Genomic DNA, 56,143 nt, shown 5'->3' on the forward strand with positions numbered 1-56,143 from the left:
CCCGGTGCGCCGCGCGGCCGCAGCCCGTGCCGGGAACCCGTTCGGCAGCGGCGCCGCCCCCCCGCGCCCCGCGGTGGACCGGGAAACGCCCGGCCAGGGCCTAGGCTGGCCGTTCGACCCCGCACCACCCTGGACCCGCATGCCCCCGAACCACCCCGCCCGCCGGCCCCTGGGGCGCGGCCCCGGTGCCCCGCAGGAAGCCGCTGAGGCGCCCGCTGCGGCCCCGGCGGCCCCCCAGGGCATCGACGGCACCCCCGCGCCCTCCACGGCCGCAGGCGACCCCCCGCAGCCCCCCGAGGCCGCCCCCGGCGGCGACGGCCGGTTCACGTTGCGGCTCGACAACTTCGAGGGCCCCTTCGACCTGCTGCTCCAGCTGATCACCCGGCACAAGCTCGACGTCACCGAGGTCGCCCTCTCCAAGGTCACCGACGAGTTCATGGCGCACATCCGTGCCATGGGCCCCGAGTGGGACCTCGACCAGACCACCGAGTTCCTCGTCGTCGCCGCCACCCTCCTCGACCTCAAGGCCGCCCGGCTGCTGCCCGCCGCCGAGGTGGAGGACGAGGCCGACCTGGCGCTCCTGGAGGCCCGGGACCTGCTCTTCGCCCGGCTGCTCCAGTACCGCGCGTACAAGCGCATCGCCGAGATCTTCGAGCACCGTGCCGAGGACGAGGGCCGCCGCTTCCCCCGTACCGTCGGGCTGGAGCCGCACCACGCCGAGCTGCTGCCGGAGGTGGTCATCACCATCGGTGCCGACGGCCTCGCCCGCCTCGCCGTCCGGGCCATGCAGCCCAAGGCGAAGCCCGAGGTCTACGTCGACCACATCCACGCCCCGCTGGTCAGCGTCCGCGAGCAGGCCGGTCTCGTCGTACGCCTGCTCAAGGCACGCGGCGAGGCGACCTTCCGGGAGCTGACCGAGGACGCCCCGGACACCCTCACCGTCGTCGCCCGCTTCCTGGCGCTCCTGGAGCTCTACCGGGAGAAGGCCGTGGTCCTCGACCAGGAGGAGGCCCTGCTCACCCTGACCGTCCGCTGGTGCGGCGGGGACGGCGACGGCATGCCGACGGTGACCGACGAGTTCGACCGAGTCGTGGAGGCAGGGGACTGATGGAGCTGAAGGGGGCCCTGGAGGCCGTCCTGATGGTGGTGGACGAGCCGGCGACCGTCGACCACCTCGCCAAGGTGCTCGGACGCACCCCCCGCGAGGTCGCCGACGCCCTCGCCGCCCTCGCCGACGAGTACACCGTCCAGCGCCGGGGCTTCGAGCTGCGCCCGGTCGCCGGGGGCTGGCGGTTCTACACCCGCCCCGAGTACGCGGACGCCGTCGAGGCCTTCGTCCTGGACGGCCAGCAGGCCCGGCTCACCCAGGCGGCCCTGGAGACCCTGGCGGTCGTCGCGTACCGCCAGCCGGTCAGCCGTTCGAGGGTCTCGGCGGTCCGCGGGGTCAACTGCGACGGGGTCATGCGGACCCTGCTCCAGCGGGGTCTGGTGGCCGAGGCGGGCACGGAACCCGAAACAGGTGCGATCCTGTACAGGACGACGAACTACTTTCTGGAGCGGATGGGCCTGCGCGGCCTGGACGAGCTCCCGGAGCTCGCGCCCTTCCTCCCCGAGGCGGACGCGATCGAAGCCGAGACGCAAGAAGGTGTGCCGTCGTTCGATCCGGACGCACCGGACACTGACGTAGACGACGACAAGACGACGGACATTTGATGCGAAGCAGCGGCAACGGCAACGGTGGCAACAGGAACAGCGGCGGCGGTGGCGGCGGGCGCGGTGGCGCCCGCGGCGGCTCCTCCGGCGGCGGTGGCTACCGCGGCGGCAGCGGCAGCGGCGGCGGCTACCGTGGCGGCTCCGGCGGCGGCTCGGGCAGCGGCGGTGGCTACCGCGGCTCTTCCTCCGGCGGCGGCCAGGGCGGCTCGCGCGACCGTGACCGCGACCAGGCCCCCCAGCGCCCCCGCAACCCCCGCCCCGAGGAGCGCCGCTACGACGTGGGCCCCGAGGGCGAGCGCAGCGGGCGCAGCGGCGGCGGCGCCCGTGGCGCGGCCGCGCGCGGTGGCGCCAAGGGCGGCCCCCGGACCTCGAAGACCCCCGGCATCGGCGGCGCCGGCGGCCCGCGCCGCGGCCCGGGCAGCCGCAGCGGGCAGTCCCGCCCCCGCGAGCTGGACGCGCGGATCGAGGAGCGCGTGCGCGACCGGTACGCCGACAAGCCGGTGATCAAGACCCCGAAGACCTTCCCCGGCGCCGAGCTGGAGGGCGAGCGGCTGCAGAAGGTGCTGGCCCGGGCCGGCATGGGCTCGCGCCGCGCCTGCGAGGAGCTGATCGAGCAGGCCCGCGTCGAGGTCAACGGCGAGATCGTCACGGAGCAGGGCAAGCGCGTCCAGCCGAAGGACGAGATCAAGGTGGACGGCCTGACCGTCGCCACCCAGTCGTACCTGTTCTTCGCGCTGAACAAGCCGGCCGGCGTCGTCTCCACCATGGAGGACCCGGACGGCCGCCAGTGCCTGGGCGACTACGTCACCAACCGCGAGACCCGCCTCTTCCACGTCGGCCGGCTCGACACGGAGACCGAGGGCATCATCCTCCTCACCAACCACGGTGAGCTGGCCCACCGCCTCACGCACCCGAAGTACGGCGTGCAGAAGACCTACGTCGCCGCGATCACCGGCTCCCTGCCGCGTGACATCGGCAAGCGGCTCAAGGACGGCATCGAGCTGGAGGACGGGTACGCCCGCGCCGACAACTTCCGCGTCGTCGACCAGGTCGGCAAGAACTACCTGGTCGAGGTGACCCTCCACGAGGGCCGCAAGCACATCGTCCGCCGCATGCTGTCCGAGGCCGGCTTCCCGGTCGACAAGCTCGTCCGGACCGCCTTCGGCCCCATCGAGCTCGGCGACCAGAAGTCCGGCTGGCTGCGCCGCCTGACCAACACCGAGGTCGGCATGCTCATGCGCGAGGTCGGCCTCTAGGCCTCACCGAACGCCCTACGGAAGCCCGCGGTGCCACCGGCGCCGCGGGCTTCCGCGTTCCCGTGGACGCCTTGCCGGAGCGGCCCGCGCCTGTTTATAGTCAACGTGACTATTAAAGGGAGCGGGTGGCCCCATGGGCTGGTACTTGAGCTGGACCGAGATCCTCGGCTTCGCCACGGGCGCCCTGTGCGTCTGGCTGGTGGCCCGGCAGCACGTCGCCAACTGGCCGGTCGGCATCGCGAACAACGTGTTCTTCATCGTGCTCTTCGCCCAGTCCGGCCTCTACGCCGACGCCGGGCTCCAGATCGTCTTCATCGCCCTCGCCGCGTACGGCTGGTGGTCCTGGACCCACGGGGGTGGACCGGGAACCGCCGAGGCCCTGCCGGTGCGCCGCACCACGCGCGCCGAATGGCTGTGGCTGCTCGCGGCGGGGGCGGTGGGGACCGCCGCGCTGGCCCTGCTGCTCGGCCGGGCCAGCGACTCCACCGTCCCCTTCTGGGACGCGCTGACCACGGCCCTCTCGCTCATGGCGACCTACGGGCAGTGCCGCAAGCTCCTGGAGTCCTGGTGGCTGTGGATCGCCGCCGACCTCGTCTACGTCCCGCTCTACGCCTACAAGGGGCTCTACCTGACCTCGGTCCTCTACCTCGGCTTCCTCGCCCTGTGCGTCGCCGGGTACGTGGGCTGGCGGCGCTCCCTCCCGGCGGGCGGCGCCCGTACGGCGACCGCCGCGGGAGCGACGGCATGAGCGGCGGCAGGCGGTACGGGCACGGGCTGGTGCTCGGCAAGTTCTACCCGCCGCACGCCGGCCACCACCACCTGGTGCGCACCGCCCAGGACCAGTGCGAGCGGCTGACGGTGCTGGTGTGCGCCGCCTCCGTGGAGTCGGTGCCGCTCGCCGACCGGGTCGCCTGGATGCGCGAGGAGCACCCCGGTGCGGACGTGGTCGGCGCGGTCGACGACGTCCCCGTCGACCTGTGTGATCCGGCGGTCTGGGAGGCGCACATGGCGATCTTCCGCGCGGCGGTGGGCCGGCCCGTGGACGCGGTCTTCACCTCCGAGGAGTACGGGAGCGAGCTCGCCCGGCGGTTCGGCGCGCAGGAGGTCTGCGTGGACCCGGCGCGCAGCCTCTTCCCGGTCTCCGGGACGGCCGTACGGGCGGACCCGGCCGGCCGCTGGGAGTTCCTGGGGCCGGCCGTACGGGCCGCGCTGGCCCGGCGGGTCGTCGTCCTCGGCGCCGAGTCCACCGGCACCACCACCCTCTCGCGCGAGCTGGCCGCGCACTACCGGCGGCGCGGCGGGGTGTGGGCGAAGACCGGCTGGGTCGCCGAGTACGGGCGCGAGTACAGCGAGGAGAAGCTGGCGGCGGTCCGTGCGGCGGACCCGGCGGCCTCCTGGGAGGACGTCTCCTTCAGCTCGGAGGAGTTCCCCGTGATCGCCAGGCGGCAGGACGAGAACGAGGAACGGGCCGCCCGGCTCGGCTCGCCGGTGCTCTTCTGCGACACCGACTCCTTCGCCACCGGCATCTGGCACGAGCGCTACGTCGGCGGCCGCAGCCGGGAGGTCGAGCGGATCGCCGCGCGGACCCGGCGCGACCTGTACCTGCTGACCGACCACGAGGGGGTCCCCTTCGAGGACGACGGGCTGCGCGACGGGCCGGGGCTGCGGCCCTGGATGACCGGCCGCTTCCGGCGGGAACTCGCCCGCACCGGCAGGCGTTTCCTGGTCGTGGGCGGCGACCGGCGCGCACGGCTGGAGCAGGCCGTCGCCGCCGTCGACGGCCTGCTGGCCGAGGGCTGGCACTTCGCCGCCCCCCTCCCGGAGCGCCGGTGACCGCCCCGGAGCCGGACGGTGCCGCCCGCCCCGGCCCGGCGGCACCCGCGTCCGACGCCCGGCACACGGACGCCCCGCACGCCGACGCCCCGCAGGCCTACGACCCCCACGCCTTCGAGCCCTTCGCGGTGACCGTCGACCTGGCCGTGTTCACCGTGCGCGGCGGCGCCCTGAACGTCCTGCTGATCCGGCGCGGGCGGGACCCGTACGCCGGGGCCTGGGCGCTGCCCGGCGGCTTCGTGCTGCCCCGGGAGTCCGCCGAGACGGCCGCCCTGCGCGAGCTCGCCGAGGAGACGGGACTGGCACCGGAGCCGCTCGGGGCCCTGCACCTGGAACAGCTGCGCACCTACAGCGAACCGGACCGCGACCCCCGGATGCGGGTGGTGTCCGTCGCCTTCACCGCGCTCGTTCCCGACCTGCCCGAACCGGCCGAGGACGGCGGCGGGGACGCCGACCGGGCGCGCTGGGTGCCGGTGGCGCAGGCCTCCGGGCTCGCCTTCGACCACGGCCTGATCCTCGCGGACGCCCGCCGGCGGGTGGGCGCGAAGCTCGAGTACACCTGCCTCGCCACCGCCTTCTGCCCGCCCGAGTTCACCCTCGGGGAACTCCAGGCCGTCTACGAGACCGTCTGGGACACCGGCCTCGACCGCCCCAACTTCCGCCGCAAGGTCCTCGCCACCCCCGGCTTCGTCGAAGCCGTGCCCGGAGCCGCCCGGCTCACCGGCGGCCGCGGCAAACCCGCCGCCCTCTACCGGGCCGGACCGGCCACCACGCTCCACCCGCCCCTGCTGCGACCAACGGAAGGACCGACCCCGTGACCGCCCCGAAGCGCGCCGCGACCGGCGCCCTGATCGGCCTGGCCCTGGGCGACGCCCTCGGCTTCCCGACCGAGTTCAACGACGTCCCGTCCATCCTGGCCAAGACCGGGCCGTGGCGGCAGATGCGGCTGCCCCGCCCGGCGATCGTCACCGACGACACCCAGATGACCCTGGCCCTGGCCCGGGGGATACGGACGGCCGCCGAGCGCGGCCCGGTCGGGCCCCTGCGCCTGACCCGGCCGGTCCGCGAGGAGTTCGTCGACTGGTACCACTCCCCGGAGAACAACCGCGCCCCCGGCCGCACCTGCATGGTGGCCTGCGGCCTGCTGAACGACCCGGCGCGGGACTGGCACGACGCCAGCCAGACCGGCTCCAAGGGCTGCGGCGCCAACATGCGCGTGGTCCCGGTGGGGCTGGTCCCCGGCTGGACGGACGAGGAGCGGGCGGGCGCCGCCCAGCTCCAGTCGGCCCTCACCCACGGCCACCCCACCGCCCTCGCGGCCTCCGACCTGACCGCCCGCGTCGTGTACCTCCTGGCGCAGGGCATCGAGGTGACGGGCCTGGTCGGGCGGCTGCGCTCGTACGCCCTGGAGAACCGCGTCCGCTACCACGAGCGCTGGCTCGGCGACCTGTGGATGCGCACCGCCTCCGACGCCTCGGCGGAGTCCTTCATCGCCCGGGGCTGGGACGACTGCCTGGCCGCCCTGGACCGGCTCGCGGCGGCCCTGCGCACCCCCTCCCCGGAGACGGACCCCTGCCTGACCACGGGCGAGGGCTGGATCGCCGAGGAGGCCCTGGCCACCGCCCTCCAGTGCTTCCTGCTCTTCCCGGACGAACCCCTCCTGGCCCTGCGCCGCGCGGCCTGCACGGCGGGCGACTCCGACTCGATCGCCTGCCTGGCCGGCGCCTTCGCGGGTGCCCACCTCGGCGCGGACGTCTGGCCGCGCGACTGGGAGGGCGGCATCGAGTACCGCGACGAACTCCTCACCTTCGGGGCCCTCTGGGACGCGTGAGCGGTTCTCAGCGGGCCGAGGCGAGGCGGGTGCGGTGGAGGAAGGCCTCGACGCGGGGGAGGTCGGGGCCGGCGGGGAGGGGGGTGGTGGTGAGGGCCGTGTCGGATTCCTCCGTGAGGCGGGCCATCCAGGTGTCGACCTCCTCCCAGGTCAGCTCGCCCCGCTTCACCGCCAGGAGGCGGTCGCGGTACGGGGTGGCGTCGACCTCCAGGCGGCCCGTGCGCAGCAGGTCGCGGCAGGACAGCAGCAGGCGCAGCAGGTGCATGGCGTGCTTCCAGCGGGGGGCTCCGTGGAGGCGGACGTCCGCGAGGAGCTTGCGGTGCTGGCCGGCCGCGTAGCGGGTGAAGGTGGCGTGGGCCCGGCGGGAGAGGAACGCCCCGCGCAGGGACAGCAGTTCCTCGCCCACCGGGGTGATCCGCTCCACCAGGGGGGAGTGCAGGCACTCCAGGATGTTCGGGTTGGCGCGCAGCGCGAGCTCGCAGAAGCGCTCCAGCTCCCAGGAGAACTCCTCCTCCCGCGGCCCGTCCACGTGGGTGGGGGGCTTGTCGAACCGCCAGAAGAGCGGCGTGGGGGCGAGGAAGACACCGCGCCGGTCGGTGTCGCTCGCCTCCGTGGCCAGCCCGAAGGCGCGGGAGCCCGTCACGCAGGCGTAGATCGTGTGGTCCCGGACCAGGGTGAGGTCGTCCATGCGGGGAGGGTAGGCGGCGGGCTCCGGGCTAGGCGAGCGAGATTTCGCCGTTCGGGGCCACCTTGATCTGCTTCTCCTCCAGCGGGCGGGTCGCCGGGCCGTGGGCCACCGCACCGTCCGCGACCTGGAACTTGCTGCCGTGGCAGGGGCAGTCGATGGTGCCGTCCGCCACCTTGTTCACCAGGCAGCCCTGGTGCGGGCAGACCGCCGAGAAGCAGCGGAAGGACCCGGCCGTCGGCTGGGTCACCACCAGCTTCGCCTCCTTCAGGACCGTGCCCCCGCCGACCGGCACCTTCGAGGAGTCCACCAGCGGCTTCGCGTTCTGCGGCGGGGCGGATGCCACGGGGGGCGCGGGGGGCGAGGAGGCCGCCGGGGCCTCGGCCGACGGGGCGGACGGGCCCGCCGGCTCGGTGGCGGGCTTCTTCTCCTCGCCGCCTCCGCAGGCGGCGAGCGTGCCGCCCGCGAGGGCGGCCGCCCCGGCCGCGAGTACCGTGCGCCGGGCGGTCTGTGACTCAGTCATGGGAGCTCCGTGGTTCGGTCGGTGGCGGGGATGGCGAGGAGCATCCTGGCGCGCGGCGGGCTCCGATTGAAGCCCGCCACTCCGGTTCATCCGCCCGGGTGCCAGGGGGTCAGCTCCGCCGGGCCGCCGCCGGGCGTGCGTACGACCTCCCACACGCGCACCACGGCGTCCCGGTTCAACGGGCCGTGGACGTGCGGGTACGGGTCGCCGGGGCCGGTCCGGCGGACCTCCGCCGCCAGCGCCCCCTCGTCGAGCTCGACGGCGAGCAGGGGGCCCGGTACCTCCCGGTAGTGGGAGCCCGCGATGGCGAGGACGGTCGGCCGGTCCGCCGAGCAGTGGACGAACCCCTCGGAGGCGAGCGAGGCGGGCGCGTACGGGAGCTCGGGAGCGGCGCTCCAGTCGGCGAGCGGGACGATGTGGAAGATCATGCCGGTGGTTCTACCGCACCGGCGCCGCCACCGGTGTGCCAAGTGGCGGTACGGGATGATCCGGGCGACATTGTCCGTGTCCCGAAACCGGGCCCGCCCCGACGCGCGCCCGGTCCCCCCTCGAAAGGCACAGGACCATGGCGGGTAACGACCTCGGCTCCCTGCTCGGCGGACTCCTCGGAGGCGGCCAGGGCGGCAGCGGCGGCGCGGCGGGCGGCGGGGGCAACATCCTCGGCGCGCTGATCGGCGCCCTGGCGGGCGGCGGCGCCGGCGGCGGCCAGGCGGCCGGAGGCGCGAACAACCCCCTCGGCGGGCTGCTGGACATGCTGACCAGGTCCGGCCTCGCCGACCAGGCCCAGTCCTGGATCGGCACCGGCGACAACCAGCCCGTCAGCGGCGCCCAGATCAAGGACGCCCTGCCGGACGACGCCCTCCAGCAGGCGGCAAGGCAGGCCGGCGTCAGCCCGGACGAGGCCGCCGACCAGATCGCACAGGCCCTCCCGCAGGCCGTCGACAAGCTGACCCCGAGCGGCCAACTGCCGACCGAGTCCCTGGAGGACATCATCCGGCAGCAGAACCTCTGATTCGCGCCGCGACCGCCCGCGAGGGCCCGGCCCCGTCCACAGGGCGGACCGCCGGGTCCTTTCGCGGTACCGAGTGGCTACCCTGAGTCAGGCCCTGCCGTTACGTGATCACCCCTGGAGCGCCCCGTGAGAACCGCCGTCGTCATCGGAACCGGACTGATCGGCACCTCCGCGGCGCTCGCCCTGACCGCCCGGGGCATCGCCGTCCACCTCGTCGACCACGACCCGGCGCAGGCCCGTACCGCGGCCGCCCTGGGCGCTGGCACCGACGACGCCCCCGAGGGCCAGGTCGACCTCGCGGTCATCGCCGTACCGCCCGCCCACGTGGCCGCCGCGCTCGCCGACGCCATCGGGCGCGGGCTGGCCCGGGCCTACGTGGACGTGGCCAGCGTCAAGGGCGGGCCGCGCCGCGAGCTCGCCGCCCTCGGCGCCGACACCTCCGCCTACATCGGCACCCACCCCATGGCCGGCAAGGAGCGCTCCGGCCCGCTGGCCGCCACGGCGGACCTGTTCGAGGGCCGCCCCTGGGTGCTGACCCCGACCCGCGACACCGACCACGAGGTGCTGAACCTGGCGCTGGAGCTCGTCGCCCTGTGCCGGGCCGTCCCCGTGGTGATGGACGCCGACGCCCACGACCGGGCCGTCGCCCTGGTCTCGCACACCCCCCAGCTGGTCTCCAGCATGGTCGCCGCCCGGCTGGAAGAGGCGGACGAGACGGCGGTGCGGCTGTGCGGCCAGGGCATCCGCGACGTGACCCGCATCGCCGCCTCCGACCCCCGGATGTGGGTGGAGATCCTCTCCGCCAACCCCGGGCCGGTCGCCGACGTCCTGGCCGGCATCGCCGCCGACCTGGAGGAGACGGTGGAGGCCCTGCGCGGCCTCCAGTCCGGCGACGAGGCCAAGCGCCGGGGCGGCGCCGCCGGCATCGAGGACGTGCTCAGGCGCGGCAACGCGGGCCGGGTCCGGGTCCCCGGCAAGCACGGCGCGGCCCCCATGGCCTACGAGACGGTCGGGGTGTTCATCAGCGACAAGCCCGGCGAGCTGGCCCGGATCTTCGCCGACGCGGGCCGGGCCGGGGTCAACATCGAGGACGTGCGGATCGAGCACGCCACCGGCCAGCAGGCGGGCCTGGTGCAGCTCATGGTGGAGCCGAGGGCGGTGGCGTCCCTCACCGCCGAGCTCCGCGAGCGGGGCTGGGCGCTGCGCCAGCAGTAGCGGGGGTGCGGAGCTGAAGGGGCCGGGAACGGCGGGCGCCCGGGGCCGGTAACCTGGGGAGGGGCGCTATTGGCGCGCCCGGACACGTACGCGCAACCAGGAAGGTGCCCGCACCGTGGAATCCGCAGCTCCGTCCGCCGTGACCGTCGCCATCGACGGTCCCTCCGGCACGGGCAAGTCCAGCACCTCCAAGGCCGTGGCCGCCAAGCTCGGGCTGCGCTACCTGGACACCGGTGCCCAGTACCGGGCGATCACCTGGTGGATGATCACCAACGGCATCGACACCGACGACCCGCAGGCGATCGCCCTCGCCGCCGGCAAGCCGGCCATCGTCTCCGGTACGGACCCCTCCGCCCCCACCATCACCGTGGACGGCCAGGACGCGTCCGGCCCGATCCGCACCCAGGAGGTCACCTCCAAGGTCAGCGCCGTCAGCGCCGTCCCCGAGGTGCGCGCCCTGATCACCGACCTCCAGCGCTCCATCGCCGCCGAGGCGGCGGAGGCCGGCGGGATCGTCGTCGAGGGCCGGGACATCGGCACCACCGTCCTGCCCGACGCCGACCTCAAGATCTTCCTGACCGCCTCCGCCGAGGCCCGCGCCGCCCGCCGCAGCGGCGAGCTGCGCGGCAAGGAGGCCGCCGACCTCGCCGCCACCAAGGAGGCCCTGGTCAAGCGGGACGCCGCGGACTCCGGCCGCAAGACCTCCCCGCTGGCCAAGGCGGGCGACGCCGTCGAGGTGGACACCACCGAGCTCACCCTCGACCAGGTCATCGAATGCGTCGTGACCCTGGTGGAAGAGCGGCGGAGCAAGTGAGCGATACGCCCTCCCTCAAGGGTGCGGCGGTCGGCAGACGCATCGGAATCGGGCTCATGTACGGGCTCTGGAAGCCGCGTGTGCTGGGTGCCTGGAAGGTACCCGCCACCGGCCCCGTGATCCTGGCCGTGAACCACTCCCACAACATCGACGGACCCCTGGTCATGGGCACCGCGCCCCGGCCGCTGCACTTCCTGATCAAGAAGGAGGCGTTCGTCGGGCCCCTCGGTCCCTTCCTGGAGGGGATCGGGCAGGTGAAGGTGGACCGCTCCGGCACCGACCGGACCGCCATCACCCGCGCCCTGGACGTCCTCGACAACGGCGGCGCCCTGGGGATCTTCCCCGAGGGCACCCGGGGTGACGGGGACTTCGCGTCCCTGCGCGCCGGTCTCGCCTACTTCGCGGTGCGCGGCGGAGCGCCCATAGTGCCGGTCGCCGTCCTGGGCAGCACGGAGGCCCAGGGCCGGCTGGTCAAGGGCCTGCCGCCGCTGCGCAGCCGGGTCGACATCGTCTTCGGCTCCGCCTTCGAGGCCGGGGACGGCACGGGCCGCCGTACGCGGACCGCGCTGGACGCGGCCACCGTACGCATCCAGGACCGGCTGACCGCCCACCTGGCCGACGCCAAGCGCCTCACCGGGCGCTGAGCGAGACTTGAACCCAGTAGTGGTGCCCGCCACGCGGACGACACCACCGATCACCACGAACGACGAGGAACGGACTTCATGAACGACCAGCACGACCACGGAGCACTTGGCGACGCCGAGTACGCGGAGTTCATGGAGCTCGCCGCGGAGGAAGGTTTCGACCTCGAGGACGTCGAGGACGCGATCGGGGAAGCCGGCCACGGACCGCTGCCCGTGCTCGCCGTCGTCGGCCGCCCGAACGTCGGCAAGTCGACCCTGGTCAACCGCATCATCGGCCGCCGCGAGGCCGTCGTCGAGGACAAGCCGGGCGTCACCCGCGACCGCGTCACCTACGAGGCCGAGTGGGCCGGCCGCCGCTTCAAGGTCGTCGACACCGGCGGCTGGGAGCAGGACGTCCTCGGCATCGACGCCTCCGTCGCCGCCCAGGCCGAGTACGCGATCGAGACCGCCGACGCGGTCGTCTTCGTCGTGGACGCCAAGGTCGGCGCCACCGACAGCGACGAGGCCGTGGTCAAGCTGCTGCGCCGGGCCGGCAAGCCCGTCGTGCTGTGCGCCAACAAGGTCGACGGCCAGAGCGGCGAGGCCGACGCGGCCTACCTGTGGTCCCTGGGCCTGGGCCAGCCGTACCCGGTCTCCTCCCTGCACGGCCGCGGCACGGGCGACATGCTCGACGCCGTCCTGGAGGTCCTGCCCGAGGCCCCCGCGCAGACCTTCGGCGGCGCGCCGATCGGCGGCCCGCGCCGCATCGCCCTGATCGGCCGCCCGAACGTCGGCAAGTCCTCCCTCCTGAACAAGGTGGCCCGCGAGGACCGCGTCGTCGTCAACGAGCTGGCCGGCACCACCCGCGACCCGGTCGACGAGCTGATCGAGCTCGGCGGTGTCACCTGGAAGTTCGTCGACACGGCGGGCATCCGCAAGAAGGTCCACCTCCAGCAGGGCGCCGACTACTACGCCTCGCTGCGTACGGCCGCGGCCGTGGAGAAGGCGGAGGTGGCGGTCATCCTGATCGACACCACCGAGAGCATCAGCGTCCAGGACCAGCGCATCATCACCATGGCCGTCGAGGCCGGCCGCGCGATCGTGATCGCGTACAACAAGTGGGACGAGCTGGACGAGGAGCGCCGCTACTACCTCGAGCGCGAGATCGAGACCGAGATGCAGCAGGTCTCCTGGGCGCCCCGGGTCAACGTCTCGGCGAAGACCGGCCGCCACATGGAGAAGCTGGTCCCGGCGATCGAGACCGCCCTCGCGGGCTGGGAGACGCGCGTCCCCACGGGCCGTCTGAACGCCTTCCTCGGCGAGATCGTCGCCGCTCACCCGCACCCGATCCGCGGCGGCAAGCAGCCCCGCATCCTGTTCGGTACCCAGGCGGGCAGCAAGCCGCCGCGGTTCGTCCTCTTCGCCTCCGGCTTCCTGGAGCACGGCTACCGGCGCTTCATCGAGCGCCGCCTGCGCGAGGAGTTCGGCTTCGAGGGCACCCCGCTGCACATCTCGGTGCGGGTGCGCGAGAAGCGCGGCGCCCAGTACAAGAAGAAGAAGTAGCGGCAGTGCGCCGGGGTCAGTAGCCCCGGCGCGGAGCGGGCGGCAGGGCCGCCGGGATGTGCTGCATCCCGGTGTGGTGCTGCCGCCCGTCGCCGTATCCGGACCCCGGTCCGGTCCCGGACGCCGGTACGGCGACGGCGGCTCCGGCGTGGGCGTACAGGGGCTGGGGGACGATCGGCGCGGGCGGGTACGCGGGCTGCCAGGGATCGGCCCGCTGCCATGCGGAACCGTTCCATCCGGTGGTGTAGGGGCCGCTGCCGTACGCGGAGCCCGAGGACCCGGCGGACCCGCCGTACGAGGATCCCGCCGTGGAGCCGCCGTACGGGGACCCGTACGAGGACCCGTACGAGAAGGCGGTGAAGCCGAGGTCCTCCTCGCCGCTCCGGTCGCCCGGCAGGGCCCGGAAGGAGCGCAGGTACTCCGAGTACAGGGCGTCGAAGATCGGGGTGTGCGAGGCGGCCGGAGCGTGGTCCCGTTCCAGTGCGGGGCGCATCGGGGGGACGCTGCTCGGATAGGACGGGGCGCGGGAGGGGTCGTATGCATGCACGTATCAGCCAACGACACCGGGGCGCTGCGGATGCGGGGTGAAGGGGGTTGAAAACGCAGATCGCCGGGGGTGCGCGGGACGGACCGCGCACCCCCGGCGCATGCCGCCCGGCCCCCTTCGCGAGGAGGACGGGTGGCGGTTCCCGGTGGGAGGTGAGGGGTGGGCTCAGGCGCCCGCGGCACCCGCGAGGGGCATCGAGGCGGCGACGAGCTTGCCGTTGCTCGCGGCCTTATCCAGGGCGTCGCGGAGCAGGTCCTCGCGGGGCTGCTGGCCGATGGAACCGACGGGGGCGGCGTAGACCAGGACCCGCTGGGTCTTGTTGACCGCGGCCCGCCAGCCGTCGGTCACGGACAGCGCCTGGTGCGCCTGCCACCACGAGGCCTGGGGGCCGCCGTCCGCGCCGGGCTGGAGCACGGCGTGCAGCTGGCCGGCGGCGAGCAGGACGGACCAGCCCTCCAGAGCGGACGGCACCTGCTCGGTGTCGGTGACCGGGATGAAGCCCTGCTCGATGAGGAGCGGCAGGAAGTCGTCGCCGGGGCCGGTGGTGCCGGGGCGGGCGATCGGGGCGGTCGGCTCGACGACGAGCGCGGGGTGCAGCTCGCCGTTGATCAGGATCAGGCCGCTGGTGATGCCGAGGACGGCCTGGCCGCCGGGGACGCTCTGCGGGACCTCGCCCGCGGCGGCCTGCTCGGGGGCGGGGCTGTCACCGGTGATGCTGCGGACCGCGCCCTGGAGTTCGGCCTCGGAGACCGTGACGACCTGGGAGGGGATGCAGCCGGCGTGGGCGAAGGCGAGGACGGCCGTCTCCTCGCCCACGAACAGCACGGTGCTCGTCGGGTCGGTCTCGGGGTCGCCGGGGGTGCGGCAGGAGGTGCAGTCGTAACTGCCCGGGGCGTCGTCGCCGGTGAGCAGCCTGTCGGCTTCTTCGTCACCGATCTCGGCACGTACCTCAAGACTGACGTCGAGCATGCGCGGCACGGGGGGGCTCCTCATTCGTGCGGAGGCCGGGGGGTTCCCGGCTCGCCGGGCTCAACGGCTGAGGCTCGGCCGGGGTCACGCCGTTTGAGGGAACGGATTCGAACCGGCCACCCGAACGAGTGAACTGGGCCGGGGGTGCTTCGTTTTCCTGGCAACTATTGCCTGGTTGTGCGCAGTTGATGCCGTCGGCTGGTCGTTTGGGGTGCGGGCCGGGGATCGGCCGTCCGGGTGGGGCGCGGGGGCGCGCCGCGTGGCGGGGCGGGCGGGCGGAGGGGGCTGCGTAGCGTGGCGCGATGCCCGATGTCCGTTTCCGGCGGGCCGCTTTCGCGGTCTGCGCCGCGCTGGTGCTCGTACTCCCGTGGGGCGCCGGCGCGGTCGCGGCGCCGCCCCCGCCCGCTCCCGGGCCGGCGGGGGCCGCGCATCCCGGTTCGCCGGGCGTCATCGGGCACGGGCCGGGGGACTGCGGGCCGGGCGGGGAGTGGCCGTGGGACTGCGTCGCCGACTGCGAGAGCGGCGGGCGGTGGGCGGTGAACACGGGCAACGGGTTCTACGGGGGGCTGCAGTTCTGGCAGGCGACGTGGGAGGAGCACGGGGGGCTGGCCTTCGCGGCGCGGGCGGACCTGGCGACGCGGGAGCAGCAGATCCGCGTCGCGGAGGACGTGCTGGGGGCGCAGGGGTGGGAGGCGTGGCCGGTGTGCGCGAAGCGGTACGGGCTGGCGGGACGGATGCACGTGGTGCGGGGCGGGGACACGCTGGACGGGATCGCCCGCCGGCACCGGGTGCCGGGGGGCTGGCGGGCCCTGTACGAGGCGAACCGCCCGGCGATCGGCCCGGACCCGGCCTCCCTGAAACCCGGCCTCCTCCTCACCCTCCCGGACCGCGCCCCGACGCCGACGCCCCCCGCGCCCCAGACCCCGGCCGGCCCGGCCCCGGCGACCCCGGCCCCCGCAGCCCCGGTCCCCGCAGCCCCGGTCCCGGCGACCTCGGCGCCGGCACCGGCCGGCGCGGCCCCGGTTCGGGTGCCCTGAGCCGGGTGGCCGGTGGGGGTGGGTGGTCGCTGCGCGGGGCCGTCCCCTACCCGCCCTTCCACCGTTCCCACCTCAATCGCCGGTGCGGCTTCAAGATTCGCCTCAAACGCCGGCGGGGCTGAAATCAGCCCCGCCGGCGTTTGAGGCGTGGGGTCTGGGGCGGAGCCTCTGGGGGCACCTCCCAGCGGTAGCTGGGGGAGGAACGGTGGAAGGGCGGGTAGGGGACCCCGGCCCCGCGCAGCGGCGCGAAGCCGGTAAGGCCCCAGGGGCCGCACCGCGCGAGTGCCGCGGGAAAAAAGAGGGGCACACTGGGTCGGTGCTCGAGACCTCCGCGCGGCTGCTGCGCCTCCTGTCCCTGCTCCAGGCCCACCGCGAGTGGACCGGTGCCGATCTCGCCGAGCGGCTCGGCGTCACCCCCCGGACCGTGCGGCGCGACGTCGACCGGCTGCGGGAGCTCGGGTATCCCGTGAACGCGAGCCCCGGTACCGGTGGCGGCTACCAGCTGGGCGCGGGCGCCGAGCTGCCGCCGCTGCTGCTGGACGACGACGAGGCCGTCGCGGTCGCGGTCGGGCTGCGGACGGCGGCGGGGAACGGGGTCGAGGGGATCGGGGAGGCCTCCGTCCGGGCGCTGGCCAAGCTGGAGCAGGTGCTGCCGGGCCGGCTGCGCGGACGGGTCTCCGCGCTGAACGAGTTCACCGTCCCCATGCTGCGCGGGCCCGGCCGCGACACCGTCGACCCGGCGGTGCTGACGGAGCTCGCGACCGTGTGCCGGGATGGCGAGCGGCTGCGCTTCGGCTACCGGGACCACGGCGGGGCCGTCAGCCGCCGGACCGTGGAGCCGCACCGGCTCGTGTGCACGGAGCGGCGCTGGTACCTCGTGGCCTGGGACCTCGACCGGGAGGACTGGCGGACCTTCCGCGCCGACCGGATCGAGCCCCGTCCGCCGCACGGCCCGCGCTTCGCCCCGAGACCGGCCCCGGCCGAGGACCTCGCCGCGTACGTCTCGGAGGGGGTCTCGCAGCGTGCGTACGCCGCCCGGGCGGTGGTGCGGCTGCGGGTCCCGGCCGAGGAGGCGGCGCGGTTCGTCGGGCCGGCGGACGGCGTGGTCGAGCCGCTCGACGGGGAGAGCTGCCTGCTGCGCACCGGGGCGGTGAACCTCGATGTCCTGGTGATTCACGTCATGCTGCTCGGCTGTGAGTTCGACGTGGTGGAGCCCCCCGAGCTGACGGGACGGATCAGGGCTCTGCGGGACCTTCTGGGGCGTGCGCTGGAGGGTGCCGGAGAGTCCGTGAATTCGGTCCGGGGGCAATTGAATTCCGGCTCGGGAATCAATGATTGGACGGACGCGACCGTCGACAACCCGTGACACAAGCGTGACCCGGTACGGAGGAACCTCTGGGCGCGCGGCTGACGCGCTGGACATATGAACGGCGGGCCGGTTCCTCGAACCGGCCCGCCGTCGTGGTGCGGGGTGGGGTTGTGCGTACCGTTCCCGCGGGGTCCGTCAGCCGCCCGTGGCGGGACGCGCGCTGCGGGCGGCGGCCCGCTCGGTGTGGGCCGGGCGGCGGCTGCCGGCCGGGGTGACCGGGGTGCGCTCGGAGCGGATCAGGTGCGGCCGGGACGCCGGGTGGGCGTGGGCGGCCGGCCGGAGCGCGGGGGAGTGGCCGGGGGCCGCCTGGGCGGCGGCGACGGGTGCCGTCCCGGCCCCGCCGGCCCGGGTGGGCCGCCACTTGCCGCCGGCCGAGAGCAGCGGGGTGAGCGCGGCGGCGACGGGTTCGGAGACCCGGCCCTCCTCCAGCCGGCGGCGCCACTGCTCGCGCAGCTCGAAGACGTACGCCTCGGAGCGGGCGATGAGCGGCTCGAACCAGGGCAGCGCCAGCATGATCAGCAGGCCGGCGGTCCAGCCGAGCAGGACGTCGCTCACCCAGTGCGTGCCGAGGTAGACGGTGGTGGCGCCGACGCTGAGCGACAGGACGCCGGACAGGATGGACAGCACCCGGCGGGTGACCGTGGTGGAGGCCAGGTAGGCCAGGATTCCCCAGGTCACGACGGCGTTGGCGGTGTGGCCGGAAGGAAATATATCGCCGCCCGCGAAGAGCTCGGCGGAGCCGATCTGGGTGGCGTAGTGCGGCCCGAGCCGGCCGAGGCCGAGCTTGACGGAGCCCACGGTGATGTTCAGCAGTAGCAGGGCCACGCCGAGCGCGATCAGCGGGCGCAGGGTGTGCTGGCGCCAGGAGCGCCAGCCGAGCCAGGCCGCGACCATCACCGCCGTGGGTCCGCGCTGGCCGAGGACGACGAGGTAGTCGAGGAAGGCGTGGATCTGCGGCCACTGCTCGTACGGCCGGAAGAACATGATCTGCCAGTCCAGGCGGACGAGCCAGGACGTCGTCAGCACGGCCACGACGATCGCCAGGTAGAAGGCGAGGGTCGCGCAGAGGAGCACGACGCGGTGCCGGCTCATCCGCGGAGTTTGCAGATGAGCCGGTCGCTCTGGTTCCCGGTCCAGCCGGGCGAACACCGGCTCCAGACGGGCAAGCATTTGGTCAGTACGCACTCAATCGACGTTACCGCGCGTCGAAGCGCGGCCCGTGCGAATCGCGCGCTTTGTGATGACCATGTGATGTGGAGTGCGTCTCACGCGGGACTTAATTCCCGTTATTTCGCCCCCCGTTGGAACTCCCCGGATTCACCTCTCGGAGTGCCGCCCGCCAATTGTCCGCACACTTACGGGAGATTTATCGCCGCAGCTCAATTCCTTTGCGGAATCATGGATTGGAACGACCCATTCCGTGATCACGGACGGCGGGGCGCCGGGCTCACGGCGGGCCCGAGCCGTTCAGCCAGAACGCCCCGTAGACCGCCGAGGCCAGGGCGATCCCCCCGACGACCGCCGCCGCCCGCCCCCCGTGCCGGCGGGCCAGCGCCACCGCCGGCGGCAGCATCAGGGGGAACGCCGGCAGCAGCAGCCGGGGCTTGGAGCCGAAGTACCCCGAGGCGCACAGCGCCAGCGCCACCACGACCCCGCAGTAGACGAGGAGCACGGCCGGCTGGCGGCCGCGCACGCACAGCGCGTACAGCCACAGGACCAGCAGGACCCCCGCGATCAGTCCCAGCCCGGCGAGGAAGGCGGACGAGGCCAGCCGCGCCCCGATGAACCGGGCGAAGGCCCAGCCCCCGTCGAACCCGTTGCCCCAGCCCGCCTGCACGTCCAGGTAGCCCGTCAGCCCGCCGCCGGTCCGGGCCCCCACCCACAGCGCGTACGCCGCCGCGCCCAGGGGGGCCAGCACCGCCCCAGCCGCCGTGCGCCACGAGCGCTCCCCGCGCCGCCACGCCAGGACGGCCGCGACCCACACCGCCGCGACCACCGCCGCGCCGACCGGACGGGTCAGCCCCGCGCCCGCCGCGAGCAGCCCCGCCGTGAGCAGGCGCCCGCGCAGCGCCGCGTACAGGGCCCAGGCGGCCAGGGCGGTGAACAGCGACTCGCTGTACGCCATCGACTGGACGATGCCCACCGGCAGCGCCGCCCACAGCGCCACCGCCAGCACCCCGGCGCGCCGCCCGTACCGCAGGTCCGCGACGGCGAAGATCCCCCAGGCCGCGGCGAGCCCCGCCACCGCCGACACCACCAGGCCCGCGGACCCGTACGAGAGCCCCGTGGGCGCCGCCACCAGCCGTTCGAGCCACGGCAGCAGCGGGAAGAACGCCAGGTTGGAGTGGACGGCCCCGCTGGGCAGGACCACCTCGTACCCGTATCCGTCGGCGGCGATCCGGGCGTACCAGAGGGAGTCCCAGCGGGCCGAGAGCAGCGTGTGCGGGCTGCTGCCGGCCGCCGCGGACCACACCGCGAGCACGGCCAGCCCGAGGAGGCGCACCGCGGCGAAGGCGGCGAGCGCGGGCGCGGCCCGGCGCGGGCTCGGGCCGGGGTGCTCGGAAGGGGCGACGGAGGCGGGCACAGTTGTCACGTGGACGAGTATCAACGGCGTCACCACCGGGTACGGAACCGCAACCACGGGCCGTGATCACGCGTGTACGCGGGGGAAAGGGGGAGCGGCGGCGAGTGGCGCACACCACAGCGGGGCCGTCGCCGCGATGAGAGCTTGACCACGTGCCGGGCACGCGAACTCGCGTACGCTGACCCTTCACTCGCGAGTCGATGCCGGACCCCGTAGGACGCCGCACAGGGCACCACCCCGCGGCGCCGTACGACGCTGGTCCGCCGAGTGCGAGGGATCACCTGGGAGGTACACGGATGTCGGGGACGAACACGGCCGGCGACGGGAGGTCCCCCCTCCGGCAGCGGATCACCGAGGTCTCCGGCGGCGCCAACCGCTGGGTCGTCCTCGCGGTCCTCTGCGTCAGCCTGGTGCTCGTCGCGCTCGACGCGACGATCCTGCACGTCGCCGTCCCCTCCGTCACCGAGGACCTGCGGCCCGGCTCGCAGGAACTGCTGTGGATCGTCGACGCCTACCCGCTGGTGTGCGCCGCGCTGCTGATCCTCTTCGGCACCCTCGGCGACCGCGTCGGCCGGCGCCGGATCCTGCTCCTCGGCTACACCCTCTTCGGCGTCGCCTCGGCGATCGCCGCCCTCGCGGACAACGCCCAGGTGCTGATCGGCGCCCGCGCCCTGCTCGGCGTCGGCGGGGCGATGATCATGCCCGCCACCCTGTCGATCCTGCGCCAGGTCTTCCCCGACCGGCGCGAGAGGGCCCTGGCCATCGGCATCTGGACCGCCGTCGCCGCGATCGGCGCGGCCAGCGGGCCGGTCCTCGGCGGCTTCCTCGTCCAGCACTTCTGGTGGGGCTCCGTCTTCCTCATCAACATCCCGCTGATGGCGCTGATCCTGCCGCTCGGCCGCTGGCTGCTGCCCGAATCGCGGGGCGCGGCCGACGGGCCCTGGGACGTGGTGGGCGCGCTGATGGCCGCCGCCGGCGTGCTCGGCGTGGTCCTCGGGGTCAAGCGGATCGGCGCCGAGCGCCATCTCGCCGACCCGCAGGCCCTGGTCCCGCTGCTCCTCGGCGCGGTGCTGCTCGTCCTCTTCGTACGGCGCCAGAAGCGGCGCGAGCACCCGCTGATCGACATGCGGATGTTCTCCCGGGCCGCCTTCTCCACCTCCGTCGGCTGCATCGTGCTCGCCATGCTGGCCCTGGTCGGCCTGGAGCTGATCGCCGTCCAGTACCTCCAGCTGGTGCTGCGCCTGAGCCCGCTGGAGACCGGCCTGCGGCTGCTGCCGCTGACCTTCGCCGCGATGGCCGCCGGGGCCACCGGCTCGTACACCCTCCAGCGGGTCGGCCCGCGCACGATGGTCTCCCTGGGCTTCGTGCTGACCGCGGGCGCCGTGCTGCTGCTGACCCTGATGGGCCAGGACGACCGGCCCGCCCTGCTGACCACGGGGTTCGTCCTGCTGGGCTTCGGCCTCCAGACCACCCTCTTCGCGGCGTACGAGTCCATGCTGAGCGAGGCCCCGGTGGAGGCCGCCGGGGGCGCCGCCTCCATAGGCGAGACCTCCTACCAGCTCGGCGCGGGCATGGGCATCGCCCTGCTCGGCAGCGTGATGAACGCCGCCTACCGGCCCGGGCTGCTCGGTGTCCCCGGGGTGCCGGCCGAGGACTCGGCGGGCGCCGCGAACTCCCTCGGCGAGGCCTACCAGATCGCCGCCCACCTCGGCGGCCCGGCGGGCCAGTCCCTGGCGGCGGCCGCCCGGCACTCCTTCGTGCACGGGCTGCACGTGACCCTGGTGGTCAGCGCGGGCCTGCTGCTGGCGGGCGCGGTGATGGCCCTCAGGCTGCCGCGCACCATGGAGAACGCCGAGCCGTCCGCCTGTGACGGGGCAGGCGCGGACGCGGCGGCGGTCCCGGCCGGGGCCCCCGTACGCCTGCCCGCCCAGGCCAAGGGGCCCGCCGCTCCGGTCGGGGGTGGACCGGGGGCGGGGTCGGCGACAAACTTGCACCGCTAGGTTTCGCCCACGCGCCTGCCGGGAGGCCCCTCTTGTCCGCGTCGTCCGCGCCGAAGAACCCCTTCGTCCCCACCGACCCGCTCGGACTGGACGAACTGCTCAGCCCCGAGGACCTCGCCGTCCGCGACACCGTCCGCGCCTGGGCCGCCGACCGGGTCCTGCCGCACATCGCCCAGTGGTACGAGGCCGGGGAGCTCCCCGGCATCCGCGAGCTGGCCCGCGAACTGGGCTCCATCGGCGCCCTCGGCATGTCCCTGACGGGCTACGGCTGCGCGGGCGCGAGCGCCGTCCAGTACGGCCTGGCCTGTCTGGAGCTGGAGGCCGCCGACTCCGGGATCCGCTCGCTGGTCTCCGTCCAGGGCTCCCTCGCCATGTACGCGATCTGGAAGTACGGCTCCGAGGAGCAGAAGCAGCGCTGGCTGCCGGGCATGGCGGCCGGCGAGCTGATCGGCTGCTTCGCGCTGACCGAGCCCGACGTGGGCTCCGACCCGGCCGCGATGCGCACCCACGCCAAGCGGGAGGGCTCCGACTGGATCCTGAACGGCCGCAAGATGTGGATCACCAACGGCTCGGTGGCCTCGGTGGCCGTCGTCTGGGCGCAGACGGACGAGGGGATCCGCGGCTTCGCCGTCCCCACCGACACGCCGGGGTTCTCCGCCCCGGAGATCAAGCACAAGTGGTCGCTGCGCGCCTCGGTCACCAGCGAGCTGGTCCTGGACGACGTACGGCTGCCCGCCGACGCGGTGCTGCCGGGCGTCACCGGGCTCAAGGGTCCGCTGGGCTGCCTCAGCCACGCGCGGTACGGGATCATCTGGGGGGCCATGGGCGCGGCGCGCGCCAGTTTCGAGGCCGCGCTCGACTACGCGCGGACGCGGGAGCAGTTCGCCAGGCCCATCGGCGGCTTCCAGCTCACCCAGGCCAAGCTGGCCGACATGGCACTCGAACTCCACAAGGGCATCCTGCTCGCCCACCACCTGGGCCGGCGCATGGACGCGGGGACCCTGCGGCCGGAGCAGATCAGCTTCGGCAAGCTCAACAACGTCCGCGAGGCCATCGACATCTGCCGTACCGCGCGGACCGTCCTCGGGGCCAACGGGATCTCCCTGGAGTACCCCGTCATGCGGCACGCCACCAACCTGGAGTCGGTGCTCACCTACGAGGGGACCGTGGAGATGCACCAGCTGGTGCTGGGCAAGGCCCTCACCGGGCTCGACGCCTTCCGGTAAGCCGGCGAGCTCCCCCAGCTACCGCTGGGAGGTGCCGCCACCCTGCTCAGCTCTGGTTGAAGAAGTCGCGGGAACGGCCGCCCGCCTCACCGCTGACGATCTGGGTGTCGGCCGGGGTCAGGAGGAAGACCCTGGTCGCCACCCGCTCGATCGAGCCGCGCAGCCCGAAGGTCAGGCCCGCCGCGAAGTCGACCACGCGCTTGGCGTCGGTCGGGTCCATGGACGACAGGTTCACGATCACCGGGACGCCCTCGCGGAAGAGCTCGCCGATGCCGCGCGCGTCACGGAACCCGTCCGGGGTGACCGTCGCGATCCGCCGGCCGCGCTCGACCGCCGACTCCGAGGCCACGCGCACCCGGGGGTCGGTGACCCACTGCTCGCCGGGTCCCGCGACCGAGCCCTGCCGGCGGTCCACCGCCTCCGCGTAGTCGTCGTCGTAGTAGCGCTCGTCGTCGCTGTCCTCCACGAGACCCAACCAGGCGCTCGCCTTGCGTACCGAACCCATGGACGCCTCCTTTCACCGTGGCCAGTCTGTCTTCTGCTCCGCTGCCCCTATGGTCGTCCATGATGCTGACAACGCGCCAAGTGGATAGCCGCCGCGCAGGGGTTTCGTGACGGGACTGGTGCAGAACATCCGTTGCACCGGCGAGGTTCCCGCCCCCCACCACTGCTGACTGAGTGAAAATACGACCGCCGCCGCCGTCCGGGTGAGCCGCTGGGACGTACGGGTGAACGAGCCGGCTGGATACGATGCCCCGGAAACACGCGGATGACACACGGGGGAAGCGGTTTGTTCGGCATCGTCAGACCTTGCACGCACCGGCTCGGCGACCGGTTCAAGACGGAGTGGATGGCCCATCTCTGCGGTCTGTGCCTGGCACTTCGCGGTGACCACGGCCAGTTCGCGAGGATCGTCACGAACTACGACGGGCTGCTGGTCTCCGTTCTGACGGAGGCTCAGTCGGGTCCGCTGCCCGGTGCGCGGCGCACCGCCGGGCCCTGCCCGCTGCGCGGCATGCGCACCGCCCCGGTCGCCAACGGAGAGGGTGCGCGGCTCGCGGCCGCCGTGTCGCTCGTACTCGCCTCGGCGAAGGTGCGCGACCACGTGGCCGACCGGGACGGCCTGTTGGCCCGCGCCCCGATCGCCCTCGCCGCGCGCCGGGTGGCCCGGGGCTGGGACCGGGCCGGCGCCCGCACCGGCGCCGCGCTCGGCTTCGACACGGCGGTGCTCGTCGACGCCGTGGACCGCCAGGGCGGGATCGAGTCCCTGGCCGGTCCCGGCACGCCGGTCCTGGTGGTCACCGAGCCGACGGAGACGGCCACCGCGGCCGCCTTCGCCCATACCGCGGTCCTGGCGGGACGTCCAGGCAACGCCGCGCCGCTGGCCGAGGCGGGCCGCTACTTCGGGCGGCTCGCGCACCTGCTGGACGCCGTCGAGGACCAGTCCGCCGACGCCGCCGCGGGCGCCTGGAACCCGCTCACGGCGACCGGCACCTCCCGGGCCGAGGCCCGCCGGCTGTGCGACGACGCGCTGCACGGCATCAAGCTGGCGATGCGCGAGGTGGAGTTCGCCGACGCGGGGCTCGCCCACCGGCTGCTGGTGCACGAGCTGCGCACCTCGGTGGACCGCGCCTTCGGCACCACCTCGTGCGGCCACGGGCACGCCGCCGAGAACTCCGCGGGGCAGGGCTACGGCCGGCCCCCGCAGGGCTACCCGCCGCAGGGCTACGAGCCGAACGCCCCCGGCGGCTACGGGCAGAACCCCTACGGCGGCGCCCCGTACGGCCAGAACCCCTACGGCGGCGCGCCGCAGTACGCCCCCGGCGGCCCCGGCACCCCGCCCCCGATGGGCCCGGGCGGCCCCGGCGGCGGGGGCGGCGGCTTCGGCGGGCAGCCCCCGCAGAAGCCGCGCCGGGGACTGCTGCACGGCTGCGCGGTGGCCATCGGTCTGTTCTGCACCTGCCAGATCTGCTGCACCGACTACGAGGGCCCCTGGTCCCGTAAGAAGCGCGACGCCTGGTGCGACGACTGCGACTGCGACTGCTGCAACTGCGACGGCTGTGACTGCTGCGACTGTGACGGCTGCTGCTGCGACGGATGCGACTGCGGTTGTAGCTGACGGCCCGTCCCCCTCCGGGCGCCGGGCGGGAGTGAGGCGACGTCAGTTCCGTTCGTCCACAGGCCCGTACGGCGTACGGGGGGATTCCCGCCCGGGTCCGCCGGGAAGGGCTGAGCGGCATGAGCGACGACGAAGCGGCCACGGCCTGGCGGCGGTGGCACGAGCAGCGCGTGGCGACCGTCTCCGCCCCCTACGGACCCCTCGCGCTGACCGGCACCCACTGGCTCGCCGAGACGGTGCCGGAGGACCTGGAAGGGCGAATTCCGGCCGTTCCGGGGCGCTGGCGCGCCACCGCCGACGGGGTGGTGGTGAGCGCCGCCCCCGAGGACGGCCTCGAACTCGACGGGAAGCCCCTCGACGGGGAGGCCCGCCTCGGCGCCGACGAGGGGCCGCCGGCCGGCTCCCGCCTCGCCGCCGGCGACGTACGGCTGGTCGTGATCCGCCGCGAGGGGGAGTGGGCCGTACGCACCTACGACCCAGGCTCGGCGGCCCGGCGCGCCTTCGCCGGCATCGAGGCCACCCCCTACGATCCCGCTTTCGCCCTGCCCGGCCGCTTCCACCCGTACGGGGAGGACCGGACGGTGCGGGTGGAGAACGCCGACGGGCGCGCCCGCGGGCTCGGCCTCGGCGGGGAGCTGCTGTTCACGTACGCCGGCGCCCCGCACGCCCTCCAGGTGGCCGTCGACGGGGACGACGGCAGCCTGTGGGCCGTCTTCGCCGACGCCACCAGCGGGGATTCCAGCTACCGCTTCCGCTTCCTGCGGCCCGGAACCCCCGCTCCGGACGGGGTGGTCACCGTCGACCTCAACCGCGCGCTGCTGCCGCCCTGCGCCTTCGCCGACCACTTCATCTGCCCGTTCCCGCCCCCCGGGAACACCCTGCCCTTCGAGGCCGCCGCCGGTGAGCGACGGCTGAAAGGCGCCCTTGCCGCCGGTGACTGACGCCAGGACACTCCCGTTCAGCGTCATCCGGCGGACTTGTCAGGGGCACGGCGAAACGTTCGGCCGACGGCCGCACGCCCGCCGCGCCCTCCCCCCGCCGCCCAAGGGCTCCGGCACCCCCCACCCGCCGGCCGGGCCCCCGACCCCCCACCGGGAGGACGTGAAGTGAGGATCAACAGCACCATCCGTCTGCGGCTGCTCGCCGTGGCCACCGGCCTCGCCGCAGTCGCCGCGATCGCCGCCCCCACCGCCGCCAGCGCCGACCCCGCGGACACCGGCTTCAGCGCCGCCCGGCTCGCCGCCGCCGGGGCCTCCGTCCTGCGCGCCGACGTCGCCGGCACCGCCTGGCACACCGACCCCGCCACCGGGACCCTCGTGGTCACCGCGGACTCCACCGTCACCCAGGCCGACCTGGCCAGAATCCGCAGCGAGGCCGGAGCCGACGCGGCCGCGCTGCGCATCGAACGCACCCCCGGCAAGATCAGGAAGCTGCTCTCCGGCGGCGACGCCATCTACGCCACCAGCTGGCGCTGCTCGCTCGGCTTCAACGTCCGCAACGGCTCCAACTACTACGTCCTGACGGCCGGCCACTGCACCGACGGCGCCGGCACCTGGTGGACCAGCTCCTCCCACACCACCACCATCGGCACCACCGTCGGCTCCAGCTTCCCCACCAACGACTACGGGCTCATCAAGTACGCCAGCAACAGCCCGGTCCCGCCCGGCACCGTCGGCAGCCAGGACATCACCACCGCCGTCAACGCCACCACCGGCATGTCCGTCACCCGGCGCGGCTCCACCACCGGCATCCACAGCGGCTCCGTCACCGGCCTCAACGCCACCGTGAACTACGGCAACGGTGACGTGGTCTACGGCATGATCAAGACCAACGTCTGCGCCGAACCCGGCGACAGCGGCGGCCCCCTCTACTCCGGCAGCCGCGCCGTCGGCCTCACCTCCGGCGGCAGCGGCAACTGCTCCTCCGGCGGCACCACCTTCTTCCAGCCGGTCACCGAGGCCCTGAGCGCCTACGGCGTCAGCGTCTACTGACGGGACCCCCCGGCGCAGGCCCCCTGGACGTCCTCCCGCCTTCTGGGAGGATGTCCAGGGCGTCCACGGGGGAGGAGCTCGTATGAAGCGGATCGGCGTGACCGGGCACCGGACGATTCCCGACCAGTGCCTCGCCCATGTCGAGGAGGGCCTGCGGGCCGTGCTCGGCGGGCACCCGGGACCGCTGGAGGCCCTCTCCAGCCTCGCGGACGGAGCCGACCAGCTCTTCGCCGCCATCGCCCTGGAACACGGCGCCGAGCTCACCGTCGTCATCCCCAGCGGGGACTACGAGGAGACCTTCCGCGACCCGGCCGGCCTCGCCGCCTACCGGCGGCTCAAGGGCCGCGCCACGCAGGAGGTCCTGATGGGCTTCCCCCGCTCCACCGACGAGGCCTACTACGCCGCCGGCACCTACATCGCCGAGACCTGCGACCGGCTCGTCGCCGTCTGGGACGGCCTCCCCGCCCGCGGACACGGCGGCACCGGCGAGATCGTCGCCTACGCCCGGGCCCTGGGCAAACCCGTCAGCGTCATCTGGCCCGAGGGCGTGGCCCGCGACTGAACCACGCCCCGCCCGCCGTCAACTGCTGTGCCGCGCCAGCCAGTCGGTGTGCTGCGGCGACACGTAGCGCTCCGTCTCGTACACCGCCGACGGCCACTGCGCCTCCGTGATCGTCGTCTGCATCACGACCATCATCGCCGACAGGTCCTGCTCGATCAGCGTGTGCGCCTCGATCAGCGGATGGTGGCGGCGCACCTCGTTCCAGGCGATCGCCGCCGCCGCGGCCGCGCTCGTCAGCCCCGCCGCGGCCGTGGCCCCCGGGCCCGAACCGAACGCCCCGAACAGGGCGCACAGCAGCCCCAGACAGGTCAGCAGCACGATCGTCCACGACCACAGCGCCGTCGCCCGCCGCGAGCCCTCCGCCCTGCGCTGGTACCAGGTGCGCTGCTCGATCAGCCGGTCCCGGACGTACGTCTCCCTGCGCACCTGGTAGTCCAGCCCGCGCAGTCGCTGCATCGCCCCGGTGACCTCCCCTCCCTCCGGCAGCAGGCCCGCCGCACGCGGGTCCCGCCAGCCCATCTTGCGCAGCTCGTCCAGCCCCTTCTCCAGCCGCGCCCGGTACACCGCCCCGGGATCCGCGACCTCACTGCCGAAGGGCGCCCCGTGCACGGCGTACCGCCACGCCAGCGACTTGATGAACTCCGCCGCGCTCCGGTTGAGCTGCCACTGCGGACGGGCCCGCCGCCGGGTCGCCCGCACGCCCACGGCCAGCACCCCCGCGTACGCCAGCGCGCTCAGCGCCGCGAACAGGTGCAGCCCGCCCGCCGCCGGCCCCGACGGGAGGGCCGCCGCCCCCGCCGCCGCCACGAGCAGCACCAGCTGCGCCCGCGTGGCCTGGACGGACTCCCGCTGCCGCGAGACCGCCGCCTGATCGGTGTGGTGGAAGAGGGCCGGCAGGTCCTCGTTGCGAAAGGTCATGCTGTCGGTCACGGCGCCCCCTGCGCTCGCTCCCGGGCGGCGGGACCCGCCGGGCCCCGCCGCCCTCGTCGGATCACACCGCGAGCGGCTCCAGGTCCCGGTGGACCCGCCGCTCGTCACGCGCGTAGCGGGTCAGACCGTGGTCCTCGCCCAGCAGCCGCGCCAGCTCGGACACCGCCTCCGCCCGCACCCTCGCCGCCTCCTCCTTGCGGCCGGTCATGTCCAGGCTCACCGCCATGTTCGACGAGCTCGCCAGGGTCTCCGGATGGTGCGCCCCGAGTGCCTCGCGCAGCCGCACCACCGCCTCCCGCTCCAGCTCCAGGGCGCCCTCCGGGTCGCCCAGGTCCGCCAGGGCGTTGGCCAGGTTCAGGTGCGCGAAGACCGTGTGCGGGTGGTTGTCGCCCAGCACCACGCGCATCGCCCGGATCGTCTGCCGCAGCAGCGGCTCCGCCGTCTCCGCCGAGCCCGTCCCCCAGTGGAACACCGCCAGGTTGTTCAGCGCGGCCAGGGTGTACGGGTGCTTCTCGCCCGGCACCTTCATGTACTCGTCCACCACCTCCTGCGCCAGCTCCCGCGCCGCGCCCGGATCACCGGTCGCGAACAGGTCCGAGGCCAGGTTCAGCTCACAGGCCAGCAGGTCGGGGTTGACCGAGGTGTACTTGGCCCGGTACCGGTTGCGGGTGGCCGTCGTCAGCCGCAGGGCGTCCTCCAGCTCCCCGGCCCGCCGCAGCGACACCGCGAGGTTCTTCGCCGCCGACAGCGTGCCCGGGAAGGCCCGCCCCAGCGTCCGCTTGTAGATCTCGTACGTCCGGCTCAGCAGCTGCACCGAATCGTCGTACCGGCCCACCTCGCGCAGGTCCCGGGCCAGGTTCTGCGCCGAGGACAGGGTGTACGGGTGGTCCGGGCCCAGTACCTCCGTACGCCGGTCGAAGACCTCCTGGTCGATCTCCCTGGCCCGCGCGTACTGCCCGACCATGCGCAGGTTCAGCGCCAGGTTGTTCGCCGCCGCCAGGGTGCGCGGGTGCGCCTCGTGGAAGATCTGCCCGAACCCCTCGTGCGCCGCCGTCGCCAGCTCCATCGCCTCGCCGTAGCGGCCGAGCGCGCCCAGGTCCATCGCCAGACCGCTGGTGGTCATGTACGTGTGCGGGTGCGAGGGGCCCAGCGCCGCGCGCTGCCGCTCCAGCGTGACCTCGTCCAGCTCCTTCGCCTCCACGAACCGGCCCTGCGAGCGCAGGATGTTCGACAGGTGGAAGCGCAGGTACAGGTACTGGAGGTCATCGCTGCCGAGCATCTCCCGCCACGACTCGCGCAGCTCCTCGCCCAGGGTGTACGCGGCCTTGAAGTCACCGCGCTTCCACAGGTAGCGCACCCGGTCGATCAGCAGCCGGCGGGTCTCCGGCTCCTTGCAGAAACGCGCCTCGGACGGGTTCAGGTGCGGCCAGATCGTGCCGAACCTCGGCCAGGTCTCCGGGTTGTCTATCGGCTCGTCGTCGTCCGGGCGGGCCCCCGCCAGGATCCGGTGCACCGCGTGCCGTGCCTCGCGCTGCTCCTCCTCCGACAGCTGCGCCCGGATCACGGCCTGGACCAGCCGGTGCACCTGGATGCTGTTGCCGACCTGGTCGACCTTGGCCATCGCGAACCGGCCGATCTCCCGGATCACCCGGCCCAGCACCAGCTTCTCCTGGAGCGAGGCGTCGTACGGCTTCAGCGCGTCGATCATCTCCTTGCTGTACAGCAGGTTCGCGGATATCGGCTCGGGCGCGAAGAAGGCGCACAGCTGGAGGAGGCGCACGGCGGCGGGGGAGCGGGACTTGAGCCGCTCGATCGACACGTTCCAGGTCGCGGCCACCGGCTGCGGGTACCCGGCCGGCTGGTTCAGGCTCAGCACCCGCGCCGTCTGCTCGGCGAGCTGCTCCAGGTACGCGGACACGGGCGTGGCCGTCTCGGCGATCCAGGCCCCCGCCTGCTCGACGGCCAGCGGCAGGTCGCCCACCGCGACGGCCACCTGCTCGGCGTCGTCCGCGGTGAGCCCCGGCGCACGGCGCTGGAGGTGCTCGACGGACTCCTCGCGCAGGAACACGTCCACCGGCAGCGCGTCCCCGTACTGGGACCAGGACTGGTTGCGGGAGGTCACCAGCACGTGCCCCGGCCCGCCCGGGAAGAAGCGCCTGAGCGTCTCGGGATCGTCGGCGTTGTCGAAGACCAGCAGCCAGCGCGAGGTGGGCACCCCCCGGCGCAGCAGGTCGATCGCCTCCTGGGAGGCGGCCGCCATGTCCTCGCCCGTCTGCGCGCCCAGGCGTACGGCGAGCTCCGCGAGGGCCGCGACCACGTCGTCGGTCTGCTCCGAGGAGATCCACCACACCAGGTCGTAGTCGGCCATGAACCGGTGCACGTACTCCAGCGCCACCTGCGTCTTGCCGACGCCGCCGAGCCCGTACAGGGTCTGCGGCTGGGGCAGCACCACGGCCATGCCGACGCCCAGCTGGTCGCGCATCCGCTCCAGGACGATGCTGCGGCCGGTGAACCCGGGGTTGCGGGGCGGCGCGTTCCAGATCTTCGGGACCGTCCCCGGGAAGCGCGGGCCGGGCTGGGCGGCTCCGGAGACGGTGTCGGCCAGGGCCGCGGGCCGTTCCACCGCCCGCAGCAGGGCGGCGGTGGCGTGCACCTCGTCGAGCCGGAACAGGTCCACCGGGTTGCGGTCGATGTAGGGCGTGGCCAGGCGTACGTCGCCCACCCGCAGCGGCACCAGGTGGCGCCGGCCCCCGGTGGGGTCCTCGGCGGCGGCGCGGTTCCACACGTCCACGGCCCGGGCCGACTTGAGGTAGGCGCTGGAGAGCAGCACCACGGTCCGGCCGGCGGTCTCGACGCCGATGCCCGTCCCGCCGCCCAGGGTGTCCCCGGCGCCCTGGGCGGTGGCGGGCGGGCGCTCCGCCGAGACGTCCTTGGGCACGACCCGGAAGCCGGCCCGGGTGAGGACCGACTCGATCCAGTCGGCCCACATCCGGTTCTCGGCGACGTAGGAGAGGAACAGGTCGGCGGGCAGGGCCGGGCGGCGCCGGGTGAAGGCGTCCCGGATCCGCAGCCGGACCTCCTCGCCGATCACCGGCATGGAGGTGATCTCGCCCTCGGTGACCACCGCCGTCAGCCGCTCGAAGGCGGAGAGCAGCGAGTTGGTGAGCCCGGCCTCGTCGCCGAAGGTGGCCAGCGTCTCCTCGTAGGCGTAGTACGGGCGGTACGGGATCTCCACCGCGCCCCAGTAGGCGGTCAGCTCGTCCCCGACGAGGCCGCCGGGGAACCGGTCGAACTTGATCCGGGCCAGCGCCCGGCCCGCGTCGGCCTTCTCCTTCTCGCCCTCGTCGATGCGCATCGGCACCGGGTAGATCTTGATGCCGCGGTCGTTGAACCGCTCGTCGATCTGCCGGGCGACGGAGGCGGCGCCGTCGATGGACTGGTCGGACAGGGTGAAGCAGTCGACGAGGACGTCGGGGAGGTGGACGGTGCAGATGTCCGCGATGTCGGACAGGCCGGTGCGGCTGTCGATCAGGACGTAGTCGTAGTTCCGCTTCATGTCCGCCCGCAGGGCGTCGAAGAAGAGGCCGCCGCCGAGCCGGTCGTAGAAGTTGTCCCAGTCGAAGGTGGACACGGTCGCCGAGTACTCGCGGTTCTGCCGGCCCGCCGAGACGAAGTCGAGGGTGCCGCCGTCGGGGAAGTCCCAGCCGAGGTTCTCCGGGGTGAGCGAGACGGCGTGCGGCTGTATCCGCGCGTAGTCCTTGTGCCAGTCGGCGGGGCGCGGCACCGGGCTGGTGGCGGCCCAGGCGTACTCGCTGATCAGGTCGATGACCCCGGTGGTGGCCCCGAGGGTGGAGGGGTCCAGGAAGGGGTGGAAGAAGCGGTGCAGGCCGGGGGCCTCCAGGTCCCAGTCCACGGCGAGCACCCGCTTGCCGTTGGAGGCGAGGATCCAGGCGGTGTTGGCCAGCGCCATCGTGCGGCCGGTCCCGCCCTTGTACGAGTAGAAGGTGACGATGCGTCCGTCTCGGCTGTCACGACTGGCTGTCATCCGCGTCCCCCCGGTCGGTGTCGTTGCTGTCGTCGGCCGCCCGGCCGCCGCCCGGCGGCTGCCGGTGCGCGGTGGGCGGGAAGGGCGCCGGCGGCGGGTCGCTCATCCCCATCGGCCCGACCAGGCGCCGGCGTTCGGTGGGGGTGTGCCCGGCCGGCGGGTACGCCTGGGCGTGTCTGAGGAACTGCTGGGCGGCCGCCTCGACCACCTGCGGGAGGATCTGCCCGAGGGTCTCCATGCTGGCCACGCCGTTTGCGGCGGCCCGGCAGGCGGCCCGGCCCTGGCTCATCTTGACGGGCAGGGTCTCCTCCAGCCGGTGCGCCAGCTCGTCCTCCTTGGCCCGGCTCTGGTGGTCGTAGCGGTTCCACGGCACCACCACGTTGATCCACGGGCGGTGCTCCTGGTCGAAGGAGGCCAGGCGCTGGCGGCGGTGCTCGTCCTCCACGGCCCAGCGGTCGACGATCAGGATCTCCGGGCGGGTCGGCGGCTGTTTGCTGTCGAAGTGCCCGGCCTCGTCGTCGAACGAGGACATCGTGGTCTGGTAGTTGAGGTTCTTGACCAGCTCCTCGGCCACGTACGCGACCGGCCGCTGGGAGGCCGGGTGGTACGGGTTCCACTCCAGCGCGCTCTCCCCGTAGTACTCGGGGCTGCGGCCCTCGGGCAGGTCGTGCCGGGAGGCGGCGGCCACCGTCACGTGCAGGGTGCGGGCGGTGGGGCCGCCGCCGGGCCGGCCGCCGGCCGGACCGAAGGCGCTGGGCACCACGCGGTAGTCCAGCGGGCGGACCGGCTTCAGCCGTACGGTCTCGGCCACCCCGACGATCCGGCGGGCCAGTTCGTACACGGCGTGCTCGTACTGCTCGGCGTAGCCGCGGAGTTTGATCAGGCCGTACAGCCCGTCGGTGACGTAGCGCTCGCCGAAGGTGTTGTGGTTGAACTGCAACCGCTCCGCCGGGACCGGGAGTTGGGAGGGCGGTACCGGCACCCACAGGGCGGGGACGATGGCCTCGGTCTTCTCGTTGCTGGCGGCGCCCAGCTGGATGGCGCGCTGCGCGAAGGCGAACCACTCCTTCCCGCACATCTCACTGGCGAAGTAGCGCGGCGAGAACAGGGGGACGAAGACCCGGCAGGTCGCGAGCGCCGACCCGAGCCGTTCCGACCAGCCCTCGCCGCTGCGTATCTCGCGGTCCATGAAGCCGACCTCGGCGCCGGCGGGCAGGCTGGTGAGCGCCATGATGTGGTTGCACAGGTCACGGAAGAGCCGCTCCACCCACATGTCCGGGTCGGGTCCTCCGGGCCCGAACCTCGGTGTATGCGCGTAACTGAGAAAAAAATACGGCTGCACTGATGCGGGCACACGACCCCCGTCCCGAAGATGCGAGCGAAGGAACATCATTCCGGAGCTCCTCCGACACATCCCCTCCTCGTTCAGTCAATCAGCGTCTGTTTTCGGTCATCCAGGCCTGGGCGTGGTCGACGGCGTCCGCGACCGAGAAGAGAACGGCGGGTGCCCCGCCCACCTTTCCCCTGCGCACCAGTGAATCCGGGAACGCCCGGCCGATCTCCGCGAAATCCCCGTCGTCCAGGGCGACGTCCTCGTACCTGGTCCACTCCCCCTCGTGCCCGTTCCCCCGCCGCCCGCCCGGAAGGTTCACCTTCACCACACAGTCGTACATGCGCAAGGGGGGCTTCGGAATTCGGTACTCCGCGAGGTGGAAAGCGGTGCAGGAGGAAAATCCCACATTGATCATGAGTACCTGTCCTCCCTCCCAGCACAGTTTTCCCAGCGGGGAATCCTCGCCGAGATGGGATTCCAGCCGGTGGCCCGCGCAGATCCGCCGCGCGTCCGCACCGAGCGCGGCGAAGGAGGTCTGCGGGTGGCCGCTGCGGGCGGCGCCCGGGGCGGTACGGACCTCCTCGGCCAGGGCGCCCATGCCCTGGCTCGGGGTGCGCTCCGGGTCGAAGGGGGGCATCCGCGAGCGGAAGACCGCCACCTCCTCCTCGCCGAGGCCGGCGATCCGGGCCAGGTGGGCGGAGGAGGTCAGGGAGTTCTCCGGGGTGAAGGCCGGGACCACCAGGGTGCCCCGGGGGCCCAGCACCCCGGTGAGGGCCGCGCGCAGCGTCCCGGGGTGCAGGCCGGTACCGCCGAGCGCGGCGTGCACCAGCAGCCGCCGGCGCGGGCGCACGCCGAGCAGCCGCAGCTGGACGGCCAGGGCGAGGGCGCCCGGGCCCGCCGGGCCGCTCACGCGTCCACCGCCTTGAGCTCCCAGCGCAGCTCCTCCACCAGCCGCTTGCCGGTCACCGTCAGCTCGGCCGCCTCCGACAGCCGGTCCAGGGCCTGGTGGATCCGGTCCGTGCCGCCGGGCTCCTGCGTGGTCGTGGCCCGCCGGTACGCCTCCACAGCGATCCGCTCGTGCACGTCGGCCAGCAGCCGCGACACCGGCACCGGACGGGTCCGCCAGGGGGAGGGGTGCTGCCAGGCTCCGTCCAGCGCGTACAGGTCGGCCACCTCCGTCAGCGCCCGCAGCCGGGCCCGGCGCCGCCCCGTCAGCAGGGCCAGCGCGGTCTCCCGCACCCCGGCCGCGTACGGCACCCCGAGCGCGCCCGGCCCGTGCCGCCCGGCCTCGCCCCAGCCCTGCGCCCGGGGGCCGCCGGCCAGCGGGGTCAGCGTGCTCAGCCCGGAGGCGGCCGCCCGGGCGAACTCGGGGACGGTGCGGTGCAGCAGCGCCCAGGCCGCGTCGAGGCGGCGCCGCCAGGCGTCGGCCTCCCCGGCGCCGAGACGCAGCCGGGGCGGGCGGGCGAAGCAGTTGCGGTACGGGTCCAGGTCCTCCAGGGCCACCGCCGGCCGCTGCGGGCCGGGCCGCCAGGTCCGTACGGGCAGCCAGCGCGCGTCGCCCGTCTCCGGGCCGAAGCGGTGCTCGGTGCGGCCGGCCCGGACCACCGCGTAGCCCTCACCGGTGGCGTGCAGCGCGGCCCGGCCCTCGGTACCGGGCTCCCCGAGCCGGAGCAGGCCCAGTGTCGGCAGGTACACCTCGCCGTCCCGGTACGCCACCTCGGCCGGCGGCTCCAGCCCCCCGCGCAGGACGGCGGCCGCCGCCAGCGCCGCCAGCCTGCGGGCGGCGCCCGGGGCGTCGAGGCGGCCCTCGCGGGCGGAGTCCAGGGCGTCCAGCACCCAGGTCCGGGTGAACGGGTGGCCCAGTACGGCGTCCAGCGCGTCCGCGTCCGCCCGCTCGACCCCGGTCAGCAGCTCCCAGGCCCGCGCCCACTCCGGGCCGGCGGCGAGTTCGCCGTGCAGCCGGGCCAGCAGGGCGCGGGTCAGCTCCTCCTGGGAGCGGGCGAGTTCGGCGGGGTCGGCCAGCTGCGGGGCGGCCTCCCGGGCGGCCGTCCGCCCCTCCACCCCGTCCACCAGTTCCCGCAGGTCGGAGCAGTAGACGGAGGGGTTGTCGAAGCCCGCGCCGGCCGGGCCGTCCTCCCGGTAGCGGTGCGTGTAGAGCCCGCCGCCGCACGAACGTACGACAGGGCAGCGGCGGCACGTGCCGCTGACGCCCGCCAGCCCCAGCTGCCGGGCCCGGACCCCGGGGTGGGCGGCGACCTGGTCGAAGGTGTGGTGGAAGACGTCGAACCCGGTGGCGGCGGCCCCCTCGAAGGCGCTCTTGAGGGAGTCGACCTGCTCCAGCGTCCCGTCGGTCTCGACGACCACCAGGTCGGTCGGGGCCAGTCCCAGGGACTCCGTCAGGCTGGGCCCGCCGCGCAGGGTGGACAGCAGGGACTCGAAGAGCCGGACGGGCACCGGCCGCCCCAGCTCCTCCCAGCGGTCGAAGACCCGCAGCAGCCAGCGGGCGTACGCGTCGGGCGCGCCGCCGGGCCGTTCCGGCGGGGTCTGCCAGGTGGCGTGGGGGAGCAGGAAGTCCACCCGGGGAGGCTCCAGCGCGACCAGGGCGTCCAGGACGGCGACCGGGTCGTTGGCCACGTCCACGGTGCACAACAGGCCCTGGTACAGGTGGCGGTAGGGCTCCGAGCGGAGCAGGGCGAGGGCCGCCAGGACCAGCGGGTGGCTGGTGCGGCCGTCCGCGAACCGCCGGTGGCGGTCGTTGGCCGCGCGGTCCCCGTCGAGGGAGATGCCGACCCGGACGCCGTACTCGGCGAAGAGGTCCAGGTAACGGGGGCCCAGCTGGAGCCCGTTGGTGTGGATCCGCAGGTCGAGGGCGGCCGTCCCGGCGAGCGCGCGGGTGAACTCCTCGCACACGAGGCGGAGCCGGTCCGGACCCGCCAGCAGGGGTTCCCCTCCGTGGAGGATCACCGTGACGGAGGGGAGTGCATGGTCACGGGCATGTTCGGCGAGGCGCGACGCGGTCTGGGAAATGACCCCGGGGGAGATCGTTTTCGGCCGGGCCCGCCAGCTCTGATCGGCGTGTTCGTAGACGTAGCAATGATCACAAGCGAGATCGCATCTGCTGTGAACCTTCAGGACGATCTCGCGAAATGCGATCAGGCCGGTCATTCCACCAGTCTAGAGCGCGTACTTCACCGTCAGAGCGCGGAGTTGAAGATCGGTGCCTGCGCGTGACGGCCGGATTCCGACGGCAGTACCCGGCCGAGGGCCGTGGCGACGGAGGCACTGCGAATGTCGATCTTGTCGAGAGGGACCCGGCGGTCCTTGTCCGCGCTGGTCGGCGGGGTTGCGGAAGTGTTCATGGCACCGTCCTCGGGGAGGCCAGATGAAACGGGAGGGAATGACCCCGGCGCGCCGCCGGCGTCTGGCTGGGACTTTACTCGTCCGCATCCCATTGGCAACCGAGACATGACGCCTGGTCAAGCGTTCTATAGAAAGAGTGGGGGAATAATCGAGGTACCGTATTCGGCCGTTCGCCGCACGGCAAGATCCAGTTCTCCGGGGGGCGGCGGGAGGCCCCCTCGGGCCGGTCGGTAGCGTGGACGGATGCCCACGTCGCCCGCCCTTCCCGTCATCCTCCTCCTCTCCGGGAGCCTGCGCGCCGGCTCCGTCAACGAGGCCGTGCTGCGCACCGCCGAGTCCGTGGCCGCCGAGGGGGCCGTGGCGGTGACCGCGGTCCGCTACGAAGGCCTCGCCGGTCTCCCGCACTTCAACCCCGACGAGGACACCGACCCGCTGCCCGCCCCGGTCGCCGCGCTGCGCGAGGCGATCGCGGGGGCGGCGGCGCTGCTGGTCTGCGCCCCGGAGTACGCGGGCACCCTGCCGGGCTCCTTCAAGAACCTGCTGGACTGGACGGTGGGCGGTACCGAGATCTCCGACAAGCCCGTGGCCTGGGTGAACGCGGCCGCCCCGGGCCGGGGCGGGGGCGCCGAGGCCACGCTGCGGACGGTGCTCGGCTACACGGGCGCCGCCGTCGTCGACGCCGCCTGCGTACGGATCCCGGTGGACCGGGGGACGGTGGGCGGCGACGGAGCCGTCACCGACCCCGCCGTCCGCGAGCGCCTCGCGGAGGTCCTCGCCCTGCTGGCGGGCGCGGCGCGCGGGTAGGGGTCTCAGACCGGCTGCTGTTCGCCCACCGAGGGGGTGGGCAGTTCGCGCAGCAGCCAGGTGAGCACCTCGGGCAGCGCGCGCAGGGCGGCGAAGTGCGCGGCGTCCGGGTCGATGGTGGTGGTGGCGCCGGGGATGCGGCGGCCCAGCCAGCGCGAGTGGCCCACGGGGGAGAAGACGTCGAGCTCCCCGTGCCAGATCAGCACGGGGCAGCGGATGTCGGCGGGGTCGAACCCCCAGGGGCTGCTTGCGGCGAGCATGTCGTCGATCCACCCGTACGCCGAAGTGCGCACTCCCTCACGGTAGTTGCGCAGGAGCATCGACCGCAGGCCCGCATCCGAGACGATCATCCGGTCGCTGGCGGTCAGCTCCCGGCGCAGCTCGTCCAGCAGCCGCCCCGGGTCCCGGGCGATGCCGCTGGCGCGCGGGATCAGCCGGGCCGTGAGCTCCTCAGGGTCGTCGGCGGCGGTGGTGTACTCCCGTACGTTCGAGGCGGCCATCCCCGCGAACCAGTCCAGGTCCTCCGCGTCCCGGGGTGCGAGGGGGACCAGGGCGGCCGTCCGCGTCACCCGCTCGGGCAGCAGCGCGGCGCAGGCCAGGGCGCCGGGGCCGCCGCCGGAGCGGCCGGCCACGGCGAAGGTGTCCACGCCGAGGGCGTCGGCGATGGTGGCCACGTCCTGGGCGACGTCCGCCACGGTGCGCCCCGGATGGCGGTCGGAGCCGCCGTAGCCGGGCCGGTCGTAGGCGATGAGCCGGACCCGCCGCTGGTAGAGGACCATGCCGCGGGGGGCCGGGCCGAGCCTGCTGCCGGGCATGCCGTGGAGCAGGAAGACGGGCTTGCCCTCCGGGTCCCCCCAGTGTTCCGCCGTCAGGACGCGTCCGTCAGCGGTGCGCACCTCTTCGCGCACGCGCTCCCTCCCTCACGTCCGGCGCGAGCAGTCAGGGTGATTGTGCTCCCGGGGCGGTGGTTGCGATAGGGCGCGATCTCGCGGAAATTCTTGTGAAAGTTTTCACAAGCGCACGCGGGGCTTTGGCCCCTTTTCATATCCCCAGGTCAGCCGGGGTTTCGGCGGTGATCGAGGGATCTCGCGGGGACCTTCGACCTCCCCGGTAAGGGCTTTTTCGGCGCCTTCGCTTCCGCTTTCGGGTGTCGAATTGAACCGTCGGGAGCCGAAAAAGAAGGAGTGCGTGCCATGCGGGCCAACGAGAGGGTGGACGGACTGGTCGGGGATGCGCTGGAGGCGCTCGCCCGGTTCGAGACCTTCGACCAGGAACAGGTCGACCACATCGTCAGGAAGGCCTCGCTGGCCGCCCTCGCCGCGCACGGGGAGCTGGCCCGGCTGGCCGTCGAGGAGACCGGCCGCGGGCTCTTCGAGGACAAGGCCGTCAAGAACCTCTTCGCCTGCGAGCACGTCGTGAACTCGATGCGCGGGCTCAGGACCGCCGGGGTCGTCCGCCGCGACGAGCTGAACGGCATCACCGAGATCGCCGAACCCGTCGGCGTCGTCTGCGCGATGACCCCGGTGACCAACCCGACCTCGACGACGGTCTTCAAGGCGCTGATCGCCCTGAAGACCCGCAACCCCATCGTCTTCGCCTTCCACCCCTCCGCGCAGCACTGCTCCGCCGAGGCCGCGCGGATCGTCCGCGACGCCGCCGTCGCCGCGGGTGCGCCCGAGGGCTGCGTGCAGTGGATCGAGGAGCCCTCGATGGAGGCCACGGCCGCCCTCATGAACCACCCGGGCGTCTCCACGATCCTCGCCACCGGCGGGAACGCCATGGTCAAGGCCGCCTACTCCTGCGGGAAGCCCGCCCTGGGCGTCGGCGCCGGCAACGTCCCGGCGTACGTCCACAAGAGCGCGAAGCTGGGCCGCGCCGTCCACGACATCGTGCTCTCCAAGGCCTTCGACAACGGCATGATCTGCGCCTCCGAGCAGGCCGTCATCCTCGACGCCGAGATCTACGAACAGGGCGTCGCGGAGTTCGAGCGGCTCGGCGCGCACGTCCTGACGGACGCCGAGAAGGCCAAGCTGGAGGAGTACGTCTTCGGCGCCACCGCCCACGGCACCGGCTGCGCGGGCGCCCGGCTGAACGCGGAGGTCGTCGGGAAGTCCGCCCGGTGGATCGCGCGGCGGGCCGGCTTCGAGGTCCCCGAGGGCACCTCCGTCCTGCTCGCCGAATGCCGCGAGGTCGGCGAGGCCGAACCGCTGACCCGCGAGAAGCTCTCCCCGATCCTGGCCGCACTCAAGGCCGAGGACACCGGGCACGGCATCGAACTCGCCGCGCGCATGGTCGAGTTCCACGGCCTGGGCCACTCGGCCGCCGTCCACGCCGAGGACGAGGCGCTCGTCGAGGAGTTCGGCCGCAGGGTCAAGGCCGTCCGCGTCATCGCCAACTCCCCCTCCACCTTCGGCGGCATCGGCGACGTCTACAACGCCTTCCTGCCCTCACTGACCCTCGGCTGCGGCTCCTACGGCCACAACTCGGTCTCGGACAACGTCAGCGCGGTCAACCTGATCAACATCAAGCGGATCGGACGGCGCAACACCAACATGCAGTGGTTCAAGGTCCCCCCGAAGATCTACTTCGAACGCGGCTCCCTCCGCTACCTCGCCGAGATGGAGGGCATCAGCCGGGCCACGATCGTCACCGACCGGACCATCGTCGGCCTCGGCTTCGTCCGCAAGGTCACCGAGATCCTCGCCTCCCGCGCGCAGCCGGTCGCCGTCCAGGTCATCGACGACGTCGAACCCAACCCCGAACTCGCCACCGTCCGCGCCGGCGCCGCCCTGATGCGCGAGTTCCGGCCCGACACCGTCATCGCGCTGGGCGGCGGCTCCCCGATCGACGCCGCGAAGATCATGTGGCTGATGTACGAGCGGCCCGAGGTGGAGTTCGCGGACACCAAGGAGAAGTTCTTCGACATCCGCAAGCGCGCCTACACCTTCCCCCGGCTCGGGGAGAAGGCCAGGCTGGTCGCCATCCCCACCACCAGCGGCACCGGCTCCGAGGTCACCCCGTTCGCCGTCATCTCCGACCCGGCCGCCGCACGCAAGTACCCGCTCGCCGACTACGCGCTGACCCCGGACGTGGCCATCGTCGACCCGGACCTGCCGATGGGGCTGCCGGCCGCCGTGACCGCCGACTCCGGCTTCGACGCCCTCACCCACGCCACCGAGGCCTACGTCTCGGCGTACTCCAACGACTACACCGACGGGCTCTGCCTCCAGGCGGTCAGGCTGGTCTTCGAGAACCTGGAACGGTGCGTCACGCACGGCCCGGACGACCCCGAGGCCCGCGAGAAGATGCACAACGCGTCCACCGTGGCCGGCATGGCCTTCGCCAACGCCTTCCTCGGACTGGTCCACGCGATGGCCCACACCCTGGGCAACACCTTCCACCTCGCCCACGGCCGCACCAACGCCCTGCTCCTGCCGCACGTCATCCGGTACAACGGCACCGTCACCCACAAGGCCACCCCGTGGCCGAAGGCGGAGGTCTACCGGGCGCCGGAGCGCTACCAGGAGCTCGCGAAGCTGCTGGGCCTGCCCGCCGCCACCCCGGAGGAGGGCGTGGAGTCCTACGCCCGCGCCGTGGAGGACCTGCGCGCCCGGTGTGGCGTCCCCGGCTCCTTCGCCGAGGCCGGAGTGGACGAGCGCGCCTTCACCGAGGCCCTCCCGCAGCAGGTCATGAACGCCTACGCCGACCAGTGCGCCCCCGCCAACCCGCGGATGCCGATGCTCGACGACATGCGCCGGCTGATGCTGCGGGCCTACCACGGCGGCGCCCGGCCGGAGTGACCGCCCCGAAGAGGACGAAGGCCCGCCCGGGTACGCCCGGGCGGGCCTTCGCCGTCGCGGCGGGGCCGGTCAGCGGGGCTCCGTACCGCCGCCCGCGAAGCGGGGTACGGACGGCGCGTCGTCGGGCAGGCCGCTGCCCACGGCGGCCCCCGGGCGGCCGCGCCGGGCCATGGCGCAGGCCAGTGTGACGGCGGAGCCGGCCACCGCCCAGGCGGACAGGACCAGCATCGGGCCGGCCGCGCCGTTGCCCCGGAAGTAGGCGATGGACCGCGCGGCGAAGGTGCCCGCGCCCGGCGGCATGGCCGGGCCGATCGCCCGCCAGAACGGCGGCAGCAGCGGGTACGGGTAGGCGCCGCCCGCGCTCGGGTTGCCGAACACCACCACCAGCAGGATCGCCAGGCCGATGCCGACCACCCCCGCCAGCCCCTGGAGCGCCAGGGTGAGCGCGCCGACCGCGAAGACCACCAGGGTGCCGAGCCCCCACAGGGCCGCGATCGAGCCCGGCAGGGCCTCCAGCACCGGGCCCGCGATGACGGCGCCGAGCAGCCCGGCGGCGATCGCGTACAGGAGCAGCGCGCCGAGCCGGATGACGGCGCGGTGGATGTTCGCGGGCCGGGCGCCGGCGCTGATGGCCAGGATCGCGGCGCACAGGTAGCCGCCCACGCACCAGCCGACGACCAGGTAGAAGGAGCTGAGGCCGCGGCTGTCGCCCCGGTCGGCCGGGGCCACGTCCACGACGGTCAGGCCCCGGCCCTGCGCCTTCCCGGCCAGGGTGACGATCTGTTCCAGGGCCTGGGAGAGGGAGGCCCCGGCACCGCTCGCGACCAGCAGGCGGTCGTTCGGGCGGGCCGGTTCGACGATCAGCGCGCCGTCCACCTCCCGGTTCCTGATCCGCGCGAGCGCCGTCGCCTCGTCGGCGACCGCCCGGGGGTCGAGCGGCTTGCCGGGCAGGGCGCCGAGCCGCTGCGCGGCCTGTGCGGCGACCGGCTCGGCGGGGGCGGCCACGGCCAGGGGGATCTCGCTGGGCTTCGGGTGGTGGAAGGCCCCGATGTAGGAGGTGATGAAGGCCAGCTGGAGGGCCAGCACCCCCAGGACCAGCACGGCGGCCCGGATGGTCACGGCGTCCTTGATCTCGGCGAGGAAACCGCCGGAGGGGCCCGCGTCGGTGGGGGTGCGCTCGGTGGGCTGGGTCATGCCCCCACGCTCGGCGTGCCGGGGGCGGGGCGCAGCAGGGGCGGGCCGAATGGATGATCGAACAAGTGTTTCGCACGGGTATTCGAATTGCTCTATGGTGGAGAGACGGGGGGAGGTAAGAGGGTCGAGGGAAGCAGGAGGGCCGCGGGTGCCCGGGTTCACGCATCTGCACACCGTTTCGGGGTTCTCCGTGCGCTACGGCGCCTCGCACCCGCAGCGGCTGGCGGAACGCGCCGCCGAGCGGGGCATGGACGCCCTCGCGCTGACCGACCGCGACACCCTCGCGGGCGCGGTCCGCTTCGCGAAGGCGGCCGCGGCGGCCGGGATCCGGCCCCTGTTCGGAGTCGACCTGGCGGTGGCCCCCGCGGTGGCCCCTGCGGGGTCGCTCGGCGGACGGGGCGGCTCCGGCGCGGGGGGCCGGGCGGCCGAAGCCTCGTACCGCCGGCGGGTGCCCGTCAGCGGCGGGGCCTTCGTGGACGAGTCCGCCCCCCGCGCCCTCTTCCTGGCCCGCGACGGCGCCGCCGGCTGGGCGGAGCTCTGCCGCCTGGTCACCGCCGCCCACGCCCCCGCCGGACCGGCCGCGTGGCCGGGCTCCGGCTCCGCGCCGGGCGCGACCGCCTCCGGCGCGACCGCCTCCGGCGCGACCGCCTCCGGCGGGTTCGCCGGGGCCGGGGCGGGAGGCTTCGCCTCCGGCGGGGCCGCCGGGCCGGACGCCGGCGCGGCAGGCCGGTCCGGGGCCTCGCCCGCCGCGCCGGGTGCCGGTGCGAGCGGGTTCCCGCACCCCGCCGGAGGCCGGGCGCACCCCGCCGGAGGCCAGGGGCAGCCCATGGCGCCCTGGGAAGCGCTCGGCGGAGGCGGGGTGTTCGTGCTGCTCGGGCCCGGGTCCGAGGTGGGGCGGGCACTGTCCGCCGGCCGGCCCGACCGGGCCGCGCGGCTGCTCGCGCCCTGGCGGGAGCGGTACGGGGACGCCCTGCGCCTGGAGGCCGTCCACCACGGCCGCCCCGGTACCGGCCCCGGCTCGCTGCGCCTGGCCGCCCGCACCGTCGGCTTCGCCGCCGAGCAGGGCGTCCCGGCCGTGCTGACCAACGCCGTCCGCTACGCCGACCCCGGCCAGGGCCCCGTCGCCGACGTCCTCGACGCCGCTCGCCGGCTCGTCCCCGTGGACCCCCGGGGCCCCCTCGACGGCGGCGAACGCTGGCTCAAGGACCCCGCCGCCATGGCCGAGGCCGCCGACCGGATCGCGCGGGCGGCCGGGCTGCGCCCCGCCGACGCCCGCCGGCTGCTCGCCCGCACCCGCGAGACCGCCGGGGCCTGCGCCGTGGACCCCGAGGACGACCTGGGCCTCGGCTCCGTGCACTTCCCCGAGCCCCGCCTCGTCGGCGCCGCCCACCGCACCGCCCAGCGGGTGCTCACCTCCCGCGCCTGCGCCGGCATGGTGCTGCGCGGCCACGCCGGTGAGCGCGCCTACTGGGACCGGATGCACGAGGAGCTCGACGTCATCGCCTTCCACGGCTACGCCTCGTACTTCCTGACGGTCGCCCAGGTCGTCGACGACGTACGGGAGATGGGCATCCGGGTCGCCGCGCGCGGCTCCGGCGCCGGCTCCCTCGTCAACCACCTCCTCGGCATCGCGCACGCCGACCCGGTCGCCAACGGCCTGCTCATGGAACGCTTCCTGTCCCGGCGCCGGCGCGTCCTGCCCGACATCGACATCGACGTGGAATCCGCCCGCCGGCTGGAGGTCTACCGCCGGATCATCGACCGCTTCGGCGCCGAGCGCGTCGCCACCGTCGCCATGCCCGAGACCTACCGGGTCCGCCACGCCGTCCGCGACGTCGGCGCCGCCCTGTCCATGGACCCGGCCGCCGTCGACCGGCTCGCCAAGGCCTTCCCGCACATCCGGGCCCGCGACGCCCGCGCCGCCCTGGACGAACTGCCCGAGCTGCGCGGCGTGCGCGACGAGGTGCGGGGGGAGGAACACGCGCGGATGTGGGACCTCGTCGAGGCCCTGGACGCGCTGCCGCGCGGGACCGCCATGCACCCGTGCGGGGTGCTGCTCTCCGACGCCACCCTCCTGGAACGCACCCCCGTGGTCCCCACCAGCGGCGAAGGGTTCCCCATGTCCCAGTTCGACAAGGAGGACGTGGAGGACCTCGGACTCCTCAAACTCGACGTGCTGGGCGTGCGCATGCAGTCCGCGATGGCCCACGCCGTCGCGGAACTGCGCCGCGCCACGGGGGAGGAGCTCGACCTCGACGACCCCGCGCAGGTCCCGCCGGGCGACCCGGCGACGTACGAGCTGATCCGCTCGGCCGAGACGCTGGGCTGCTTCCAGATCGAGTCCCCCGGCCAGCGCGACCTGGTCGGACGGCTCCAGCCGGACGCCTTCCACGACCTGGTCGTCGACATCTCCCTCTTCCGTCCCGGCCCGGTCGCCGCCGACATGGTGCGGCCCTTCATCGAGGCCCGGCACGGGCGGGCCCCGGTCCGCTTCCCGCACCCGGACCTCGCCGACGCGCTGCGCGAGACCTACGGGGTGGTGGTCTTCCACGAGCAGATCATCGAGATCGTGCACGTCATGACCGGCTGCGGCCGCGACGAGGCCGACCGGGTGCGGCGCGGGCTCTCCGACCCCCAGTCGCAGGGCCGCATCAAGGCCTGGTTCGCGGCGGCCGCCGCCGGGCGCGGCTACTCCCCGGAGGTGGTCGCCCGGACCTGGGAGATCGTCGAGGCCTTCGGCAGCTACGGCTTCTGCAAGGCGCACGCCGTGGCCTTCGCCGTGCCCACGTACCAGTCGGCCTGGCTCAAGGCCCACCACCCGGCGGCCTTCTACGCCGGACTGCTCACCCACGACCCGGGCATGTACCCCAAGCGGCTGCTGCTGGCCGACGCCCGGCGGCGCGGCGTGCCGGTGCTGCCGCTGGACGTGAACCGCTCGGCGACCGCCCACCGCATCGAACTGGTGTCCGGTGGTGCGGATCGTAAGGGGGCCGGGCGCTGGGGGCTGCGGCTCGCCCTCTCCGACGTCCACGGCATCAGCGAGGCCGAGGCCCTGCGCATCGAGGCCGGACAGCCGTACGCCTCCCTGCGCGACTTCTGGGACCGCGCCCACCCGGGCCGCCCGGTGGCCGAACGCCTCGCGCAGGTCGGCGCGCTGGACGCGTTCGCCGCCAACCGCCGTGACCTGCTGCTGCACTTGACCGAACTCCACGGCGCCCAGCGTGCCGCCGGAGCCCGGGGCGCCGCCCAGCTCCCGCTCGGCGGCGGCCGGTCCACCGCCCTCGTCGGACTGCCCGACCTGACCGACGCCGAACGGCTCAGCGCCGAACTCGGCGTCCTCGGCATGGACACCTCCCGCCACCTGATGGACGACCACCACGCCTTCCTCGCCGAGCTGGGCGTGGTCCCGGCCCGCCGCCTGCGCGAGACCGCGCACGGGCGGACCGTGCTCGTCGCCGGCGCCAAGGCGGCCACCCAGACCCCGCCGATCCGCTCCGGGAAGCGGGTCATCTTCACCACCCTGGACGACGGCACCGGCCTCGTCGACCTGGCCTTCTTCGACGACAGCCAGGAGGCCTGCGCGCACACCGTCTTCCACTCCTTCCTGCTGCTGGTGCGCGGCGTCGTCCAGCGGCGCGGCCCGCAGAGCCTGAGCGTGGTCGGGGCGGCCGCCTGGGACCTCGCCGAACTGGTGCGGCTGCGCGAGGACGAGGGCCTGGAGGCGGTCACCGCACGGCTGGCGCGGCCCCTGCCGGAGGGGCCCGGCGACAGCGGCCGGCGCATCCACCTGCCGACCGGCTACGAGATGAACCCCTGGGCCGACCTCCAGCCCCCCGGCGAGCGCGCCGCGACCGGCCGCAAGCTGTGGCACTCCAGCCCGGGGAGCGCGGGATGACGACGGCCCCCGCCCTCCGGCACGCAGCCGCCCCGGCCGCCCCCGACGGGAGCGGCGTCCTGCACGTCCGCTGCGCCCCCGCCCTGTCCGGGGAGGGCTACCGCGAGGTGCTGGAGCTGCTGCGGGAGTTCTCCCCGCTGGTCCAGGCCCTGCCGCCGAGGGCCGCGCTGGTCCAGGTGCGCGGCGCCCGGCGGTACTTCGGCGCGGGCGCCGGCCGGATCGCCGAGGTGGTCCGGCTGCGCGCGGTGGCCCGGCTGGGCACGGACGTACGGATCGGGGTCGCCGGCACCTGGGCCGTGGCGGCCATGGCCTCTGCCCGGATCGCCGGCCCCGGCGGGGTCCTGGCCGTACCCGGGGACCGGGTGGCCGGCTTCCTCGCCCCCCTGCCCGTGGAGGACCTGCACGGGCTCGGCTCCCGCCAGGCCGAGGCGCTGCGCGGGTACGGGCTGCACACCGTCGGGGCGCTCACCCGGGTCCCGCCCGGGGTCCTGGAGCGGATCCTCGGCAAACGGGCCGGCCGGCTCGTCGCGGAGCGCGCCCACGGGATCGACCCGCGCCCGGTCACCCCGCGCGACCTGCCCGCCTCCGCCGCCGTCCGCACCGGCTTCGCCCGCCAGGAACTGGACGGCCCGCGCGCCCGGGCCGCCCTGCTCGGCCTGGTGGTCCGGCTCGGCGCACAGCTGCGCGGACGAGGCCAGGCCGCCCGGTCGCTGTGCCTGACCCTCCAGTTCGCGGGCGGCACCCGCTGGGAACGCTCCCGGCGGCTGACGGAACCCTCCGCCCACGACGAGGACCTCCGCACCCTCGCCTACCGCCTGATGGACGCGGCCGGTCTGCAACGGGCCCGGCTGACCGGCATGGTGCTGCGCGCCGAGGACCTCACCGCCGCGGAGGCCGTGGCCCGGCAGCTCTCCCTGGACCCGGTGCGCGAGGCCCGCCTGACGGTGGAGGCCGCCATCGACCGTGCCAACGCCCGCTTCGGCCCGGGCACGGTCCGCCCGGCGGCGCTCTTTTAGGGCTCCCTCGCGCCGACTTCGGTCGGGGCCTCGGCGGGGGTGACCCGCGGGGCACCTCACACGTCCCCCAGCAGCAGCCGGGCCGTCTCCGTGCGCAGCGGGGTGGTCTGGGCCTGGACCAGGTGGAACTGGGCCTCGCGGGAGAGCCGGCCGGCGGTGTGCCCGTACTGGATCGCGCGGCCGCCGGAGACGGTCACGCAGGCGGCCGCCGCCCGCACGGCCAGATCCAGGACGGCCGCCCGCAGCCGGAGGCGGTCCCGGACGCCCTCGCCGGCCGGGAGCCCGTCGCGCAGGGCGTAGGCCTCGGCGCGCATCCGGGCGGTCTTCTCGGCGAGGCGCAGGCCGAGTTCCTCGTACGGGGCCGAGCGGAGCAGGAAGTCGGCCGTGGCGCGCAGCTGGCCGAAGACGGCCGGCTGGGCGTCGGCGTTCTCCAGGTCGTAGGCCCGGATCCAGTCGGCCCGGGGCACGACGCCGAGCACCCGGGCGTCCGGCACGAGGACCCCGCGCAGCTCGACGGAGGCCGTGTGGGTACCACGCATCGCCCACAGCGGGGCCCCGTCGGCAGCGGTGCCCAGCCCCTGCGCCGCGCCGCCGGGGGCGCACTCGACCAGGGCGAGGACCGCCTCGTCGGAGCCGGTGACGGCGCCGGCGTACAGGGAGTCGGCCACCCCCCACCCCGTCACCCACGGCATCGTCCCGGTCAGCCGCCACCCTCCCCGGACCCGCTCCGCGGTGACGGGCGGACGCGGACGGCGCAGGAAGGCGTAGCCCGCCGTGGGGCGCCGCTCCCCGCGCACGAGGCCGGGCAGCCAGCTCCCGCGCAGGGCGGCCCCCGCCGGGCCGGCCGCCTGGACCAGGGCCTTGGCCAGCGGCACGTGCTGGGTCCACACGAACCAGGTCGACGGGTCCACCGCCGCCAGCACCTCGTGGACCTCCCGGACCACCTGACGGGCCGTGAGGCCGGAACCCACCCCCGGTTCGTATCCGATCAGCCCGTACGCGCCGCAGGAACCGAGCGCGTCCAGGTGTGCGGGGGGCACCCCCTCGGCCTCGGTCCGCTCCGCCTCCGGCCGCAGCACCCGTACGGCCGTCTCCGTGACGGCGGCCACCAGCGGGTCGGCCGCCAGCTCGGGCGGGGTGGCCAGGGCGGTACCGGCTCCAGGGGCCTCGTGCACGACGGCGATCACCTCGGGGTGGGGGTCGGAACCCGTCCATCCTTCCCGAGCGGTACTGGAGACACGCTGGACACGCGAGTTTTTACCGACGCGTAACTTCCAAGTCTTGCTACTCGCCCGTAATTTAGCGGCAGCAGCCCCCCTTGTGATCCGGATCACGGGACGGAACCCCCACGCCATTCCCCTTGACCGCGAGGAGATCACACGATGCTGCCCTGGAGACGCCTGCTCCGCCCGCTGGCCGTCCTCACCCTGGCCGCCGCCGCGCTCGTCGCCCCCACCGGCGCGGCGCAGGCGGCGTCCGCTCCCAGCAGCGGCTGGAACGACTGGTCCTGCAAGCCGTCCGCCGCACACCCCCGCCCGGTCGTCCTCGTCCACGGCACCTTCGGCAACTCCGTCGACAACTGGCTCGGGTTCGCCCCGTACCTGGTCCACCGCGGCTACTGCGTCTACTCCCTCGACTACGGGCAGCTGCCCGGAGTGCCCCTCTTCAACGGGCTCGGCCCCATCGACAAGTCGGCCGGCCAGCTCGACACGTTCGTCGACAAGGTGCTGGCCTCCACCGGCGCGGCCAAGGCCGACCTCGTCGGCCACTCCCAGGGCGGCATGATGCCGCGCTACTACCTGAAGTTCCTGGGCGGCGCCGCCAAGGTCAACGCCCTCGTCGGCCTCGCCCCCGACAACCACGGCACCACCCTGTCCGGACTCACCCAGCTGCTCCCGTACTTCCCCGGGGCGGCCGACCTGATCAGCACGGCGACCCCGGGGCTGGCCGACCAGATCGCCGGATCGCCCTTCCAGCAGAAGCTGAACGCGGGCGGGGACACCGTCCCCGGGGTCTCGTACACCGTGATCGCGACCAAGTACGACGAGGTGGTCACCCCGTACCGGAGCGCCTTCCTCGACGGGGCATCCGTGCGCAACGTCGTCCTCCAGGACCTGTGCCCCCTGGACCTCTCGGAGCACGTGGCCATCGGCCTGACCGACCGGATCGCCTGGCACGAGGCGGTCAACGCCCTCGACCCGGCGCACGCGGAACGCACCACGTGCGCCTCGGTCTTCGACTGACCCCGTCCCGCTAGCGGACGCTGCGGCCCGGCCCCGTCGCGCGGCGGCGGGCCACGGCGAACAGCACGGCCGCACCGACGGCCACCACCCCGGCGCCGGCGATAGCGAGCGCCGGGGTGGCGCCGTTCCCGCCGGTCTCCGCGAGGTTCGAGCCCTCCCTGCCGCCGGCCGGGGAGGGGGCGGAGGCCGGCGCGGCGGCGACCGGGGAGACGGCGCCCGCGCCGTTCGTCCTCGGGTCGTCGTCGCCGTGGCCGCCGTGCTCCACGGTGGACTTGCCCGCGCCGTCGGAGATCTGGCGGTCCGTCGGCGCCTTGGGCGGCTCCACCGGCGCGGGCCGCGAGGGCTGCGTGGAGGGGCTCGCGGTGTCCGCGGTGCCCGTCCCCGGGACGGCGCCCGTACCGCCGCCGGCGCCGCTCCCGGTGTCCTTGCCGAAGACCACGTCCGAGCAGGTGTAGAAGGCCTCCGGGCTGTCCGAGCGCTGCCAGACGCTGTAGACGAGGTGCCGCCCGCTCTTCTTCGGCACCACCCCGCTGAAGACGTAGTCGCCGTTCCGCATGCCCGGGTCGGTGACCTTCGCGAAGGGGGCGGGCTCCAGGTCGGACCACTTCAGCGGCTTCGACGGGTCGTAGCCGTCCTTCGTCACGTACAGCTCGAAGGAGCCCTTGTGCGGGGCGGTGCCCTTGTAGCGGAAGGTGTGCGCCCCGGCCGTCATCGGGGTGGCCGGCCAGTCGGCGCGGGCCAGGTCCAGCCCCTTGTACTTGGGGTTGCCCGCCGAGCACAGCTGCCCGTCCGGGATCAGGGACCGGCTCTTCCCGGCCGCGTTCGCGATGTTCACCGCGTTCCAGTCGTAGAAGGCCTGCGGCCCGCTCGCGGTGACCGCCGCCCTGCACGCCGCCGACTTCGGCGCCTCCGGCCCCTCCGCGTAGCACGCTGCCACCCGGCTGACCGGATCCGTCATCGACCCGTGGGCGGCGGCCGGTACGGCCGCGTACGCGGCCACCGCGAGCGGGGCGAGACCGGCGGCGGCGATACGGGCGGCGGTGCGGCTGCGGCGTACGGGCATGGGTGGATCTCCTTCGGGCGCGGGACGGGGTGCACCAGCGGAACCGGCCGCCGCGGCGCCGCCCCCGTCGGGGCCCGGCGCCGCCCCGCGGCCTCCCTGGCCCGGCCAAGCTAGCCCGCGGGCAAGCCCGTTCGGCCGCCTTCGCGGCCCCTGGGGGGATCCTTAGGCTCCGCTTAAGGAAGCGCTAAGCACCCCCACAGGAACCCCGCCCGGGCTACCCCAGCAGCGCGCTCAGCCCGTCCGCCGCGAGGGCCTGTTCCTCCAGTGCGTCCAGTGCCCGTACGGCCTGGGACGCCGCCTCGGGGTCGCTCGTCGTCAGCCCGCTGGCCGCGAACTCGTCCTCGTCCAGGCGCAGGACGGACTTCCCGTCCGCCGACACCCACAGGTCCAGGTCCAGGTCCTCCACGAGGATCCCGCCGTCCCGGACCACGGCCGGGCGCGTGACGTCGCAGTACCAGCCCTTCAGGACGCCCTCGCCGCTCCACACCTCCTTGACCGCGTACCAGCGCGTCCGCCAGAAGTGCTCGACGAACACGTCGCCGGGCTCGAAGCGGACGAAGCCGAAGTCCCGTACGCCCTCGGCCGCCCAGGGGGCCCGCACCGAGATCCGGTCCCCGTCGTCGGCCAGCTGCGCCGCCGGATAGCTGATCTTGGTCCGGCCGCCCTTGGTGAGGGTGATGGTCCAGGTGGTGCTCATCGTGATGCTCCTCCAAGCCTCTTCGTGAAGCGCGTCTCGGTCGCGCAGACCTCGTATCCGAACCATGCGTTGATCGCGAGCATCGGCTCGTTCCCGGCGTCGTTGCCGGTGAAGGCCTCGGTGTACCCCGCCGCGCGCGCCCGGCGCAGCGAGTCCGTCTTGGCGAGCTTGGCCAGGCCCCGGCCGCGGAAGGCGCGCCGGGTGCCGGTCATCGCCGAGGAGTAGCGGGTGCGGCCGTCGGTCCGGGCGGCCGAGAAGGCGGCCACGGTCCCGTCGACGAGGGCGACCGAGGTCAGCCCGTGGTCGAGGGTCGGATCGTGCCAGACGCCGTCCAGCCACTCCTGGTAGTCGTCCAGTTCGGCCGGGACGTCGCCCGGCTCGTCGGCGGTGGCCTCGGCGTCGGCCTCGTAGAGCGGACGGGGGTCGTCGGCGAAGGCCGAGGCCGGGCGCAGTTCCACCCCGGCGGGCAGGACGTCGGGGAGCGGCGGGAGGGCGGCCGCCGCCAGGTCCAGGCGCAGGAAGTGCGCGGACCGGCTCGCGCGGTAGCCGTGCCGCTCGGCGAAGGCCCGGTGGGCGGGCTCGTCGAGCACCCAGGCGTACACGTCCACGGCCCCCTGCGCGGCCAGGTGCCCCTCCGCCGCGCGCAGCAGGGCGGTGCCGGCGCCGAGGGCGCGGTGGGCTGGGTCGACGTAGGCGTTGACGTAGGACCGGCCGGGCTCGGGGCTGTCGTGGGCGAGGCCGACCTGGGCGGTGCCGACCGTACGGCCGTCGGCGGTCTCGGCGACCAGGAGGCGGTAGCGCGCGGAGGGGTGCGCGGAGCCCAGCTCGAAGGCCACGCCGGCCGGGGTGGTCACCAGGAAGGGGAGGGCGGCGCGGCGCACCCGTACGACGGACTCGGCGTCCGTGGGGTCGTCGGGGCGCAGATCGCGGACGCGGACGGCGTGGAGGCTCATACCGGCGACGTTACGGGCGGATCCGCCCCCGGCGCCCGCGAATTACAATCGGCGCGTGACCTCGACCACCCCACTCAGGCTCAAGATCGACGGCGCGGCAGGCTCGGCGGCCCCGTACGAACAGCTGCGCGCGCAGATCGCGGACCGGGCCCGCTCCGGCCGGCTTCCGGCGGGCTTCAAGCTGCCGACGGTGCGGGGGCTGGCGGAGGAGCTGGGGCTGGCGGCGAACACCGTCGCGAAGGCCTACCGGGCGCTGGAGGCCGACGGGGTGATCGAGACACGGGGGCGGAACGGGACGTTCGTCGCCGCCGGTGAGGGGTCCTCGCAGGAGGCCGCCCTCGCCGCGCAGGCGTTCGCGGAACGGGCCCACCGGCTGGGCCTCACGGAAGCCGAGGCGCTGGCCGCGGCCACGGCCGCCCTCCGGGCCCGCTACGCGGCGAGGTAGCCCCCGGCCCCGTACGTGCGCTGCGCGCCCGTGCGCTCGAACGCCGCGCGGGCCGGATGTCGCGCGGCGAAACCGCAGCCCCTCCGGCGCTTGAGGCGCTGAGTCCGGGGGCGGCGCCCCCGGGAGGCCCCGCCCGGGCACCGGAAGGCGCTCAGAGGTAGAGGCCCGCCTCCGACTGCGGCTGCGCCGGAAGCACCGCCGCCGGTCCCGTTCCCCGCCGGAGGGCGAAGAGTTCCGCCAGGGTCGCCCCCTCCCGGGAGACCCCCTCGTCGGTGCCGAGCCACTCCACCGCCTCCCGGTGCGTCAGCCGGCCGACCTCGATGCGGGCCAGGCACCGCCCCGGCCGGACCACCGCCGGGTGCAGCCGCTCCAGGTCCTCGTTGGTCGTGACCCCGACCAGTACGTTGCGGCCCTGCCCCAGCAGGCCGTCCGTCAGGTTCAGCAGCCGCGACAGCGCCTGACCCGCCGTGTGCCGGGCCTCGCCGCGGATCAGCTCGTCGCAGTCCTCCAGCAGCAGCAGCCGCCAGCGCCCCTTCGCGGTGCCCTCGTCCTCGCCGATCGCGATGTCCATCAGGTAGCCCACGTCGTTGAACAGACGCTCCGGGTCCAGGACGCAGTCCACCTGGCACCAGTCCCGCCACGAGCGGGCCAGCGTCCGCAGCGCGGAGGTCTTGCCCGTCCCCGGCGGCCCGTGCAACAGCAGCAGCCGTCCGGCGATGTCGTCCGGGGTCACCTTCATCAGCCGGTCCATCGCCGTGGCCACCGGCGCCGTGTAGTTCGGCCGCACCTCGGCCCACGTACCGGCCGAGATCTGCCGGGTCGTCCGGTACGGGCCCCGGCGCGGGGAGACGTACCAGAAGCCCATCGTGACGTTCTCCGGCTGCGGTTCGGGCTCGTCCTGGGCCCCGTCCGTGGCCTGGCCGAGCACCCGCTGCGCGAGCTCCTCGCTGACCGCGGTGACCGTCACGTCCGCGCCCCGGCTCCAGCGGGAGACCAGCACCGTCCAGCCCTCGCCCTCGGCGAGCGTGGCGCTGCGGTCGGTGTCGCGGGCCGAGCGGAGCACGGTGGCCTGCGGGGGCAGCAGTGTGGCCTCCGTCTTCACCCGCTCGATGGTGACGCTCTGCGCGTACGGCTGCTCGCCGGTCGCGAACCGGCCGAGGAAGAGCGCGTCCACGACATCCGACGGAGAGTCACTATCGTCCACGTGGAGCCGGATCGGCAGCGCGTCATGCGGGTCTGCTGGCATGGCGCCCATGATCCGGCACGAACTGCCCTCCCGCACCCGTGTTTCGCCGGAACGGGTGGACGGGTCACCTCTTCAAACCCCTCGCGCGTGAAGATTCCGCCGCCGATCCCACCCCGAAAATTCTTGGCATGAACACTTCCGGCCATCCCCGGCTGCTTGTACCAACGACTGAGGAGTAACCCCCACAAGGAGCCGCACACATGAGCATGAGAATGTCCCGCGTCGCAGCCCTGGCCTCCTCCCTCCTCCTCGCCGCCGGAGCCGCCCTGTTCGGCGCCGGTGAGGCCGCCGCCCAGGCCGACTTCGGCTACGTCGCCCTCGGCGATTCGTACTCCTCCGGCGTCGGCGCCGGAAACTACGACTCCGCCAGCGGTGACTGCAAGCGCACCACCCGCGCCTACCCCGCGCTGTGGGCCGTCGCCCACGCCCCGCAGAGCTTCGCCTTCACCGCCTGTTCGGGCGCCCGCACCGGAGACGTCCTCTCCGGCCAGCTCGGCCCGCTCAACTCCGGCACAGACCTCGTCAGCATCACCATCGGCGGCAACGACGCCGGTTTCTCCGACGTGATGACGACCTGTGTCCTCCAGTCCGAGTCCACCTGTGTCAACCGCGTCAACCAGGCCAAGGCGTACGTCGACTCCACCCTCCCCGGCCAGCTCGACCGGGTCTACGACGCCATCCGCGGCCGCGCCCCCTCCGCCAAGGTGGTCGTGCTCGGCTATCCCCGCTTCTACAAGCTGAACGGCAGCTGCGTCGCCGGACTCACCGAGGGCGAGCGCTCCGCCATCAACGGCGCCTCCGACTACCTCAACGCCGCCATCGCCAAGCGCGCCGCCGACCACGGGTTCACCTTCGCCTCGGTGGCCGGCGCCTTCACCGGCCACGAGATCTGCTCCGGGGACGCCTGGCTGCACAGCGTCAACTGGGCCAACATCGGCGAGTCGTACCACCCCACCGCCACCGGCCAGTCCGGCGGCTACCTCCCCGTGTTCAGCGGCAAGGCCTGAGCGGTACGGCCTGAGCGGTACGGGCCTGAGCGGCAAGGCCTAAGGACTGACCGCCGGGCTCCCCGTCGGCGCCGGCCCGGAAGGCGGCGCCGACGTCCCGGCGGGCGGGCCCGACGGGCTCGCCGCAGGGGGAGTGGAGGCCCCGCCCGTCGGGGTCTCCCTCTCGCACGCCACGGAGAACTCCAGCCAGGCCGAGGTCTTCAGCTGCGGAGCGCGCACCTCCAGCCGTACCGCGTCCCGCACGTTCTCGCCCGGTCCGCCCACGGGTTCCTCGTGGTCGAGCTGACGGGTCCGCGCCCCGCCCGCCTCGTACGTGATGCTCTGCCACGGGGCCGCGGACGTGGACCCGTCGAGCCTCGCCCAGCGGTACTCCACCACGGCCGGCGTCCGGGCCACCTCGATGGTGGCGGTGAACGAGGGCGCGCCCGTCCCCGGCGGCGGGCAGCTCCCGGCGTAGGCGGCCCGCAGGGTGTGCGCGTACAGGGTGACCTCCTGCGCGGGACCCGTGGTCGCCGGCGGGGAGGGGGACGGGGAGGCCGAAGCCGGCGTGGACCGCGCGGGCTCCGCAGTGGCCGGGCTCCCCGCCGCCCCGTCACCGCCCCCGGTGTCGCGCAGCAGCAGCCACACCAGCAGGACCAGC

At 74.3% G+C, this 56,143-nt stretch carries 49 protein-coding genes (1 of these 49 cut by a window edge); 27 read left to right on the plus strand and 22 right to left on the minus strand.

The window, feature by feature from the left end:
- Window positions 1–139: 139 nt before the first annotated feature.
- From ABT403_RS27710 to ABT403_RS27740, 7 genes are all read left to right on the plus strand, one after another.
- Window positions 140–1,108, plus strand: coding sequence for a segregation and condensation protein A (locus ABT403_RS27710; RefSeq protein ID WP_344168890.1), 969 nt, complete (start codon window positions 140–142; stop codon window positions 1,106–1,108).
- Entirely contained in the window at window positions 1,108–1,713 is a 606-nt protein-coding gene (scpB, locus tag ABT403_RS27715) for an SMC-Scp complex subunit ScpB (protein ID WP_344168893.1), read from the plus strand. Before ABT403_RS27710 ends, scpB begins: the two co-directional genes overlap by 1 nt.
- Window positions 1,713–2,969, plus strand: coding sequence for a pseudouridine synthase (locus ABT403_RS27720; protein ID WP_344168896.1), 1,257 nt, complete (start codon window positions 1,713–1,715; stop codon window positions 2,967–2,969). The genes scpB and ABT403_RS27720 overlap by 1 nt, the downstream gene beginning before the upstream one ends.
- Window positions 2,970–3,102: 133 nt before the next feature.
- Window positions 3,103–3,717, plus strand: a complete 615-nt coding sequence (gene pnuC / locus ABT403_RS27725; RefSeq protein WP_344168899.1) for a nicotinamide riboside transporter PnuC — start codon at window positions 3,103–3,105, stop codon at window positions 3,715–3,717.
- A complete protein-coding gene (locus ABT403_RS27730) occupies window positions 3,714–4,802 on the plus strand; it encodes an AAA family ATPase (RefSeq protein WP_344168902.1) in 1,089 nt (362 codons plus the stop codon). The genes pnuC and ABT403_RS27730 overlap by 4 nt, the downstream gene beginning before the upstream one ends.
- 128 nt (window positions 4,803–4,930) lie before the next feature.
- Entirely contained in the window at window positions 4,931–5,620 is a 690-nt protein-coding gene (locus ABT403_RS27735; RefSeq protein ID WP_344169191.1) for an NUDIX hydrolase, read from the plus strand.
- A complete protein-coding gene (locus tag ABT403_RS27740; protein ID WP_344168905.1) occupies window positions 5,617–6,633 on the plus strand; it encodes an ADP-ribosylglycohydrolase family protein in 1,017 nt (338 codons plus the stop codon). The genes ABT403_RS27735 and ABT403_RS27740 overlap by 4 nt, the downstream gene beginning before the upstream one ends.
- Before the next feature lie 7 nt (window positions 6,634–6,640).
- On the opposite strand, the gene ABT403_RS27745 is transcribed toward ABT403_RS27740, so the two are convergent.
- From ABT403_RS27745 to ABT403_RS27755, 3 genes are all read right to left on the minus strand, one after another.
- Entirely contained in the window at window positions 6,641–7,321 is a 681-nt protein-coding gene (locus tag ABT403_RS27745) for a nucleotidyltransferase domain-containing protein (protein ID WP_344168908.1), read from the minus strand.
- A gap of 28 nt (window positions 7,322–7,349) precedes the next feature.
- Entirely contained in the window at window positions 7,350–7,841 is a 492-nt protein-coding gene (locus ABT403_RS27750; protein WP_344168911.1) for a Rieske (2Fe-2S) protein, read from the minus strand.
- A gap of 86 nt (window positions 7,842–7,927) precedes the next feature.
- A complete protein-coding gene (locus ABT403_RS27755) occupies window positions 7,928–8,269 on the minus strand; it encodes a DUF952 domain-containing protein (RefSeq protein ID WP_344168914.1) in 342 nt (113 codons plus the stop codon).
- Between the two features lie 137 nt (window positions 8,270–8,406).
- Between ABT403_RS27755 and ABT403_RS27760 the strand changes: the two genes are divergently transcribed.
- The 5 genes from ABT403_RS27760 to der all read left to right on the plus strand — a co-directional run bounded on the left by ABT403_RS27760 (window position 8,407) and on the right by der (window position 13,068).
- Window positions 8,407–8,853, plus strand: a complete 447-nt coding sequence (locus ABT403_RS27760; RefSeq protein ID WP_344168917.1) for a YidB family protein — start codon at window positions 8,407–8,409, stop codon at window positions 8,851–8,853.
- Between the two features lie 126 nt (window positions 8,854–8,979).
- Window positions 8,980–10,068, plus strand: coding sequence for a prephenate dehydrogenase (locus ABT403_RS27765; protein WP_344168920.1), 1,089 nt, complete (start codon window positions 8,980–8,982; stop codon window positions 10,066–10,068).
- Between the two features lie 115 nt (window positions 10,069–10,183).
- A complete protein-coding gene (gene cmk / locus ABT403_RS27770) occupies window positions 10,184–10,882 on the plus strand; it encodes a (d)CMP kinase (protein WP_344168923.1) in 699 nt (232 codons plus the stop codon).
- Window positions 10,843–11,526: a lysophospholipid acyltransferase family protein gene (locus tag ABT403_RS27775; protein WP_344168926.1), complete on the plus strand. Its 684-nt coding sequence runs from the start codon at window positions 10,843–10,845 to the stop codon at window positions 11,524–11,526. The genes cmk and ABT403_RS27775 overlap by 40 nt, the downstream gene beginning before the upstream one ends.
- 78 nt (window positions 11,527–11,604) lie before the next feature.
- The gene (gene der, locus ABT403_RS27780; RefSeq protein ID WP_344168929.1) at window positions 11,605–13,068 is read left to right on the plus strand and encodes a ribosome biogenesis GTPase Der; all 1,464 of its coding nucleotides are present in this window, start codon (window positions 11,605–11,607) and stop codon (window positions 13,066–13,068) included.
- A 16-nt stretch (window positions 13,069–13,084) separates the two neighbouring features.
- Here der and ABT403_RS27785 read toward each other — a convergent pair whose 3' ends face one another.
- Together ABT403_RS27785 and ABT403_RS27790 are read right to left on the minus strand one after the other, a co-directional pair.
- On the minus strand, window positions 13,085–13,561 hold the full coding sequence (locus ABT403_RS27785; RefSeq protein ID WP_344168932.1) for a hypothetical protein: 477 nt from the start codon (window positions 13,559–13,561) through the stop codon (window positions 13,085–13,087).
- A 219-nt stretch (window positions 13,562–13,780) separates the two neighbouring features.
- A complete protein-coding gene (locus tag ABT403_RS27790) occupies window positions 13,781–14,593 on the minus strand; it encodes a DUF8842 C-terminal domain-containing protein (RefSeq protein WP_344168935.1) in 813 nt (270 codons plus the stop codon).
- A 293-nt stretch (window positions 14,594–14,886) separates the two neighbouring features.
- Between ABT403_RS27790 and ABT403_RS27795 the strand changes: the two genes are divergently transcribed.
- Both ABT403_RS27795 and ABT403_RS27800 read left to right on the plus strand, forming a co-directional pair.
- The gene (locus ABT403_RS27795; RefSeq protein WP_344168938.1) at window positions 14,887–15,621 is read left to right on the plus strand and encodes a transglycosylase family protein; all 735 of its coding nucleotides are present in this window, start codon (window positions 14,887–14,889) and stop codon (window positions 15,619–15,621) included.
- 316 nt (window positions 15,622–15,937) lie between these two features.
- On the plus strand, window positions 15,938–16,987 hold the full coding sequence (locus tag ABT403_RS27800) for a helix-turn-helix transcriptional regulator (protein WP_344168941.1): 1,050 nt from the start codon (window positions 15,938–15,940) through the stop codon (window positions 16,985–16,987).
- A gap of 138 nt (window positions 16,988–17,125) precedes the next feature.
- On the opposite strand, the gene ABT403_RS27805 is transcribed toward ABT403_RS27800, so the two are convergent.
- Window positions 17,126–18,160, minus strand: coding sequence for a phosphatase PAP2 family protein (locus ABT403_RS27805; protein ID WP_425580339.1), 1,035 nt, complete (start codon window positions 18,158–18,160; stop codon window positions 17,126–17,128).
- 277 nt (window positions 18,161–18,437) lie between these two features.
- The gene (locus ABT403_RS27810) at window positions 18,438–19,583 is read right to left on the minus strand and encodes a putative hexosyltransferase (protein ID WP_425580336.1); all 1,146 of its coding nucleotides are present in this window, start codon (window positions 19,581–19,583) and stop codon (window positions 18,438–18,440) included.
- Between the two features lie 287 nt (window positions 19,584–19,870).
- Between ABT403_RS27810 and ABT403_RS27815 the strand changes: the two genes are divergently transcribed.
- Together ABT403_RS27815 and ABT403_RS27820 are read left to right on the plus strand one after the other, a co-directional pair.
- Entirely contained in the window at window positions 19,871–21,574 is a 1,704-nt protein-coding gene (locus ABT403_RS27815) for an MFS transporter (protein WP_344168947.1), read from the plus strand.
- A gap of 32 nt (window positions 21,575–21,606) precedes the next feature.
- On the plus strand, window positions 21,607–22,800 hold the full coding sequence (locus ABT403_RS27820; protein WP_344168951.1) for an acyl-CoA dehydrogenase family protein: 1,194 nt from the start codon (window positions 21,607–21,609) through the stop codon (window positions 22,798–22,800).
- Between the two features lie 46 nt (window positions 22,801–22,846).
- Here ABT403_RS27820 and ABT403_RS27825 read toward each other — a convergent pair whose 3' ends face one another.
- Complete coding sequence (locus ABT403_RS27825; protein WP_344168954.1) at window positions 22,847–23,305, minus strand: cell division protein SepF; 459 nt, start codon at window positions 23,303–23,305, stop codon at window positions 22,847–22,849.
- A 285-nt stretch (window positions 23,306–23,590) separates the two neighbouring features.
- Between ABT403_RS27825 and ABT403_RS27830 the strand changes: the two genes are divergently transcribed.
- From ABT403_RS27830 to ABT403_RS27845, 4 genes are all read left to right on the plus strand, one after another.
- The gene (locus ABT403_RS27830; protein WP_344168957.1) at window positions 23,591–24,919 is read left to right on the plus strand and encodes a DUF5685 family protein; all 1,329 of its coding nucleotides are present in this window, start codon (window positions 23,591–23,593) and stop codon (window positions 24,917–24,919) included.
- Between the two features lie 119 nt (window positions 24,920–25,038).
- Complete coding sequence (locus tag ABT403_RS27835) at window positions 25,039–25,860, plus strand: DUF1684 domain-containing protein (protein ID WP_344168960.1); 822 nt, start codon at window positions 25,039–25,041, stop codon at window positions 25,858–25,860.
- A gap of 165 nt (window positions 25,861–26,025) precedes the next feature.
- Window positions 26,026–26,910, plus strand: coding sequence for a S1 family peptidase (locus ABT403_RS27840; protein WP_344168965.1), 885 nt, complete (start codon window positions 26,026–26,028; stop codon window positions 26,908–26,910).
- An 82-nt stretch (window positions 26,911–26,992) separates the two neighbouring features.
- Window positions 26,993–27,472: a hypothetical protein gene (locus tag ABT403_RS27845; protein WP_344168968.1), complete on the plus strand. Its 480-nt coding sequence runs from the start codon at window positions 26,993–26,995 to the stop codon at window positions 27,470–27,472.
- An 18-nt stretch (window positions 27,473–27,490) separates the two neighbouring features.
- Here the strand turns inward: ABT403_RS27845 and ABT403_RS27850 are convergent, their stop codons facing one another.
- From ABT403_RS27850 to fxsA, 6 genes are all read right to left on the minus strand, one after another.
- The gene (locus tag ABT403_RS27850) at window positions 27,491–28,390 is read right to left on the minus strand and encodes a DUF4231 domain-containing protein (RefSeq protein WP_344169197.1); all 900 of its coding nucleotides are present in this window, start codon (window positions 28,388–28,390) and stop codon (window positions 27,491–27,493) included.
- A gap of 73 nt (window positions 28,391–28,463) precedes the next feature.
- Window positions 28,464–32,447: an FxSxx-COOH system tetratricopeptide repeat protein gene (gene fxsT / locus ABT403_RS27855; RefSeq protein ID WP_344168971.1), complete on the minus strand. Its 3,984-nt coding sequence runs from the start codon at window positions 32,445–32,447 to the stop codon at window positions 28,464–28,466.
- Window positions 32,431–33,837: a TIR-like protein FxsC gene (locus ABT403_RS27860; RefSeq protein ID WP_344169200.1), complete on the minus strand. Its 1,407-nt coding sequence runs from the start codon at window positions 33,835–33,837 to the stop codon at window positions 32,431–32,433. The genes fxsT and ABT403_RS27860 overlap by 17 nt, the downstream gene beginning before the upstream one ends.
- Before the next feature lie 43 nt (window positions 33,838–33,880).
- The gene (locus ABT403_RS27865; RefSeq protein ID WP_344168974.1) at window positions 33,881–34,690 is read right to left on the minus strand and encodes an AAC(3) family N-acetyltransferase; all 810 of its coding nucleotides are present in this window, start codon (window positions 34,688–34,690) and stop codon (window positions 33,881–33,883) included.
- Entirely contained in the window at window positions 34,687–36,945 is a 2,259-nt protein-coding gene (fxsBH, locus tag ABT403_RS27870; protein ID WP_344168977.1) for a radical SAM/SPASM protein FxsBH, inactivated beta-hydroxylase extension form, read from the minus strand. The genes ABT403_RS27865 and fxsBH overlap by 4 nt, the downstream gene beginning before the upstream one ends.
- A gap of 29 nt (window positions 36,946–36,974) precedes the next feature.
- On the minus strand, window positions 36,975–37,139 hold the full coding sequence (gene fxsA, locus ABT403_RS27875) for an FxSxx-COOH cyclophane-containing RiPP peptide (protein WP_344168980.1): 165 nt from the start codon (window positions 37,137–37,139) through the stop codon (window positions 36,975–36,977).
- Between the two features lie 244 nt (window positions 37,140–37,383).
- Between fxsA and ABT403_RS27880 the strand changes: the two genes are divergently transcribed.
- Entirely contained in the window at window positions 37,384–37,944 is a 561-nt protein-coding gene (locus ABT403_RS27880; RefSeq protein ID WP_344168983.1) for an NADPH-dependent FMN reductase, read from the plus strand.
- Between the two features lie 5 nt (window positions 37,945–37,949).
- Here ABT403_RS27880 and ABT403_RS27885 read toward each other — a convergent pair whose 3' ends face one another.
- On the minus strand, window positions 37,950–38,852 hold the full coding sequence (locus tag ABT403_RS27885; RefSeq protein WP_344168986.1) for an alpha/beta fold hydrolase: 903 nt from the start codon (window positions 38,850–38,852) through the stop codon (window positions 37,950–37,952).
- Window positions 38,853–39,137: 285 nt separating this feature from the next.
- Here ABT403_RS27885 and adhE point away from each other — a divergent pair, with 285 nt between their 5' ends.
- Window positions 39,138–41,744 (plus strand): bifunctional acetaldehyde-CoA/alcohol dehydrogenase, encoded by a 2,607-nt coding sequence (adhE, locus tag ABT403_RS27890; RefSeq protein ID WP_344168989.1) that lies wholly within the window; start codon window positions 39,138–39,140, stop codon window positions 41,742–41,744.
- 69 nt (window positions 41,745–41,813) lie between these two features.
- Here adhE and ABT403_RS27895 read toward each other — a convergent pair whose 3' ends face one another.
- Window positions 41,814–42,938 carry a DUF3533 domain-containing protein gene (locus ABT403_RS27895; protein ID WP_344168992.1) on the minus strand — a complete coding sequence of 375 codons (1,125 nt, stop codon included), beginning with the start codon at window positions 42,936–42,938 and terminating at the stop codon, window positions 41,814–41,816.
- 94 nt (window positions 42,939–43,032) lie between these two features.
- Between ABT403_RS27895 and ABT403_RS27900 the strand changes: the two genes are divergently transcribed.
- Entirely contained in the window at window positions 43,033–46,833 is a 3,801-nt protein-coding gene (locus ABT403_RS27900) for a DNA polymerase III subunit alpha (RefSeq protein WP_344168995.1), read from the plus strand.
- Window positions 46,830–47,849, plus strand: coding sequence for a DNA polymerase Y family protein (locus ABT403_RS27905; RefSeq protein WP_344168998.1), 1,020 nt, complete (start codon window positions 46,830–46,832; stop codon window positions 47,847–47,849). Before ABT403_RS27900 ends, ABT403_RS27905 begins: the two co-directional genes overlap by 4 nt.
- Before the next feature lie 56 nt (window positions 47,850–47,905).
- Here the strand turns inward: ABT403_RS27905 and ABT403_RS27910 are convergent, their stop codons facing one another.
- Entirely contained in the window at window positions 47,906–49,024 is a 1,119-nt protein-coding gene (locus tag ABT403_RS27910; protein WP_344169001.1) for an acyl-CoA dehydrogenase family protein, read from the minus strand.
- A 207-nt stretch (window positions 49,025–49,231) separates the two neighbouring features.
- Between ABT403_RS27910 and ABT403_RS27915 the strand changes: the two genes are divergently transcribed.
- Entirely contained in the window at window positions 49,232–50,092 is an 861-nt protein-coding gene (locus ABT403_RS27915; RefSeq protein WP_344169004.1) for an esterase/lipase family protein, read from the plus strand.
- 10 nt (window positions 50,093–50,102) lie between these two features.
- Here the strand turns inward: ABT403_RS27915 and ABT403_RS27920 are convergent, their stop codons facing one another.
- The 3 genes from ABT403_RS27920 to ABT403_RS27930 form a co-directional block, all read right to left on the minus strand.
- Window positions 50,103–51,155 carry a lytic polysaccharide monooxygenase auxiliary activity family 9 protein gene (locus ABT403_RS27920; protein ID WP_344169007.1) on the minus strand — a complete coding sequence of 351 codons (1,053 nt, stop codon included), beginning with the start codon at window positions 51,153–51,155 and terminating at the stop codon, window positions 50,103–50,105.
- Window positions 51,156–51,369: 214 nt separating this feature from the next.
- A complete protein-coding gene (locus ABT403_RS27925; RefSeq protein WP_344169010.1) occupies window positions 51,370–51,852 on the minus strand; it encodes a ribonuclease FAU-1 family protein in 483 nt (160 codons plus the stop codon).
- Window positions 51,849–52,805, minus strand: coding sequence for a GNAT family N-acetyltransferase (locus ABT403_RS27930; protein WP_344169013.1), 957 nt, complete (start codon window positions 52,803–52,805; stop codon window positions 51,849–51,851). The genes ABT403_RS27925 and ABT403_RS27930 overlap by 4 nt, the downstream gene beginning before the upstream one ends.
- Before the next feature lie 55 nt (window positions 52,806–52,860).
- Here ABT403_RS27930 and ABT403_RS27935 point away from each other — a divergent pair, with 55 nt between their 5' ends.
- A complete protein-coding gene (locus ABT403_RS27935) occupies window positions 52,861–53,250 on the plus strand; it encodes a GntR family transcriptional regulator (protein WP_344169016.1) in 390 nt (129 codons plus the stop codon).
- Window positions 53,251–53,401: 151 nt separating this feature from the next.
- On the opposite strand, the gene ABT403_RS27940 is transcribed toward ABT403_RS27935, so the two are convergent.
- On the minus strand, window positions 53,402–54,505 hold the full coding sequence (locus tag ABT403_RS27940; protein WP_344169019.1) for a DUF5925 domain-containing protein: 1,104 nt from the start codon (window positions 54,503–54,505) through the stop codon (window positions 53,402–53,404).
- Between the two features lie 197 nt (window positions 54,506–54,702).
- Between ABT403_RS27940 and ABT403_RS27945 the strand changes: the two genes are divergently transcribed.
- A complete protein-coding gene (locus tag ABT403_RS27945; RefSeq protein ID WP_344169203.1) occupies window positions 54,703–55,503 on the plus strand; it encodes an SGNH/GDSL hydrolase family protein in 801 nt (266 codons plus the stop codon).
- Between the two features lie 39 nt (window positions 55,504–55,542).
- Here the strand turns inward: ABT403_RS27945 and ABT403_RS27950 are convergent, their stop codons facing one another.
- Window positions 55,543–56,143, minus strand: partial view of a serine/threonine-protein kinase gene (locus ABT403_RS27950; protein WP_344169206.1) — the 3' end only. The gene runs 947 nt beyond the window's last position; only the last 601 of its 1,548 coding nucleotides appear in the window; its start codon lies beyond the right edge, outside the window; its stop codon occupies window positions 55,543–55,545.

This window comes from Streptomyces sp. NPDC000075, assembly GCF_040301925.1.
GTDB lineage: Bacteria > Actinomycetota > Actinomycetes > Streptomycetales > Streptomycetaceae > Streptomyces > Streptomyces polychromogenes.

What these genes read in the sequence shown, in the direction of transcription:
- ABT403_RS27825 (WP_344168954.1), bottom strand. Translation starts at nt 23,305, where the DNA reads ATGGGTTCGGTACGCAAGGCGAGCGCCTGGTTGGGTCTCGTGGAGGAC.
- ABT403_RS27805 (WP_425580339.1), bottom strand. Translation starts at nt 18,160, where the DNA reads ATGCTTGCCCGTCTGGAGCCGGTGTTCGCCCGGCTGGACCGGGAACCA.
- ABT403_RS27930 (WP_344169013.1), bottom strand. Translation starts at nt 52,805, where the DNA reads ATGAGCCTCCACGCCGTCCGCGTCCGCGATCTGCGCCCCGACGACCCC.
- ABT403_RS27710 (WP_344168890.1), top strand. Translation starts at nt 140, where the DNA reads ATGCCCCCGAACCACCCCGCCCGCCGGCCCCTGGGGCGCGGCCCCGGT.
- scpB (WP_344168893.1), top strand. Translation starts at nt 1,108, where the DNA reads ATGGAGCTGAAGGGGGCCCTGGAGGCCGTCCTGATGGTGGTGGACGAG.
- ABT403_RS27925 (WP_344169010.1), bottom strand. Translation starts at nt 51,852, where the DNA reads ATGAGCACCACCTGGACCATCACCCTCACCAAGGGCGGCCGGACCAAG.
- fxsT (WP_344168971.1), bottom strand. Translation starts at nt 32,447, where the DNA reads ATGACAGCCAGTCGTGACAGCCGAGACGGACGCATCGTCACCTTCTAC.
- ABT403_RS27915 (WP_344169004.1), top strand. Translation starts at nt 49,232, where the DNA reads ATGCTGCCCTGGAGACGCCTGCTCCGCCCGCTGGCCGTCCTCACCCTG.
- ABT403_RS27785 (WP_344168932.1), bottom strand. Translation starts at nt 13,561, where the DNA reads ATGCGCCCCGCACTGGAACGGGACCACGCTCCGGCCGCCTCGCACACC.
- adhE (WP_344168989.1), top strand. Translation starts at nt 39,138, where the DNA reads ATGCGGGCCAACGAGAGGGTGGACGGACTGGTCGGGGATGCGCTGGAG.
- ABT403_RS27940 (WP_344169019.1), bottom strand. Translation starts at nt 54,505, where the DNA reads ATGGGCGCCATGCCAGCAGACCCGCATGACGCGCTGCCGATCCGGCTC.
- ABT403_RS27945 (WP_344169203.1), top strand. Translation starts at nt 54,703, where the DNA reads ATGAGAATGTCCCGCGTCGCAGCCCTGGCCTCCTCCCTCCTCCTCGCC.
- ABT403_RS27760 (WP_344168917.1), top strand. Translation starts at nt 8,407, where the DNA reads ATGGCGGGTAACGACCTCGGCTCCCTGCTCGGCGGACTCCTCGGAGGC.
- ABT403_RS27845 (WP_344168968.1), top strand. Translation starts at nt 26,993, where the DNA reads ATGAAGCGGATCGGCGTGACCGGGCACCGGACGATTCCCGACCAGTGC.
- ABT403_RS27860 (WP_344169200.1), bottom strand. Translation starts at nt 33,837, where the DNA reads ATGTTCCTTCGCTCGCATCTTCGGGACGGGGGTCGTGTGCCCGCATCA.
- ABT403_RS27730 (WP_344168902.1), top strand. Translation starts at nt 3,714, where the DNA reads ATGAGCGGCGGCAGGCGGTACGGGCACGGGCTGGTGCTCGGCAAGTTC.
- ABT403_RS27815 (WP_344168947.1), top strand. Translation starts at nt 19,871, where the DNA reads ATGTCGGGGACGAACACGGCCGGCGACGGGAGGTCCCCCCTCCGGCAG.
- der (WP_344168929.1), top strand. Translation starts at nt 11,605, where the DNA reads ATGAACGACCAGCACGACCACGGAGCACTTGGCGACGCCGAGTACGCG.
- ABT403_RS27850 (WP_344169197.1), bottom strand. Translation starts at nt 28,390, where the DNA reads ATGACCTTTCGCAACGAGGACCTGCCGGCCCTCTTCCACCACACCGAT.
- ABT403_RS27900 (WP_344168995.1), top strand. Translation starts at nt 43,033, where the DNA reads ATGGTGGAGAGACGGGGGGAGGTAAGAGGGTCGAGGGAAGCAGGAGGG.
- fxsA (WP_344168980.1), bottom strand. Translation starts at nt 37,139, where the DNA reads ATGAACACTTCCGCAACCCCGCCGACCAGCGCGGACAAGGACCGCCGG.
- ABT403_RS27835 (WP_344168960.1), top strand. Translation starts at nt 25,039, where the DNA reads ATGAGCGACGACGAAGCGGCCACGGCCTGGCGGCGGTGGCACGAGCAG.
- ABT403_RS27750 (WP_344168911.1), bottom strand. Translation starts at nt 7,841, where the DNA reads ATGACTGAGTCACAGACCGCCCGGCGCACGGTACTCGCGGCCGGGGCG.
- ABT403_RS27720 (WP_344168896.1), top strand. Translation starts at nt 1,713, where the DNA reads ATGCGAAGCAGCGGCAACGGCAACGGTGGCAACAGGAACAGCGGCGGC.
- ABT403_RS27775 (WP_344168926.1), top strand. Translation starts at nt 10,843, where the DNA reads ATGCGTCGTGACCCTGGTGGAAGAGCGGCGGAGCAAGTGAGCGATACG.
- fxsBH (WP_344168977.1), bottom strand. Translation starts at nt 36,945, where the DNA reads ATGACCGGCCTGATCGCATTTCGCGAGATCGTCCTGAAGGTTCACAGC.
- pnuC (WP_344168899.1), top strand. Translation starts at nt 3,103, where the DNA reads ATGGGCTGGTACTTGAGCTGGACCGAGATCCTCGGCTTCGCCACGGGC.
- ABT403_RS27920 (WP_344169007.1), bottom strand. Translation starts at nt 51,155, where the DNA reads ATGCCCGTACGCCGCAGCCGCACCGCCGCCCGTATCGCCGCCGCCGGT.
- ABT403_RS27905 (WP_344168998.1), top strand. Translation starts at nt 46,830, where the DNA reads ATGACGACGGCCCCCGCCCTCCGGCACGCAGCCGCCCCGGCCGCCCCC.
- ABT403_RS27895 (WP_344168992.1), bottom strand. Translation starts at nt 42,938, where the DNA reads ATGACCCAGCCCACCGAGCGCACCCCCACCGACGCGGGCCCCTCCGGC.
- ABT403_RS27880 (WP_344168983.1), top strand. Translation starts at nt 37,384, where the DNA reads ATGCCCACGTCGCCCGCCCTTCCCGTCATCCTCCTCCTCTCCGGGAGC.
- ABT403_RS27745 (WP_344168908.1), bottom strand. Translation starts at nt 7,321, where the DNA reads ATGGACGACCTCACCCTGGTCCGGGACCACACGATCTACGCCTGCGTG.
- ABT403_RS27755 (WP_344168914.1), bottom strand. Translation starts at nt 8,269, where the DNA reads ATGATCTTCCACATCGTCCCGCTCGCCGACTGGAGCGCCGCTCCCGAG.
- ABT403_RS27795 (WP_344168938.1), top strand. Translation starts at nt 14,887, where the DNA reads ATGCCCGATGTCCGTTTCCGGCGGGCCGCTTTCGCGGTCTGCGCCGCG.